52 protein-coding genes (2 of these 52 cut by a window edge) are annotated in these 57671 nt (G+C 66.1%); 49 read left to right on the top strand and 3 right to left on the bottom strand.

The annotated features are described in order from the left end of the window. The 7 genes from C265_RS10770 to crcB all read left to right on the top strand — a co-directional run. Positions 1 to 1210 carry the 3' portion of a pyridoxal phosphate-dependent aminotransferase gene (locus C265_RS10770; RefSeq protein WP_010810474.1) on the top strand. Its footprint begins 26 nt before the window's first position, so the window shows 1210 of its 1236 coding nt (coding positions 27-1236); its start codon lies beyond the left edge, outside the window; its stop codon occupies positions 1208 to 1210. A gap of 49 nt (positions 1211 to 1259) precedes the next feature. Continuing rightward, positions 1260 to 2570 (top strand): homoserine dehydrogenase, encoded by a 1311-nt coding sequence (locus tag C265_RS10765; RefSeq protein ID WP_010810475.1) that lies wholly within the window; start codon positions 1260 to 1262, stop codon positions 2568 to 2570. 21 nt (positions 2571 to 2591) lie between these two features. After that, positions 2592 to 4037 (top strand): threonine synthase, encoded by a 1446-nt coding sequence (gene thrC / locus C265_RS10760; protein ID WP_010810476.1) that lies wholly within the window; start codon positions 2592 to 2594, stop codon positions 4035 to 4037. Positions 4038 to 4209: 172 nt separating this feature from the next. Next, complete coding sequence (glp, locus tag C265_RS10755) at positions 4210 to 5448, top strand: gephyrin-like molybdotransferase Glp (protein ID WP_037024094.1); 1239 nt, start codon at positions 4210 to 4212, stop codon at positions 5446 to 5448. A 32-nt stretch (positions 5449 to 5480) separates the two neighbouring features. Then, entirely contained in the window at positions 5481 to 5738 is a 258-nt protein-coding gene (gene moaD / locus C265_RS10750) for a molybdopterin converting factor subunit 1 (RefSeq protein WP_010810478.1), read from the top strand. 1 nt (position 5739) lies between these two features. Beyond that, positions 5740 to 6258 carry a molybdopterin synthase catalytic subunit MoaE gene (gene moaE, locus C265_RS10745; RefSeq protein WP_010810479.1) on the top strand — a complete coding sequence of 173 codons (519 nt, stop codon included), beginning with the start codon at positions 5740 to 5742 and terminating at the stop codon, positions 6256 to 6258. Further along, a complete protein-coding gene (gene crcB / locus C265_RS10740; protein WP_010810480.1) occupies positions 6258 to 6638 on the top strand; it encodes a fluoride efflux transporter CrcB in 381 nt (126 codons plus the stop codon). The genes moaE and crcB overlap by 1 nt, the downstream gene beginning before the upstream one ends. Here crcB and C265_RS10735 read toward each other — a convergent pair. Beyond that, positions 6588 to 7496: an alpha/beta fold hydrolase gene (locus tag C265_RS10735; protein WP_010810481.1), complete on the bottom strand. Its 909-nt coding sequence runs from the start codon at positions 7494 to 7496 to the stop codon at positions 6588 to 6590. The genes crcB and C265_RS10735 overlap by 51 nt on opposite strands. 241 nt (positions 7497 to 7737) lie before the next feature. On the opposite strand from C265_RS10735, the gene C265_RS10730 reads away from it, so the two are divergent. From C265_RS10730 to C265_RS10545, 40 genes are all read left to right on the top strand, one after another. Further along, the gene (locus C265_RS10730; protein WP_010810482.1) at positions 7738 to 8391 is read left to right on the top strand and encodes a TetR/AcrR family transcriptional regulator; all 654 of its coding nucleotides are present in this window, start codon (positions 7738 to 7740) and stop codon (positions 8389 to 8391) included. Beyond that, complete coding sequence (locus tag C265_RS10725; protein ID WP_010810483.1) at positions 8388 to 9173, top strand: enoyl-CoA hydratase/isomerase family protein; 786 nt, start codon at positions 8388 to 8390, stop codon at positions 9171 to 9173. The genes C265_RS10730 and C265_RS10725 overlap by 4 nt, the downstream gene beginning before the upstream one ends. Before the next feature lie 77 nt (positions 9174 to 9250). Then, on the top strand, positions 9251 to 10438 hold the full coding sequence (locus tag C265_RS10720) for a substrate-binding domain-containing protein (protein WP_010810484.1): 1188 nt from the start codon (positions 9251 to 9253) through the stop codon (positions 10436 to 10438). A 92-nt stretch (positions 10439 to 10530) separates the two neighbouring features. Further along, positions 10531 to 11292 (top strand): ABC transporter ATP-binding protein, encoded by a 762-nt coding sequence (locus C265_RS10715; protein WP_037024138.1) that lies wholly within the window; start codon positions 10531 to 10533, stop codon positions 11290 to 11292. Then, entirely contained in the window at positions 11285 to 12025 is a 741-nt protein-coding gene (locus C265_RS10710; RefSeq protein ID WP_010810486.1) for an ABC transporter ATP-binding protein, read from the top strand. The genes C265_RS10715 and C265_RS10710 overlap by 8 nt, the downstream gene beginning before the upstream one ends. A gap of 15 nt (positions 12026 to 12040) precedes the next feature. Next, positions 12041 to 13066 (top strand): branched-chain amino acid ABC transporter permease, encoded by a 1026-nt coding sequence (locus C265_RS10705; RefSeq protein ID WP_010810487.1) that lies wholly within the window; start codon positions 12041 to 12043, stop codon positions 13064 to 13066. 11 nt (positions 13067 to 13077) lie between these two features. After that, positions 13078 to 14154, top strand: coding sequence for a branched-chain amino acid ABC transporter permease (locus C265_RS10700; protein ID WP_010810488.1), 1077 nt, complete (start codon positions 13078 to 13080; stop codon positions 14152 to 14154). Positions 14155 to 14168: 14 nt separating this feature from the next. Then, on the top strand, positions 14169 to 15713 hold the full coding sequence (locus C265_RS10695; RefSeq protein ID WP_010810489.1) for a long-chain fatty acid--CoA ligase: 1545 nt from the start codon (positions 14169 to 14171) through the stop codon (positions 15711 to 15713). 122 nt (positions 15714 to 15835) lie between these two features. Next, on the top strand, positions 15836 to 17992 hold the full coding sequence (phaZ2, locus tag C265_RS10690; RefSeq protein ID WP_010810490.1) for a D-(-)-3-hydroxybutyrate oligomer hydrolase: 2157 nt from the start codon (positions 15836 to 15838) through the stop codon (positions 17990 to 17992). Beyond that, a complete protein-coding gene (locus C265_RS10685; RefSeq protein WP_010810491.1) occupies positions 17992 to 18873 on the top strand; it encodes a MaoC/PaaZ C-terminal domain-containing protein in 882 nt (293 codons plus the stop codon). Before phaZ2 ends, C265_RS10685 begins: the two co-directional genes overlap by 1 nt. A gap of 223 nt (positions 18874 to 19096) precedes the next feature. Continuing rightward, entirely contained in the window at positions 19097 to 21685 is a 2589-nt protein-coding gene (gene clpB / locus C265_RS10680; protein WP_010810492.1) for an ATP-dependent chaperone ClpB, read from the top strand. 278 nt (positions 21686 to 21963) lie between these two features. Further along, the gene (locus C265_RS10675) at positions 21964 to 22503 is read left to right on the top strand and encodes a bacterioferritin (RefSeq protein ID WP_010810493.1); all 540 of its coding nucleotides are present in this window, start codon (positions 21964 to 21966) and stop codon (positions 22501 to 22503) included. Positions 22504 to 22911: 408 nt separating this feature from the next. Next, a complete protein-coding gene (locus tag C265_RS10670) occupies positions 22912 to 23916 on the top strand; it encodes a sulfate ABC transporter substrate-binding protein (protein ID WP_010810494.1) in 1005 nt (334 codons plus the stop codon). A 73-nt stretch (positions 23917 to 23989) separates the two neighbouring features. Beyond that, a complete protein-coding gene (gene ssuE, locus C265_RS10665) occupies positions 23990 to 24613 on the top strand; it encodes an NADPH-dependent FMN reductase (protein ID WP_010810495.1) in 624 nt (207 codons plus the stop codon). A gap of 158 nt (positions 24614 to 24771) precedes the next feature. Continuing rightward, a complete protein-coding gene (locus C265_RS10660; protein WP_010810496.1) occupies positions 24772 to 25800 on the top strand; it encodes a sulfonate ABC transporter substrate-binding protein in 1029 nt (342 codons plus the stop codon). Between the two features lie 34 nt (positions 25801 to 25834). After that, on the top strand, positions 25835 to 26998 hold the full coding sequence (gene ssuD / locus C265_RS10655) for an FMNH2-dependent alkanesulfonate monooxygenase (protein ID WP_010810497.1): 1164 nt from the start codon (positions 25835 to 25837) through the stop codon (positions 26996 to 26998). 13 nt (positions 26999 to 27011) lie between these two features. After that, positions 27012 to 27815, top strand: coding sequence for an aliphatic sulfonate ABC transporter permease SsuC (ssuC, locus tag C265_RS10650; RefSeq protein ID WP_011615571.1), 804 nt, complete (start codon positions 27012 to 27014; stop codon positions 27813 to 27815). 35 nt (positions 27816 to 27850) lie between these two features. Continuing rightward, the gene (locus C265_RS10645; RefSeq protein WP_010810499.1) at positions 27851 to 28762 is read left to right on the top strand and encodes an ATP-binding cassette domain-containing protein; all 912 of its coding nucleotides are present in this window, start codon (positions 27851 to 27853) and stop codon (positions 28760 to 28762) included. Between the two features lie 187 nt (positions 28763 to 28949). Beyond that, a complete protein-coding gene (locus C265_RS10640) occupies positions 28950 to 29801 on the top strand; it encodes an EAL domain-containing protein (protein WP_010810500.1) in 852 nt (283 codons plus the stop codon). Further along, entirely contained in the window at positions 29798 to 30469 is a 672-nt protein-coding gene (locus C265_RS10635; protein WP_010810501.1) for an alpha/beta hydrolase, read from the top strand. Before C265_RS10640 ends, C265_RS10635 begins: the two co-directional genes overlap by 4 nt. Before the next feature lie 158 nt (positions 30470 to 30627). Next, positions 30628 to 31587 carry a sulfate ABC transporter permease subunit CysT gene (cysT, locus tag C265_RS10630; protein WP_037024088.1) on the top strand — a complete coding sequence of 320 codons (960 nt, stop codon included), beginning with the start codon at positions 30628 to 30630 and terminating at the stop codon, positions 31585 to 31587. A gap of 1 nt (position 31588) precedes the next feature. Next, a complete protein-coding gene (gene cysW / locus C265_RS10625; RefSeq protein WP_010810503.1) occupies positions 31589 to 32518 on the top strand; it encodes a sulfate ABC transporter permease subunit CysW in 930 nt (309 codons plus the stop codon). Continuing rightward, positions 32515 to 33624: a sulfate/molybdate ABC transporter ATP-binding protein gene (locus tag C265_RS10620; RefSeq protein WP_010810504.1), complete on the top strand. Its 1110-nt coding sequence runs from the start codon at positions 32515 to 32517 to the stop codon at positions 33622 to 33624. The genes cysW and C265_RS10620 overlap by 4 nt, the downstream gene beginning before the upstream one ends. Next, positions 33621 to 34565, top strand: coding sequence for a CysB family HTH-type transcriptional regulator (locus C265_RS10615; protein ID WP_010810505.1), 945 nt, complete (start codon positions 33621 to 33623; stop codon positions 34563 to 34565). The genes C265_RS10620 and C265_RS10615 overlap by 4 nt, the downstream gene beginning before the upstream one ends. Before the next feature lie 267 nt (positions 34566 to 34832). After that, complete coding sequence (locus C265_RS10610; protein ID WP_010810506.1) at positions 34833 to 35201, top strand: terminase; 369 nt, start codon at positions 34833 to 34835, stop codon at positions 35199 to 35201. A gap of 60 nt (positions 35202 to 35261) precedes the next feature. Further along, complete coding sequence (locus C265_RS10605; protein ID WP_011615567.1) at positions 35262 to 36437, top strand: sensor histidine kinase; 1176 nt, start codon at positions 35262 to 35264, stop codon at positions 36435 to 36437. Positions 36438 to 36538: 101 nt separating this feature from the next. Next, positions 36539 to 37363, top strand: coding sequence for a LytTR family DNA-binding domain-containing protein (locus tag C265_RS10600; protein ID WP_010810508.1), 825 nt, complete (start codon positions 36539 to 36541; stop codon positions 37361 to 37363). A 133-nt stretch (positions 37364 to 37496) separates the two neighbouring features. Further along, on the top strand, positions 37497 to 38774 hold the full coding sequence (locus tag C265_RS10595) for an MFS transporter (protein WP_037024085.1): 1278 nt from the start codon (positions 37497 to 37499) through the stop codon (positions 38772 to 38774). A gap of 57 nt (positions 38775 to 38831) precedes the next feature. After that, positions 38832 to 40571: a thiamine pyrophosphate-binding protein gene (locus C265_RS10590; RefSeq protein ID WP_371258347.1), complete on the top strand. Its 1740-nt coding sequence runs from the start codon at positions 38832 to 38834 to the stop codon at positions 40569 to 40571. A gap of 48 nt (positions 40572 to 40619) precedes the next feature. Then, positions 40620 to 41117, top strand: a complete 498-nt coding sequence (gene rraA, locus C265_RS10585) for a ribonuclease E activity regulator RraA (RefSeq protein ID WP_010810511.1) — start codon at positions 40620 to 40622, stop codon at positions 41115 to 41117. 2 nt (positions 41118 to 41119) lie between these two features. Next, the gene (locus C265_RS10580; protein ID WP_010810512.1) at positions 41120 to 41536 is read left to right on the top strand and encodes a gamma-glutamylcyclotransferase; all 417 of its coding nucleotides are present in this window, start codon (positions 41120 to 41122) and stop codon (positions 41534 to 41536) included. A gap of 82 nt (positions 41537 to 41618) precedes the next feature. Continuing rightward, positions 41619 to 42587 carry an alpha/beta fold hydrolase gene (locus C265_RS10575; protein WP_010810513.1) on the top strand — a complete coding sequence of 323 codons (969 nt, stop codon included), beginning with the start codon at positions 41619 to 41621 and terminating at the stop codon, positions 42585 to 42587. A 335-nt stretch (positions 42588 to 42922) separates the two neighbouring features. Next, entirely contained in the window at positions 42923 to 44218 is a 1296-nt protein-coding gene (gene aceA / locus C265_RS10570) for an isocitrate lyase (RefSeq protein ID WP_010810514.1), read from the top strand. Positions 44219 to 44817: 599 nt separating this feature from the next. Beyond that, on the top strand, positions 44818 to 47268 hold the full coding sequence (locus C265_RS10565) for a type VI secretion system Vgr family protein (protein ID WP_037024083.1): 2451 nt from the start codon (positions 44818 to 44820) through the stop codon (positions 47266 to 47268). 21 nt (positions 47269 to 47289) lie between these two features. Further along, a complete protein-coding gene (locus C265_RS10560) occupies positions 47290 to 48150 on the top strand; it encodes a DUF4123 domain-containing protein (protein ID WP_010810516.1) in 861 nt (286 codons plus the stop codon). Continuing rightward, positions 48147 to 48773: a DUF3304 domain-containing protein gene (locus C265_RS31360; protein ID WP_010810517.1), complete on the top strand. Its 627-nt coding sequence runs from the start codon at positions 48147 to 48149 to the stop codon at positions 48771 to 48773. Before C265_RS10560 ends, C265_RS31360 begins: the two co-directional genes overlap by 4 nt. Continuing rightward, positions 48770 to 49519, top strand: coding sequence for a DUF3304 domain-containing protein (locus C265_RS31355; protein WP_371258346.1), 750 nt, complete (start codon positions 48770 to 48772; stop codon positions 49517 to 49519). The genes C265_RS31360 and C265_RS31355 overlap by 4 nt, the downstream gene beginning before the upstream one ends. After that, on the top strand, positions 49516 to 51756 hold the full coding sequence (locus tag C265_RS10555) for a phospholipase effector Tle1 domain-containing protein (RefSeq protein ID WP_010810519.1): 2241 nt from the start codon (positions 49516 to 49518) through the stop codon (positions 51754 to 51756). Before C265_RS31355 ends, C265_RS10555 begins: the two co-directional genes overlap by 4 nt. Positions 51757 to 51783: 27 nt before the next feature. Further along, positions 51784 to 52788, top strand: a complete 1005-nt coding sequence (gene icmH / locus C265_RS10550) for a type IVB secretion system protein IcmH/DotU (protein ID WP_010810520.1) — start codon at positions 51784 to 51786, stop codon at positions 52786 to 52788. 204 nt (positions 52789 to 52992) lie between these two features. After that, complete coding sequence (locus C265_RS10545) at positions 52993 to 53754, top strand: M48 family metalloprotease (RefSeq protein ID WP_010810521.1); 762 nt, start codon at positions 52993 to 52995, stop codon at positions 53752 to 53754. An 83-nt stretch (positions 53755 to 53837) separates the two neighbouring features. Here the strand turns inward: C265_RS10545 and C265_RS10540 are convergent, their stop codons facing one another. Together C265_RS10540 and C265_RS10535 are read right to left on the bottom strand one after the other, a co-directional pair. Then, the gene (locus C265_RS10540) at positions 53838 to 54272 is read right to left on the bottom strand and encodes a universal stress protein (RefSeq protein ID WP_010810522.1); all 435 of its coding nucleotides are present in this window, start codon (positions 54270 to 54272) and stop codon (positions 53838 to 53840) included. A 174-nt stretch (positions 54273 to 54446) separates the two neighbouring features. After that, entirely contained in the window at positions 54447 to 55400 is a 954-nt protein-coding gene (locus C265_RS10535) for a LysR family transcriptional regulator (protein ID WP_010810523.1), read from the bottom strand. Positions 55401 to 55681: 281 nt separating this feature from the next. Here C265_RS10535 and C265_RS10530 point away from each other — a divergent pair, with 281 nt between their 5' ends. Both C265_RS10530 and aceB read left to right on the top strand, forming a co-directional pair. Then, the gene (locus tag C265_RS10530) at positions 55682 to 56383 is read left to right on the top strand and encodes a haloacid dehalogenase type II (protein ID WP_010810524.1); all 702 of its coding nucleotides are present in this window, start codon (positions 55682 to 55684) and stop codon (positions 56381 to 56383) included. A 50-nt stretch (positions 56384 to 56433) separates the two neighbouring features. Continuing rightward, positions 56434 to 57671, top strand: the 5' portion of a protein-coding gene (aceB, locus tag C265_RS10525) for a malate synthase A (RefSeq protein ID WP_010810525.1). The gene runs 349 nt beyond the window's last position; 1238 of the gene's 1587 nt are visible here — the first part of the coding sequence; its start codon is at positions 56434 to 56436; its stop codon lies off the right edge, out of view.

Genomic DNA, 57671 nt, shown 5'->3' with positions numbered 1-57671 from the left:
ACTCAATAACGTTTGCTACGACATCCGCGGACCGGTGCTGGAAAAGGCCAAGCAGATGGAGGAAGAAGGGCACAAGATCATCAAGCTGAATATCGGCAACCTGGCCGTGTTCGGCTTTGACGCGCCGGAAGAGATTCAGCAGGACATGATGCGAAACCTGCCGAATTCGGCAGGTTATTCTGATTCCAAGGGCATTTTCGCCGCACGCAAGGCGATCATGCACTATACCCAGCAAAAAAATATCGAAGGCGTTGGCCTGGACGATATATATGTGGGCAACGGTGCCTCCGAACTGATCGTGATGGCCGTCAACGCGCTGCTCAATGCCGGCGACGAAGTGCTGGTGCCGGCGCCGGACTACCCGCTGTGGACCGCCGCGGTGAGCCTCTCGGGCGGCACGCCGGTGCACTATATCTGCGACGAGTCCAACGACTGGATGCCCGATCCGGCCGATATCCGCGCCCGTATCACGCCGCATACCAAGGCCATCGTCATCATCAACCCGAACAACCCCACCGGGGCGCTGTATTCGGACGAGCTGCTGCTCGAGATCGTCGCCATCGCGCGCGAGCACGGCCTGATCATCTATGCCGACGAGATCTACGACAAGGTCCTGTACGACGGCCACACCCACACCTCGATCGCCTCGCTCTCGACCGATGTGCTGACCGTGACCTTCAACGGCCTGTCGAAGAACTACCGCTCATGCGGCTACCGCGCCGGCTGGATGGTGGTGTCGGGCGACAAGCGCCCGGCCATCGACTATATCGAAGGCCTGAACATGCTGTCGTCGATGCGCCTGTGCGCCAACGTTCCGGGCCAGTGGGCGATCCAGACCGCGCTGGGCGGCTACCAGAGCATCAACGACCTGGTCAATGAAGGCGGACGCCTGCGCCGCCAGCGCGACCTGGCCTACGAGCTGATCACCGCGATCCCGGGTGTTACCTGCGTCAAGCCCAAGGCGGCACTGTACCTGTTCCCCAAGCTCGACCTGTCGATGTACCCGGTGCAGGACGACCAGGAGTTCATCTACGAACTGCTGCAGGAGTCCAAGGTGCTGCTGGTGCAGGGCTCGGGCTTCAACTGGGCCAAGCCCGATCATTTCCGCATCGTGTTCCTGCCGCACGAGGAAGACCTGCGCGAGGCCATCGGCCGCATCGCGCGCTTCCTCGAGGCGTACCGAAAACGCCACGGCAAGGCAGCGGCCTGATTTCGCGGGCCGCGCCGCAATTCATCCTTAGCAACTCAGAAGATTGTCCATGAACCCCATCAAAGTTGGCCTGCTCGGCATCGGTACCGTCGGTAGCGGCACGTTCAACGTGCTCAAGCGCAATCAGGAAGAAATTCGCCGCCGCGCCGGCCGCGGCATCGAGATTGCCATCGTGGCCGATCTCAACACCGAACGCGCGCGCGAACTGACCAACGGGGAAGTGGAGATCGTCAGCGATGCCAACGAGGTGGTCAACCGCCCCGACATCGACATCGTCATCGAACTGATCGGCGGCTACGGCATCGCGCGCGAGCTGGTGCTCAAGGCGATCGAGAACGGCAAGCACGTGGTCACCGCCAACAAGGCGCTGCTGGCCGTGCACGGCAACGAGATCTTCGAGGCCGCGCGCCGCAAGGGCGTGATCGTGGCATTCGAGGCTGCCGTCGCCGGCGGCATCCCCATCATCAAGGCGCTGCGCGAAGGCCTGACCGCCAACCGCATCCAGTGGATCGCCGGCATCATCAACGGCACCACCAACTTCATCCTGTCCGAGATGCGCGACAAGGGCCTCGATTTCGACGTGGTGCTGAAGGAAGCCCAGCAGCTCGGCTACGCCGAAGCCGACCCGACCTTCGACATCGAAGGCGTCGATGCCGCGCACAAGGTCACGCTGATGAGCGCGATCGCCTTCGGCATGCCGGTGCAGTTCGACAAGGCCCACGTGGAAGGCATCACCAAGCTGTCAGCCATCGACATCAAGTACGCCGAGGAACTGGGCTACCGCATCAAGCTGCTGGGCATCACCCGCCGCCGCGACGACGGTGTCGAGCTGCGCGTGCATCCGACGCTGGTGCCGGCCTCGCGCCTGATCGCCAACGTCGAAGGCGCGATGAACGCGGTGCTGGTGCAGGGCGACGCCGTGGGCGCGACGCTCTACTACGGCAAGGGTGCCGGCGCCGAGCCGACCGCCTCGGCCGTGATCGCTGACCTGGTCGACGTGACCCGCCTGCACACCGCCGATCCCAACCACCGCGTGCCGCACCTGGCGTTCCAGCCGGACGAGCTGTCGAGCGTGCCGGTGCTGCCGATCGAAGAGATCAACAGCTCGTACTACCTGCGCATGCGCGTGGCCGACGAGACCGGCGTGCTGGCCGAGATCACCCGCATCCTGGCCGAGGGCGGCATCTCGATCGACGCCATGCTGCAGAAGGAATCGCGCGAGGGCGAGCCGCAGACCGACATCATCATCCTCACGCACATCACGCGCGAGAAGCACGTCAACGCGGCGATCGCCAAGATCGAGGCGCTGCCCACCGTGCTGTCCGCCGTGACGCGCCTGCGCATGGAAGAACTGAACTAAGGGCCGGACCTGCTGATTCACATGAAATACCAGTCGACCCGCGGCCATGAGATGCCGCAATCGTTTTCCGAGATCCTGCTGGGCGGCCTGGCGCCGGACGGCGGGCTGTACCTGCCTACGCAGTACCCGCAAGTCACCGCCGACGAACTGGAGGCCTGGCGCAAGCTGTCGTATGCCGACCTGGCCTACGAGATCCTGCGCAAGTTCTGCGACGATATTCCTGCCGAGGACCTGCGCGCGCTGACGCGCAAGACCTATACGCCCGAGGTGTACTGCAACGCGCGCGAGGGCGACAACACCGCCGACATCACGCCGCTGCGCACGCTCGGCGAGGAAGGTGGCACCAGGCTGCAACTGCTGGGCCTGTCCAACGGCCCGACGCTGGCCTTCAAGGACATGGCGATGCAGCTGCTCGGCAACCTGTTCGAGTACGCGCTGGGCCGCGCCGGGCAGGAGCTGAACATCCTGGGCGCGACTTCCGGCGATACCGGCAGCGCGGCAGAATACGCCATGCGCGGCAAGCGCGGCATCCGCGTGTTCATGCTGAGCCCGCACCGCAAGATGAGCGCGTTCCAGACCGCGCAGATGTTCAGCCTGCAGGACGCCAACATCTTCAACCTTGCCGTCGAAGGCGTGTTCGACGATTGCCAGGACATCGTCAAGGCGGTCTCCAACGACCTCGACTACAAGGCGCGCCAGAAGATCGGCACGGTCAACTCGATCAACTGGGCACGCGTGGTGGCCCAGGTGGTGTACTACTTCAAGGGCTGGCTGCTGGCCACCAGCGGCCCCGGCCAGAAGGTGTCGTTCTGCGTGCCGTCGGGCAACTTCGGCAACGTCTGCGCCGGCCATATCGCGCGCATGATGGGCCTGCCGATCGACAAGCTGGTAGTGGCCACCAACGAGAACGACGTGCTCGACGAGTTCTTCCGCACCGGTGCCTACCGCGTGCGCAAGTCGGCCGAGACGTACCACACCTCGAGCCCGAGCATGGATATTTCCAAGGCCTCGAACTTCGAGCGCTTCGTGTTCGACCTGCTCGGCCAGGACGCCGGCAAGCTGGTGGCGCTGTTCCGCGACGTGGAAGAGAAGGGCGGCTTCGACCTGTCGGGCACGCCGGAATTCGACCGCATCCGCGAGTTCGGCTTTGTCTCGGGCCGCAGCACGCACGACGACCGCGTAGCGACCATCCGCGACCTGTCTTCGCGCTACGACATCACCATCGATACCCACACCGCCGATGGCGTCAAGGTGGCGCGCGAGCATCTCAGCGCCGGCGTGCCGATGGTGGTGCTGGAAACCGCGCTGCCGGCCAAGTTTGCCGACACTATCCGCGAAGCGCTCGGCCACGAGCCGGAGCGCCCCGCAAAGTTCGAGGGCATCGAGAGCCTGCCGCAGCGCTTTGAAGTGATGCCGGCCGACGCCGCACAGGTCAAGGCCTATATCGCCGGCCACACCGGCCTGTAAGCGCGCGGGCGCGTGCAGCCCGCTGCGGCGCTGCCGCATGCCGGGCCCGCGCCAACTCGCTACAATCAGGCTGCGGGCCCGATCTTCGGCCCCCGGATTGCCTGCCCCAACCAAGTGGTGCCGGCAATGCGCGGGCCGTTTTTCGTGGGCCAACACTTTCCCACATCGCACCATGACCCAAGCCGCAGCACCTTCCCGCCCCCCGATGCTGACCATGGCCCAGGCGCTCGACGCGCTGCTCGGCGCCGCCCGTCCGCTGGCGCAGCTTGAATCCATCGACACGCTCCACGCCAACGGCCGCGTGCTGGCCGCGCCCGTGACCAGCACGCTGCGCGTGCCGCCGGCAGACAATACCTCGATGGACGGCTACGCCATGCGCGCGGGCGATGTGCCCGCTGCCGGCACGCGGCTGCGCGTGTCGCAACGGATTCCCGCCGGCCATGTCGGCACCGCGCTGGAACCCGGCACCGCCGCGCGCATCTTCACCGGCGGGCTGATCCCGCCGGGCGCCGACGCCGTGGTGATGCAGGAGCAATGCACCGCCGAGGGCGAGGACGTGATCGTCAACCACGTGCCGCAATCCGGTGAATGGGTGCGGCGCGCGGGCGAGGATATCGAGGCCGGCAGCGTGATCCTGCCGGCCGGCACGCGGCTGACGCCGCAGGCGCTGGGGCTGGCCGCATCGGTCGGCCAGGCGAAGCTGGACGTGGTGCGGCGCGTGCGCGTCGCCGTGTTCTTCACCGGCGATGAACTGGCGATGCCGGGCGAGCCACTCAAGCCGGGCGCCATCTACAACTCCAACCGCTTCACCCTGCGCGGCCTGCTGGAAAACCTGGGCTGCGAGGTCAGCGACTTCGGCATCGTTCCCGACACGCTGGCCGCTACGCGCGAGACGCTGCGCCGCGCGGCGCAGGGACACGACCTGATCATCACCTCGGGCGGCGTTTCGGTCGGCGAGGAAGACCATATCAAGCCCGCGGTCGAGGCCGAGGGGCGGCTCGACATGTGGCAGATCGCGATCAAGCCGGGCAAGCCGCTGGCGTTCGGGCAGGTCAACAACGATGCCGGGCCGGCGTTCTTCCTGGGTTTGCCGGGCAACCCGGTGTCCAGCTTCGTGACCTTCCTGCTGTTCGTGCGCCCGTTCATCCTGCGCCTGCAGGGCGTGGCCGGCGTGACGCCGCGGCGCCTGCCGCTGCGCGCGGACTTCGAACTGAACAAGGGCGACCGCCGCAATGAGTTCCTGCGCGCGCGCATCAATGCCGAGGGCGGCCTGGACCTGTTCCCCAACCAGAGCTCGGGCGTGCTGACCTCCACCGTCTGGGGCGACGGCCTGATCGACAATCCGCCCAACCAGCCGATCGCGCGCGGCGATACCGTGCAGTTCATTCCGTTTGACGGCCTGCTCGCATAGCCGGCCAGCGTTACCAGGACACAGAAGCTGTGATGACCATCGAACTCCGATTCTTTGCCAGCGTGCGCGAGCAGCTGGGCGTGGCTGAAGAGCGCGCCGAGGTGCCGGCCGACGTGCGCACCGTGGGCGAACTGCGCCAGTGGCTGCGCCAGCGCGGCGGCGCCTGGGCCGAGACCCTGGCTGAAGGCCGCGCGCTGCGCATGGCCGTCGACCATGCGGTGGCGCGCCCCGATACGGCGATTGCCGACGGCTGTGAAGTCGCCTTTTTCCCACCAGTGACCGGAGGCTGAGATGAGCATCAGGGTGCAGCGTGAGGATTTCGATCTCGGCGCGGAAGTCGCTGCGCTGCGTGCCGGCAATCCGGCGGTCGGCGCGGTGGCCAGCTTTATCGGCACGGTGCGCGATGTCAGCGACGGCAGCGCGGTCAGCGCGATGGAGCTTGAGCACTATCCGGGCATGACCGAGAAGGCGCTGGCGCAGATCGAGGCGGCTGCGTGCGCGCGCTGGGCGCTGCTGGGCGTGACCATCATCCACCGCGTCGGGCCGATGCAGCCGCTGGACCAGATCGTGATGGTCGCGGTGGCGTCGGCGCATCGCGGCAATGCCTTTGCCGCGTGCGAGTTCATCATGGACTACCTCAAGTCCGAAGCGCCGTTCTGGAAGAAGGAAGACACCCCGGAAGGGGCGCGCTGGGTCGACGCCCGCGTGACCGACGAAGCCGCCCTCCAGCGCTGGGGGATCGCATCGTTCAATGCCAGCGGCGACGATGCTGGCGCACCACCGGAGAAGCAGGGCGGGAGCCAGCCCTGATGGGGCCGCTCGGCTTTGTCGCCGTGGGCGTAGGCGCCGCGGCGGGTGCGTGGCTGCGCTGGGGCTTTGCGGTGCTGTGGAACGCGATCAATCCCGCGCTGCCCTATGGCACGCTGGCGGCCAACCTGCTGGGCGGCTACCTGGTCGGCCTGGCGGTCGGGTTCTTCGATACGCACGCGGGCCTGCCGCCGGAATGGCGCCTGCTGGCCATCACCGGCTTCCTTGGCGGGCTGACCACGTTCTCGACCTTCTCCAGCGAGGTGGTGGCGAACCTGATTGCCGGCGACTATGGCTGGGCGGGGCTGCACCTGCTGCTGCACCTGGGCGGCTCACTGCTGCTGACCGCGTTCGGCCTCTGGACTTACCGCCTGCTGGCCTGACGCGGCCCGGGCGATCAGGCCCAGCAGCGCGGCATTGAATGCCTGCGGCTGCTCCATGTGCGGGCTGTGGCCGGCGCCGGCCACCACGCTGAATCCCGCTCCGGGCCGCAGTGCCAGCGTGGCGGTGCCCACCGCGGGCGCATAGAGCCGGCTGGCTTCCCCGTACAAGTGGAACAGCGGCAGCCCGGCACCGCGCAATGTCTCCCGGAAATCCTGGCGCGCCATGTCTTCCCATAAAGCGGCAAGCGCCCACGCATCGCACTGGCCCGCCATGTGCGCGATGCGCTGCATCGCGGCGCCTTCCGGGCGCCTTCCCGCCGACCACATTCCCAGCGCGACCGACGGCGCCAGCCGGGGCCAGTCGGCCCGGATACGGGCCGCCATCTGCGCGGCGTGTGCAATCTCATAGTGGCCGTGCAGGCCATGCGGCCAGGCCGCATCGGTCACCAGCCTCGGTGTCATGTCGATGCTGCCGACCGCTGCCAGCGGAAGACCCGGATGGTCGCGCAGCAGCGCCCATGCCACCATCGCCCCCATCGACCAGCCAGCCACCACCACGTCTGTCAGCCCGAGGTGTGCAACCAGTCCGGCGACGTCGCGTGCCAGCGCCGTGATCGTGGTGCCGTCGCGCTCGCGCGACAGGCCGTGGCCGGCATGGTCGGGCGCGATCACGCGGAATCCCGCCAGTGCGAGCGCCCGCTGGCCGTCGAAGGCCTCGCCGGTGACGGACCAGCCGTGCAGCAACAGCAGCGGCCGTCCCTGGCCGGTTTCGCGCCAGCCTGGCAAGGCGCCGCGTGCCGGGTGGCTGGCGAACGGCGGCGAAGCGGGGCCGGCAGGTGCCGAATCGGGAGCGTCCAACGACGGTTCTCTCCTGGCAGGAGGGTAAAGGGCAGCGGCCTGGATGCCACCGGGTGAGGGTGCCTCTCTATTGACATCCACGGTGGGCAATTTATACGATGAAACATGAATCAGCTATCAGGTTTTGCCTGAGTGGCGATTCCCGGCGCAGGCAGGCGCGGAGGAGGCACCTGCCTGCGCCGGCATGACATGAAGCGGCTGGCATTCCAATGACAAGGCGCGCAGCGCCACCGGAGACAAGATGTCCCAGACCGACACGGGCGCACCGCCCGAAACCGGCGCAACCCGCGAACCCGGCCATGCCGGCGGCATCTGCCCGCCCAAGACCGCGCGCGGGCAGAAGACGCGCGAGGCGCTGCTGCGCGCGGCCGAGAAGGTGTTCGGTGAGAAAGGCTATTACGCCGCGTCGATCTCCGAGATCACGCAGGAAGCCAAGGTCGCGATGGGCACTTTCTACCTGTATTTCAAGGACAAGGAGGACATCTTCCGCGCGCTGGTCGCGCACATGCTGGAACTGGTGCGCGCCCACCTGCGCAAGCACGTTGCCGCCGCGGCCACCCAGATGGAAGCCGAGCGCCTGGGCCTGAAGGCATTTCTCTCTTTCGTTTCGCGCCACAAGAACCTGTACCGGATCGTGCTGGATTCGTACTCGGTGGACGAGACCATCTACAGCAGCTATTTCCAGGTGTTTGCCGAGCTCTACAGCCGGCGCCTGACGCGCGCCGAGGAGCAGGGCGAGATCGTGCCCGGCGATGCCGAGGTGCGCGCCTGGTGCCTGATCGGCATCAGCAACTTCCTGGGCATGCGCTATGCGCGCTGGAAGCGCCCGCCTTCGATGGAGAAGGTGGTCGACACCGCCTTCGACCTGATCTCGCACGGCCTGCAGCCGCGATGAACGCTGACGCAGAACCCCTGGTGCAGTGGGAGCGCGCCGTCGATGGCGTGGCGCTGCTGCGCCTGAACCGGCCGCAGCGGCACAACAACCTGGTGCCCGAGTTGCTGGAAGCGCTGCTCGCCGCGCTGGACGAGATTGAAGCCGACCCGGCGATCCATGCCGTGGTGCTGACGCATGCCGGGAAAAATTTCTCCACCGGCGGCGATGTCGCGGCATTCGCTGCGCAGGGCGACGCGATAGCCAGCTACGCCGACCGGCTGCTGGCACTGCTGAACCGTTCGATCCTGCGCCTGGCAGCGCTGCGCTGCCCGGTGGTGGCGGCCGTGGAGGGCTGGCTGACGGGCGGCTCGCTGGGTTTGGTGCTGGCGTGCGACATGGCGGTGCTGGCGCGGGATGCGCGCATCGCGCCGTACTACACGGTGGTTGGCTTCAGCCCGGACGGCGGCTGGACCGCGATGCTGCCGCAGCTGGTCGGCACGCCGCGGGCGCGCGCGTGGCAGCTGAACAATACGATCGTCGCCGCGCCGGAGGCAGAGGCACTTGGCCTGGCCACCGCGCTGGCCGCACCGGGTTCGGCCGAGGCCGATGCCGCGACGCTGGCGCGCGGCGTCATGCGCAAGGTGCCGGGCAGCGTGGCCCGCACGCGCGCGCTGTTGCGCTGGGACGCCGACACCCTGGCGGCCGGCCTTGAGCGGGAGCGCGCGGCCTTTGTCGCACAGATCGCCAGTGCCGAGACCGCCGACGGCATGCGGCGCTTCCTGGCAGGGCGCGCGCGCGAATAGTCTGTAGAGCTTTCCCAGGCAGTTGCAGCAGGTTTCATCCAGACAAACACAAACGAGACCGAACACAGGAGACAGCAATGCAACGCAACCCACTCGCCGTACGTGCCCTGGTCATGGCCGCCGGCCTGCTTGCCGCCGGCACCGCGCTGGCCAAGGACATCCGCATCGCGCACGTCTATGACAAGACCGGCGCGCTCGAAGCCTACGCCAAGCAGACCCAGACCGGCCTGATGATGGGCCTGGAGTACGCCACCAACGGCACCATGACCGTCAACGGCAACAAGCTGGTGGTGATCGAGAAAGACACCCAGGGCAAGCCGGACGTGGCCAAGGCCCAGCTGGCCGCCGCCTACAGCGACGACCGCGCCGATATCGCGGTCGGCCCCACCTCTTCCGGCACCGCGCTGGCGATGCTGCCGGTGGCAGAGGAATACAAGAAGGTGCTGCTGGTCGAACCCGCGGTGGCCGACTCGATCACCGGCGACAAGTGGAACCGCTATATCTTCCGCACCGGCCGCAATTCGTCGCAGGACGCAATCTCCAACGCCGTGGCGCTGGACAAGCCGGGCGTGCAGATCGCCACGCTGGCGCAGGACTACGCTTTTGGCCGCGACGGCGTCAAGGCCTTCAAGGGCGCGCTGAAGAACGCCAGGATCGTGCACGAGGAATACCTGCCGACCAGTACCACGGACTTCACCGCAGGCGCGCAGCGGCTGTTTGATTCGCTCAAGGACAAGCCAGGCCGCAAGGTGATCTTCATTATCTGGGCCGGTGCCGGCAACCCGTTCAAGATCGCGGATCTGGATCCCAGGCGCTACGGCATCGAGATTGCCACCGGCGGCAACATCCTGCCGGCGATGGCCAGCTACAAGAACTTCCCGGGCATGGAAGGGGCCACGTACTACTACTTCGGCATCCCCAAGAACAAGGCCAATGAGTGGCTGGTGTCCAACCACTACAGCAAGTTCAAGGCGCCGCCCGACTTCTTCACGGCCGGCGGCATGACCGCGGGCATCGCGCTGGTCGAGGCGCTGAAGAAGACCAGCGGCGAGACCGGCACCGAGAAGCTGATCACGGCGATGGAAGGCATGTCATTCGACACCCCCAAGGGCAAGATGACCTTCCGCAAGGAAGACCACCAGGCCATGCAGTCGATGTACCACTTCAAGATCAAGGTGGATCCGGCCTTCGCCTGGGGCGTGCCTGAGCTCGTGCGCGAGATCAAGCCCGAAGAGATGGCCGTGCCCGTGCGCAACCACCGCTGATGAACGCGCCAGCCTCCTTCGCCCGGTCCGTGCCGGCGCCGTCGCAGCCGGCCGCCGGGCACGCCGGCGCGACTGCCGTCGGGGCGCAGCCGCTGCTGGAGACGCGCGGCCTGACCATCCGCTTTGGCGGCCACGTGGCCGTCAATGCGGTGTCGTGCGCGTTCCGGCCCGGCGAGCTGACCTGCATCGTCGGCCCAAACGGCGCCGGCAAGACCACGTATTTCAACCTGGTCTCGGGCCAGTTGCCGCCCACGGCCGGGCAGATCCTGCTGGATGGCGAGGACGTGACGCGCCTGCCGGTGTCGCAGAAGACGCGCCGCGGCATCGGCCGCGCCTTCCAGCTGACCAGCCTGTTCCCGCAGCTGTCGGTGCTGGAGAACGTGCGCCTGGCGGTGCAGGCGCGCCAGCAGCGCGGCCTCGACCTGTTCTCGATGTGGACCAGCCACCGCGACGTGCAGGCGCAGGCCATGGCGATCCTGGAGCGCGTGGCGCTGGCCGGCAAGCGCCAGCTGACGGTGGCCTCGCTGCCGCACGGCGACCAGCGCAAGCTGGAGGTCGGCATCCTGCTGGCGCTGCAGCCGCGCGTGTTCATGTTCGACGAGCCCACCGCGGGCATGAGCGTTGATGAAGTGCCGGTGATCCTTGACCTGATCCGCGAGATCCGCCAGGACCGCAGCAAGACCGTGCTGCTGGTCGAACACAAGATGGACGTGGTGCGCTCGCTGGCCGACCGCATCATCGTGCTGCACAACGGCACCCTGGTAGCCGACGGCGACCCGGCCGAGGTGATCGCCTCGCCGGTGGTGCAGCAGGCTTACCTGGGCATGCCGGAAGAGGAGGGCAGCCATGGCTGACGCACAAGCAACCGGGCCGATCCTGCGGCTGCAGGGCGTGCAGACCCATATCGGCCCGTACCACATCCTGCACGGCGTGAGCTTCGAGGTGCCGCGTGGCGGCGTGACCATGCTGCTGGGGCGCAACGGTGCCGGCAAGACCACCACGCTGCGCACCATCATGGGCCTGTGGCAGGCCAGCGCGGGCACGGTGACCTTTGACGGCACCGACATCACGCGCCACAGCACGCCCGCGATCGCGCAGGCCGGCATTGCCTACGTGCCGGAGAACATGAGCGTGTTCTCCGACCTGACCGTGGCCGAGAACATACGCCTGGCAGCGCGCACCGGCGCCATCGACGAGCGCCGGCTGGACTGGGTGTTCCGCATGTTCCCGGCGCTTAAGACCTTCTGGCAGCAGCGCGCCGGCGTGCTGTCGGGCGGGCAGAAGCAGATGCTGTCGGTGGCGCGCGCCATCATCGAGCCGCGCCAGCTGCTGATCGTCGACGAGCCCACCAAGGGCCTGGCGCCGGCCATCATCCAGAACATGGTCCATGTGTTCCGCGAGCTCAAGCAGACCGAGGTGTCGATCCTGCTGGTGGAGCAGAACTTCCATATGGCGAAGTCGGTGGGGGATACGGTGGCGGTGATGGACGATGGGCGGACGGTGCACACGGGAACGATGGCGGCGCTGGCTGAAGACGAGTCTCTGCAGCAGAAGCTGCTGGGGCTGTCGCTGGCTGCGCACCAGTAAGGCGGGACAATACACATGACCACTTCAACGACTTTGCCGGCCGCCGCACCGTCGGACCTGCCCAAGGTGCGCCTCGACTGGACCCCGCTGGCGCTGGCGCCGCTGCTGATGCTGCTGGCCTATCCGCTGGTCGGCAGCCCGTCGACCTGGCTCACGCTGACCATTGCCGGCCTGGCGATGGGCATGATCATCTTCGTCGTCTCCTCCGGCCTGACGCTGGTGTTCGGCCTGATGGACGTGCTCAACTTCGGCCACGGCGCCTTTATCGCGCTGGGCGCCTACGTGGCGGCGTCGGTGCTGCTGCCGATGGCGGGCTGGGTCGAGGCCGACAGCCTGGCGCAGAACCTGGCCGTGTTTGCGCTGGCAATCGCGGCGGCCATGGTGGCCGCGGGCGCGGTCGGGCTGTTCTTCGAGCGCGTGGTGGTGCGCCCGGTCTACGGCCAGCACCTGAAGCAGATCCTGATCACGATGGGCGGCATGATCGTGGCCGAGCAGCTGATCAAGGCAATCTGGGGCCCCGAGACCATCGCGCTGCAGGTGCCCACCACTTTCCGCGGCGCGGTGCTGCTCGGCGATGCCGCCATCGAGAAATACCGGCTGATCGCGATGGCGCTGGGGCTGGTGATCTTTATCGCCATGCTGTTGCTGCTGAATCGCACCCGCATCGGCCTGCTGATCCGCGCCGGCGTGGAGAACCGCGAGATGGTCGAAGCGCTTGGCTACCGCGTGCGGCGCCTGTTTATCGGCGTGTTCGTCGCGGGTGCGGCGCTGGCGGGGCTGGGCGGGGTGCTGTGGGGGCTGTACCAGCAGAACATCACCGCGGCGATCGGTGCGCAGGTGAATGTGCTGATCTTTATCGTCATCATCATCGGCGGGCTGGGATCGACCACGGGCTGCTTTGTCGGTGCGCTGCTGGTGGGGCTGATGGCCAACTACACCGGTTTCCTGTTCCCAAAGGTGGCTCTGTTCTCCAACATCCTGCTGATGATGCTGGTGCTGCTGTGGCGCCCGCAGGGGCTGTTTCCGGTGGCGCGGCGCTGAGGGTAACGACCATGATCCGACTTCTCTCCGGCGACCTGCCGCGCAGCCGCGTGCTGACCGTGATCCTGCTGGTGATCCTGGCGGCCCTGGCGTGCGCGCCCTTCGCCTTCCCCGGCGCGCGCGCGCTCAACATGGCGGCCAAGATCTGCATCTTCGTGGTGCTGGTGGCCAGCTATGACCTGCTGCTGGGCTATACCGGCATCGTTTCCTTTGCCCACACCATGTTCTTCGGCATCGGTGGCTATGGCGTGGCCATCGCCATGTCGCGCATGGAGCCGGGCTGGGGCGCGCTGCTGGCCGGCACCGTGGGTGCGCTCGCGGTGTCAGCGCTGCTGGCGTTCCTGATCGGGCTGTTCTCGCTGCGGGTGCGCGCGATCTTCTTTGCCATGATCACGCTGGCGGTGGCGACCGCCTTTGCCACGCTGGTGTCGCAGCTGTCCGAATGGACCGGAGGCGAGGACGGGCTGACCTTCAAGGTGCCGGAGGTGCTGCGTCCCGGCTTCACGCTGGGCGAGGCCGAATGGCTGGGCGTGCCGCTGAGCGGCAAGCTGCTCAGCTACTACCTGGTGTTTGCCGGCGCGGTGGTGCTGTTCCTGGTGCTGCTGCGCATTGTCAACTCGCCCTTTGGCCGGGTGCTGCAGGCGATCCGCGAGAACGACTTCCGCGCCGAGGCGATCGGCTACCGCACCGTGGTGTACCGCACCGTGTCGACGGTGCTGTCGGCGATGTTCGCCACGCTGGCGGGCGTGCTGATGGCGATCTGGCTGCGCTACAACGGGCCCGATACCTCGCTGTCGTTCGAGATCATGGTCGACATCCTGCTGATCGTGGTGATCGGCGGCATGGGCACGCTCTATGGCGCGGTGATCGGCACGGTGCTGTTCCTGGTGGCGCAAACCTACCTGCAGGACGTGATGAAACTGGCCAGCGAAGCCACCGCCGCGCTGCCGCTGCTGTCGTCGCTGCTGCATCCGGACCGCTGGCTGCTGTGGCTGGGCTTGCTGTTTATCCTGAGCGTCTATTATTTCCCGCAGGGCGTAGTGGGGCGGCTGCGCGGCACCGGGCCCGTGCAGGACGTGGCAAGCTGAGCGGAGGCTAGCGCATGTACGTCATCGACTGGCTGCACAAGAATGCGCAGCATTTCCCCGACAAGGTCGCGCTGGTGGACGTGGAGAGCGGCCGCCAGGTGACCTATCGTAAATTCGACGAACGCGCCAGCCGCTTCGCGGAATACCTGCGCGACCACCTGCAACTGGCGCCGGGCACGCGCGTGGCGGTGCTGGCGCACAACAGCTCGGATTATTTCGAGATGCTGTATGGCTGTGCCAAGGCCGGCATGGTGATGGTGTGCCTGAACTGGCGCCTGCCGGCGGCGGAGCTGCTGCCGATCCTGCAGGACTGCACGCCCGAGGTGCTGGTGGCCGGCGACGGCTTCCTCGCAGTGGCCGCGGATCTCGCGCGCGCCATGCCGCTGCGTGCGGTGCTGCACCTGGCCGACGACGAGGCCGCTGACGTTCCCGGCGGCTGGACCGAGTACGAGGCAGTGCTCGATGCCGCTTCCGGCCGCATCATCGAGATGCCGTGCCGCGATGAGTCCGAAGTCTGGCACCTGCTCTACACCTCCGGCACCACCGGCAAGCCCAAGGGCGTGATCCAGACCTACGGCATGGTTTTCTTCAACGCCGTCAACGCGATGCTGGCAAACAAGATCACGCGCGACGATGTGTTCCTCAATGTGCTGCCGTTCTTCCACACCGGCGGCCTGAACCTGTATGCCAACCCGGTGCTGCACGCGGGCGGCACGGTGCACATCATGCGGCAGTTCGAGCCGCAGGTGGTGCTGGGCAAGCTCGACCGCGCCGGCGGCGAGGGCATTACCATGTTCTTCGCGGTGCCGGCGGTCTACCTGTTCCTGAGCCAGCACCCGCGCTTCGCGCACGCGGACTTCGCCGGCGTGCGCAATATGTCAGCGGGGGGCTCGCCGGTGCCCAGGCCGTTGCTGGAGGCCTACCTGGCCAAGGGCGTGACCATCTGCTTCGGCTTCGGCATGACCGAGACCGGCCCCACGGTCTTTGTCTGCGACGAAGACACCGCGCGCCGCAAGATCGGCACCATCGGCAAGCCGGTGGGGTCGATGCTGACGCGCATCGTCGATGCGGCTGGATTGGACGTGGGCCCGGGCGAGCGTGGCGAACTGCTGATCAAGGGCCCCGGCGTGACGCCAGGCTACTGGAATCTGCCCGAGGCCACTGCGGCCGCGATCCGCGGCGGCTGGCTGCATTCCGGCGATATCGCCTATCGTGACGAGGACGGCGACTACTACATCGTCGACCGGGCCAAGGACATGTTTATCTCGGGCGGCGAGAACGTCTATCCGGCCGAAGTCGAGAACGTGCTGTTCCAGCTGCCGGGCGTGGCCGAGGCCGCAGTAATCGGCACGCCGGATGCGCGCTGGGGCGAGGTCGGCATGGCGCTGGTGGTGCTGCGCCCGGGCGCCGTCCTGGAGGCCGATGCCGTGATCGCCCACTGCAAGGCGCAGCTGGCCGGCTACAAGGTGCCGCGCCATGTGCGCTTTCTCGACGCGCTGCCGCGCACGCCGTCCGGCAAGGTGGAAAAACACAAGCTGCGCGCACAGTTCTCTGGCTGAGGCGCATGGCCGCGCCAGCGGTTGCCGTGTTTCCGATTTCCGCAGTTCGCAGTCTCCGCAGTCCTCGATCTGAAGACAATTCGACAGCCCCGGCCATCCGGGTGCGACAGGAGGAGGTTGACATGCATTCCACGCAGATCCCGCCGCAGCAGAAACAGAAACGCCGCCTCAGGCTCACGGTGCTGGCGGCCGCCGCATCGATGCTGGCAGCCGCCTGCGGCTCGGGCGATGACAACAACAACGGCAACGGCAGCAACCCCAATACCAAGCCGGCGAATATCGGCACGGTCACGATCAACAGCTACAACGGCACCACCGACGACCTGCTCACTGCGGGCCTGGGCAAGGACGGCCTGGCCAGCGCCACCGCGCCACTGCCGGCCAATCCCACCGCGCCGACCGCGGCGGAGCTGCGGCGCTATGCGATCCATACCAACTATCGTGCCATCGTCGACACCACCGCCAGCGGCGGCTACGGCTCGCTCTACGGCCCCAATGTCGACGCGCAGGGCAATGTCACCGGTTCCGACGGCAAGGTGGCCGGCGTGGAGTACCTGGCCTTTTCGGACGATGGCTCGGGCCAGCAGAACGTGACCATGCTGGTGCAGATTCCCGCGTCGTTCAACACCTCGAAGCCATGCATGATCACCGCTACCTCGTCCGGTTCGCGCGGCGTCTATGGCGCCATCGCCACCGGCGAGTGGGGCCTGAAGCGCGGCTGCGCGGTAGCCTATACCGACAAGGGCACCGGCGCCGCGCCGCATGACCTGGATACCGACACCGTGCCGCTGATCGACGGCACCCGCGCCACGCGCGCGGCGGCCGGCAAGAACGCGCAGTTTGCCGCGCCGGCGGGGGCCACCTCGCTGGCGGACTTCACCGCTGCCAACCCGCACCGGCTGGCGTTCAAGCACGCGCATTCACAGCGCAACCCGGAGAAGGACTGGGGCAAGTTCACGCTGCAGGCGGTGGAATTTGCGATCTGGGCGATCAATGACCGCTTCGGCGCCGTGTCGGCCAACGGCACCCGCCAGCGCACCCTGGACAAGGACAGGATCGTGGTGATCGCGTCCAGCGTGTCCAACGGCGGCGGTGCCGCGGTGGCGGCGGCCGAGCAGGATGCCGGCGGGCTGATCGACGGCGTGGCGGTGGGCGAGCCCAACCTGAACATGCCGCCCAATACCGGCATCGTGGTGCAACGCGGCGCGACGCCGGTGGCAGCTTCGGGCCGCACGCTGTACGACTACACCACCACGGCCAACCTGCTGCAGCACTGCGCCGCGCGGGCCACCGCGCTGACCCAGGCGCCGTTCTACACCAACCCGGCCACGGCGACGTTCTTTGCCAACCGCTGCCAGACGCTGGCGGAAAAGGGGCTGGTGAGCGGCGCGAACACGGACGAACAGAGCGCCAGCGCGCTGCAGGCGCTGCGTGACGCCGGCTGGGAAGCGGAATCGGACGATCTGCACCCGTCGCTGGCCGTGTTCGACGTGGCCGCCGCGATCTCGGTCAACTATGCCAACGCCTATGCGCAGGCCAGCGTCACCGACCGGCTGTGCGGCTACAGCTTTGCCAGCACGCTGACCGACCTGAAGCCCGCGGCAATCGCACCCGCGGCGCTGGCGTCGATGTTCGCCACCGGCAACGGCGTGCCGCCGCAGCCGCCGGTCCAGCTGATCAATGACCTCGATCCGCAGCATGGCCCGTACCTGAACCTGGCGTCTGTTTCACCGTCGACGCTGCGTGAAGACCTGAACTACGACGGCGCCAACTGCCTGCGCAGCCTGCTGGCCGGCTCCGACGCCGCGGCACGCGCCTTGCAGGCCGGCCAGGCGCTGACGCTGCGCAACGGCAACCTGCGCGGCAAGCCGGCGGTGATCGTGCACGGGCGCAGCGACGGGCTGCTGCCGGTCAACCATACCTCGCGTCCGTATCTCGGCCTGAACCGGCAGCAGGAGGGCGTGACCAGCAAGCTGTCATACGTGGAGGTCGAGAACGCCCAGCACTTCGATGCCTTCATCGGCCTGGTGCCGGGCTACAGCAACCGCTATGTGCCGCTGCACGTCTACCTGAACCGGGCCCTGGATGCGGTCTACGACAACCTCACCGCGGGCAAGGCGCTGCCGCCGTCGCAGGTGCTGCGCACCACGCCGCGCGGCGGCACCCTCAACACGCCCGCGCCGGCGCTGCTGCCGTCCAACGTGCCGCCGTTCGCCGCGTCGCCTGCGGCCGGCAACGCGATTACTGTCAACGCTAATGCCGTACAGGTGCCTGACTGATGAACGATGCCCTGCCGCGCGTGCTGTCGCAGCGCGACTTTGACCGCTTCGCCGCCTTGTCGCACGACGACAACCCGATCCACTGCGATCCGGCCTTTGCCCGTGGCACGCATTTCGGTGCCACCGTGGCGCACGGCATGTTCCTGTTTTCGCTGCTGTGCGCCCACACCTGGCGGCAGCTGCCAGCGCCGGCGTTGCCGGTCGGGCAGACGCTGATGTTCCCCACGCCGGCCTTCGTTGGCGACACAGTGCAGATCGCGCTGGCGCCGCAGCACGCTCCGGCGGGACTGGCGGGCTACGGCACCACCGTTGGCAGCGCGGGCGGGCCGGGCGAGGCGCAGCGCGTCACGGCCGTGGGCGAATCGCTCTGGCTGCCGGATGCCGGGCCGGAGGAACTGGCCCGGCTGCCCGGCGACACGGCACCGGCGCCAGAGGCGGGCGACGCCTCACTGTACGGCCTGCGCCCCGGTCAGGAAGCCGGTGCGGCACGCGCCTTCACCCAGGCGGACCTGGACGACTACATCACCCTGACCGGCGACGCCAACCCCTACCACGCCGATCCGGCCTTTGCCCGCGCGCGCGGGTTTGGCGGGCCGGTGGTGCCGCTGCCGCTGCTGGCCGGCATGTTCTCGGACCTGCTCGGCACGCGGCTGCCCGGACGGGGCACGGGGTGGATGAAGCAGTCGCTGCGCCTCGCTTCAGCCGCGCGGCTGGATGAGCCGCTGACGGCATGCGTGCGCATCATGCGGCTGCGCGCCGGCAAGGACCTGGTCAACCTGGCCAGCGTGGTCACCGGCGCGGACGGGCGCGTGGTGGTGCAGGGCGAATCACTGGTGCTGGTGCGCAACCTGGCGGACAAGGGGGCCTGCCGCGCCGCCTAGCTGCGTATCGCTTGCGGCACTTGCGAGCGTGGGAGCGGCGGTTGTCGACATAGCAGCGGATCGGGGTCATTGCTTGCCGGCGCGGCCTTGAAATGTCGCGACAAAGCCTTATCTTTCGGAAAGACATCCAGTGTCCGGCAGGGCATACGGGCGCTCCGGCAGCGAAGACCGGCGCCGACGCCCCCGCATCAGGACACGACCTTATCCGAGAGAGGGAATCCTTATGCGTCTTGACAAGCTGACCACCCGGTTCCAGGAAGCACTGGCTGATGCGCAAAGCCTGGCACTGGGCAACGACAACCAATACATCGAACCGCAGCACCTGCTGCGCGCACTGCTGGCGCAGGACGACGGCGCCGCCAAGGCGCTGCTGGCGCGCGCCGGCGTCAACGTGCAGGGCCTGCAGACGGCGCTCGACGCCGCCATCAAGCGCCTGCCGCAAGTGCAGGGCACCAGCGAGGTCCAGATCGGCCGCGACCTGGTCAACCTGCTCAACGCCACCGAGAAGGAAGCCATCAAGCGCGGCGACCAGTTCATCGCCAGCGAGCTGTTCCTGCTGGCCGTCGCCGACGACAAGGGCGACGCCGGCCGCATCGCGCGTGAAAACGGCCTGAACCGCAAGTCGCTCGAGTCGGCCATCCAGGCCGTGCGCGGCGGCGATTCGGTCAACAGCGCCGAGGCCGAGGGCCAGCGCGAGGCCCTCAAGAAGTACACCATCGACCTGACCGAGCGCGCCCGCATCGGCAAGCTCGATCCCGTGATCGGCCGTGACGACGAGATCCGCCGCGCCATCCAGATCCTGCAGCGCCGCACCAAGAACAACCCGGTGCTGATCGGCGAGCCGGGCGTGGGCAAGACCGCCATCGTGGAAGGCCTGGCGCAGCGCATCGTCAACGGCGAAGTGCCGGAGAGCCTGAAGAACAAGCGCGTGCTGGTGCTGGACATGGCCGGCCTGCTGGCCGGCGCCAAGTACCGCGGCGAGTTCGAGGAGCGCCTGAAAGCGGTGCTGAACGACGTCGCCAAGGACGAGGGCCAGACCATCGTCTTCATCGACGAGATCCACACCATGGTCGGCGCCGGCAAGGCCGAGGGCGCGATAGACGCGGGCAACATGCTCAAGCCGGCGCTCGCGCGCGGCGAGCTGCACTGCATCGGCGCGACCACGCTGGACGAGTACCGCAAGTACATCGAGAAGGACGCCGCGCTGGAGCGCCGCTTCCAGAAGGTGCTGGTCGATGAGCCGAGCGTTGAAGCCACCATTGCCATCCTGCGCGGGCTGCAGGAAAAGTATGAGCTGCACCACGGCGTGGAAATCACCGACCCGGCCATCGTCGCCGCGGCGGAGCTGTCGCATCGCTATATCACCGACCGCTTCCTTCCCGACAAGGCGATCGACCTGATCGACGAGGCGGCCGCGCGCATCAAGATGGAAATCGATTCCAAGCCGGAGTCGATGGACAAGCTCGAGCGCCGCACCATCCAGCTGAAGATCGAGCGCGAGGCGGTCAAGAAAGAGACCGATGAGGCGTCGATGAAGCGCCTGGAGCTGATCGAGCAGGAAATCGCGCGCCTGGAGAAGGAGTACGCCGACCTGGACGAGATCTGGAAAGCCGAGAAGGGCGCCGCGCAGGGCACGGCCGCGCTCAAGGAAGAGATCGAGAAGGTCAAGCTGGAGATCGCCAAGCTGCAGCGCGAAGGCAAGCTGGACAAGGTGGCCGAGCTGCAATACGGCAAGCTGCCGGGCCTGGAAGGCAAGCTCAAGGCCGCGACCGATGCCGAGGCCAGCGAGCAGAAGCAGCCCAACAAGCTGCTGCGCACCCAGGTGGGCGCCGAGGAAATCGCCGAAGTGGTAAGCCGCGCCACCGGCATCCCGGTATCGAAGATGATGCAGGGCGAGCGCGAGAAGCTGCTCAAGATGGAAGACCGGCTGCATGGGCGCGTGGTCGGCCAGGACGAAGCCGTGCGGCTGGTGTCCGATGCCATCCGCCGTTCGCGTGCCGGGCTTGCGGACGAGAACCGGCCCTATGGCTCGTTCCTGTTCCTGGGCCCGACCGGCGTCGGCAAGACCGAGTTGTGCAAGGCCCTGGCCGAGTTCATGTTCGATTCGGAAGAGCACCTGATCCGCATCGACATGAGCGAATTCATGGAGAAGCACAGCGTCAGCCGCCTGATCGGCGCGCCGCCCGGATACGTGGGCTACGAGGAAGGCGGCTACCTGACCGAGGCCGTGCGCCGCAAGCCGTACAGCGTGGTGCTGCTGGATGAAGTCGAGAAGGCCCACCCGGACGTCTTCAACGTGCTGCTGCAGGTGCTGGACGACGGCCGCCTGACCGATGGCCAGGGCCGCACCGTGGACTTCAAGAACACGGTGATCGTGATGACGTCCAACCTGGGTTCGCAGATCATCCAGTCGATGACCGGCGAGCCGCAGGAAGCGATCAAGGGTGCGGTCTGGCAGGAAGTGCGCACGCATTTCCGGCCGGAGTTCCTGAACCGGATCGATGAAGTGGTGGTGTTCCACGCGCTCGACCAGAAGCATATCGAGTCGATCGCACGCATCCAGCTGCAACGCCTGCAGGCCCGCCTGGCCCGCATGGACATGACGCTGGAGGTGAGCGAGACGGCGCTGGAGAAGATCGCCAGCGCAGGCTACGACCCGGTGTTTGGCGCGCGTCCGCTCAAGCGGGCGATTCAGCAGCAGATCGAGAACCCGGTGGCCCGGGCGATCCTGGAAGGCAAGTTCGCCGCCAAGGATGTGGTGCCGGTGGATTATGTCGACGGGGAGTTCACGTTCGGGCGGAAGCTGGACTAAGGCTACCGTGGCTCGATCGACTGCCGGAGCACACAGGCGGTCGATCATGGTCAGGCCCCTGCGCTGCATCGCAGGGGCTTTTTTTCGTCTTGCCATCGCGCGTTGCGTGTAAGGCGGTCCCGTCCCGTGCAATTTTTTCACGCCACGATGCCGCGGGTCGTCGCCAGCCGCGCCGTTCCGCGCCATCCGCCGAGTGGCACACTTCTCGCGTTGCGGAAGGGTTGAGTTTCCGTACAAGGCGCTGCGCTGACGCAGCCCCATCCCCAAGGAGCCCTTCAATGACCGACAAGCCTTTCCTCTCTGACGTCAAGACATTGCGCGAGCGCGCCCGCAAGCACATCGACGATGGCGCCGTGACCGCGGGCTATGCCGCGGATCGCGATACCGTGCTGAAGCTGCTCAACGATGCGCTGGCCACCGAAATCGTCTGCGTGCTGCGCTATCGCCGACACTACTACATGGCCAAGGGGCCCAACTCGAAGAGCGTCGCCGATGAATTCCTGGCCCATTCCAATGAAGAACAAGGCCATGCCGACCAGATCGCCGAGCGCATCGTCCAGCTTGGCGGCGAGCCCGACTTCGCACCCGACGGCCTGACCAGCCGCTCCCATGCTGAATATGTGGCGGGTACTTCGCTGACGGAAATGATCAAGGAAGACCTGGTGGCCGAGCGCATCGCCATCGACAGCTATCGCGAGATCATCCAGTTCCTGGGAGAACGCGATCCGACCTCGCGCCGGATGATGGAGGGCATCCTGGCGGTGGAAGAGGAGCATGCCGACGAAATGGCTGACCTGCTCGCCCGCCAGGGCGGCTGAGGCGCAGGCGCGGCAGGCTGGCCCGCACTTGACCTTGATCAACCCCAGGTCGCAGGCAAGCCGATAACATTCGTCCTGTCATGGAGATGCGGGGGCGCTCTTCATGACTTGTCTACCCGTTTCCAGAACGGAAACTTCGCCCGCACCGGCTTGCCGGTGCGGGCGTTTTCTTTTTGGGGCGTGACCCATCATCCTCCTTCCGCTCAGCGATGCCGCATGCCCCGTGCGCCGGCATGTCCATATTTCCGTCCGATCTTATGCAAAAAACAGCAAAGGATCGGCGAAACCATTCGTTCCGTTCAGATAGCCCCCTCGGTAGTCTTGCTCCTGACACAAGTCCGCCACCCAAGGCGGACAAGGCAAGAGGCGCCTCGCGCCCATTCACGACACTGACGGGAGCAACACAAGATGATCCGCAAACTGGCTATCAGCCTGGCCGTACTTGGCGCCCTGAGCGCGGCGCAGACCGCTGCGGCCGCCAACCTGCTGAACGTTTCCTACGATCCGACACGCGAGCTGTATGTCGATGTCAATGCCGCCTTTGCCAAGGCCTGGAAGGCCCAGGGCGGCGACGCCGTGACCGTGCGCCAGTCGCACGGCGGCTCGGGCAAGCAGGCGCGCTCGGTGATCGACGGGCTGGATGCCGACGTGGTGACGCTGGCGCTGGGCTATGACATCGACGCCATCGCGGACAAGGGCCTGATCAAGCCGGACTGGCAGAAGCGCCTGCCGCACAACGCCTCGCCGTACACCTCGACCATCGTGTTCCTGGTGCGCAAGGGCAATCCCAAGGGCATCAAGGACTGGGGCGACCTGGTCAAGCCGGGCGTGCAGGTGATCACGCCCAATCCCAAGACCTCGGGCGGCGCACGCTGGAACTATCTGGCGGCGTGGGGCTACGCGCTGCGCCAGCCGGGCGGCAATGACGTCAAGGCGCGCGAGTTCGTGGGCGAGCTGCTCAAGCATGTGCCGGTGCTGGATTCGGGCGCGCGCGGCGCCACCACCACCTTTGTCGAGCGCGGCCTGGGCGATGTGCTGATCGCGTGGGAGAACGAAGCCATTCTGGCGATCAAGGAACTGGGCCCGGACAAGTTCGACATTGTCGCGCCGTCGGTGTCGATCCTGGCCGAGCCGCCGGTGGCGGTGGTCGACAAGGTGGTCGACAAGAAGGGCACGCGCAAGGCGGCCGAGGCCTACCTGCAGTTCCTGTACACCGACGAGGGCCAGGAGATCGCGGCCAAGAACTACTACCGCCCGATCTCGCAGAAGGTGGCGGCCAAGTACGCGGCCAACTTCCCCAAGGTGAAGCTGTTCACCATCGATGAAGCCTTCGGCGGCTGGCAGAAAGCCCAGAAGACCCACTTTGCCGATGGCGGCACGTTCGACCAGATCTACCAGCCCGGCAAGAAATAACCCACGAGACCGGCGCGCCGGGCCGCGTGGGGCGGCCGCGGCGCCGACCGGTCCATCAGAAGAAGGAAGCCCGATGTCCATCCTGACGCTCTCCGGCAGCCCGTCGGTCCAGTCCCGCTCCGGCCTGGTGCTGGCGCACCTGCGTGCCACGCTCGAGGCTGCCGGCGAACGCACCCGCCACCTCGACCTGCGCGAACTGCCGGCGGGTCCGCTGCTGGCGGCACGCGTGGACGACCCCGTCATCGCCGCCGCCACGCATGCCGTGTCCGAGGCGCAGGTGGTGGTACTGGCCACGCCGGTCTACAAGGCCGCCTACAGCGGCCTGCTCAAGGCCTTCCTGGACCTGCTGCCGCAGACCGGCCTGCGCGACAAGATCGTGCTCCCGATTGCCACCGGCGGCAGCCTGGCCCATGCGCTGGCGATCGACTACGCGCTGCGCCCGGTGCTGTCCGCGCTGGGCTCGCGCCAGATCCTGCCCGGCATCTTTGCCGTGGACCAGCAGATCGAATCCTTTGACGCCGCCGGCGTGCGCCAGGCGCGCTTCGATGCCGCGCTGTCCGCGCGCCTGGACGAGGGCGTGCTGCGCGTGCGCGATGCGCTGGCGCATTCCCGCATCGAGGTGCCGCTCGACGTGGTGCCCGGCGCCCTGGTCCAGCGTGCCGCCGCGATCGCGGTGGCCGAGCGATGTTCCGCCTGAACTGACTGATTGACTGAAGTGGCGCCGGCCTGCCCGGCGCGACGGCAGCGACGCCATGCCACCCGCCACGCGGGGCCGGCAGGGATGCGTGCTGCCGCAGCCATCCTGGACATCAATCCGGCCAGCAGGGCATTGCCCCGGGCCATGGAGGACATCGCATGACACTGACGAACCCGTTGCGCACGGCCAACCAGCGCCGCCGCCTGATTACCGCCGCGCTGGTGCTTGCCACCGGCCTGGCCTATGGGCTACTGCCCGGCCGCGCCGAAGCGCAGTCGAAGAACATCGACCCCAAGGTGCTGCGCATCGGCTACCAGAAGTACGGCACGCTGACGCTGCTGAAGGCGCGCGGCACGCTGGAAAAGCGTCTGGTGCCGCAAGGCATCACCGTCAAATGGACCGAGTTCCCCGCCGGCCCGCAACTGCTTGAGGGGCTGAACGTCGGTGCCGTCGATTTCGGCACCGTCGGCGAGGCGCCGCCGATCTTTGCGCAGGCCGCGGGGGCGCAGCTGGTCTACGTCGGCAATGAGCCGCCGGCGCCGGTGGCGGAAGCCATCGTCGTGCCCAAGGGCTCGGCGATCCGTTCGGTGGCGGAACTGCGCGGCAAGCGCGTGGCGCTGAACAAGGGCTCGAACGTGCATTACCTGCTGGTGCGCCAGCTGGAGAAGGCCGGCATCCCTTACAGCGAGATCCAGCCGGTCTACCTGCCGCCGGCGGATGCGCGTGCCGCCTTCGAGCGCGGCGCGGTCGATGCCTGGGTGATCTGGGACCCGTTCCTCGCCGCAGCCGAGAAGCAACTGGGTGCGCGCGTGCTCGCCGATGGCCGCGGCGCGGACGGCAAGAACGTGGTCAGCAACCATCAGTTCTACCTGGCCTCGCGCCCCTATGCACAAGCCAAGCCGGAGATCGTCAGCCTGATCCTGGACGAACTGGCCACGCTGGGCACCTGGGCGCAAAGCAACCCAAAGGAGGCCACCACGGTGCTGACCGGCGAAACCGGGCTGCCGGCCGATGTGCTTGAGCTCGCCGTTTCGCGCTTCTCGTACGGCGCACGCCCGGTCAGCGCCGGGGTGCTGGCCGAGCAGCAGCGCATCGCCGACGCCTTCCACTCGCTCAAGCTGATCCCCAGGCCAGTCAAGGTGGCCGATGCGCGCTGGGACGTGCCGCAGCAGCAGGCGAAGCGATAGCCACCTCCATCGGCAAGAACAATAGGACAACGACATGCAAGTATTCTGGTTCATCCCCACCCACGGCGACAGCCGCTACCTCGGCACTTCGGAAGGCGCGCGCGAGGTCAGCTTCGATTACCTGAAGCAGGTTGCCGTCGCCGCCGATACGCTGGGCTACGAAGGCGTGCTGATCCCGACCGGGCGCTCATGCGAAGACCCATGGGTGGCCGCATCGGCCCTGGCCGCCGTCACGCAGCGCCTGAAATTCCTGGTCGCGGTGCGCCCCGGCCTGATGGCGCCGACGCTGGCTGCACGGATGGCGGCAACCTTCGACCGCATCTCCAACGGCCGGCTGCTGATCAACCTGGTCACCGGTGGCGATACCGCCGAGCTGGAAGGCGATGGCCTGTTCCTGGACCACACCGCGCGCTACGAGGCCTCGGCCGAGTTCCTGCGCATCTGGCGCCAGGTGCTGGCCGCCAGCCATGACGGCGACAAGGTGGACTACGAGGGCAAGCACCTGAGCGTGAAGGGGGCCACCGTCCTTTATCCGCCGCTGCAGCAACCGCATCCGCCGGTGTACTTCGGCGGTTCGTCGGCGCCGGCGCATGCGCTGGCCGGCGAGCAGGTCGATACCTACCTGACCTGGGGCGAGCCGCCCGCTGACGTGGCGCAGAAGCTCGACGACGTGCGCCGGCAGGCCGCGCGTCATGGCCGCACGGTGAAGTTCGGTATCCGCCTGCATGTGATCGTGCGCGAGACCGAAGCCGCCGCCTGGGCTGCCGCGGACGACCTGATCAGCCGGCTCGATGACGAGACCGTGGCGCGTGCGCAAGCCGTGTTCGCCAAGATGGATTCCGAAGGGCAGCGCCGCATGGCCGCGCTGCACGCGGGCGGCGCGCGCCGCACGCGCGAGGCGCTGGAGATCAGCCCCAACCTGTGGGCTGGCGTTGGCCTGGTGCGCGGCGGTGCCGGCACCGCGCTGGTCGGCGATCCGCACACCGTGGCCGAGCGCATGCGTGAATACGCCGAGCTGGGCATCGACACCTTCGTGCTGTCCGGCTACCCGCACCTGGAAGAGACCTACCGCTTTGCCGAACTGGTGTTCCCGCTGCTGCCGCGCTCGGTGCGCGACAAGCTGCCGGGCAAGGTGCTGTCGGGCCCGTTCGGCGAAGTCATGGCGACTGGCATCGTGCCGCGCGCCGCGCAGAGCTGAGGGGAGGGCAACCATGAACGCTCCTCTATTGCAGCCGCTGCGCCAGGGACCTCGGGCGCTGGCGCGCGCGCTGGCTCCGTGGATCGTGCCGGTGCTGCTGATCGTTGTCTGGCAGCTGGCCTCGCAGAACGGCTGGCTCTCCAGCCGCGTGCTGCCGGCCCCGCTGGCCGTGGTGCAGGCCGCGTGGGAGCTGGCGCGCTCGGGCGACCTGTGGAAGCACGTCGGGGTCAGCACCTGGCGCGCGCTGGTGGGGTTTGCCATCGGCGGCGGGCTGGGCCTGCTGCTGGGGCTGCTGACCGGCACCTTCCGCACCGCGGCCACGCTGCTCGACAGCTCGCTGCAGATGGTGCGCAATATCCCGGCGCTGGCCTTGATCCCGCTGGTGATCCTGTGGTTCGGCATCGACGAGACCGCCAAGCTGTTCCTGGTGTCGCTGGGCGTGTTCTTCCCGGTCTACCTGAACACGTATCACGGCATCCGCTCGGTCGATACGGGGCTGGTGGAGATGGCGCGCAGCTACGGCCTGTCCGGCTGGCAGCTGTACCGCGAGGTCATCCTGCCCGGCGCGCTACCGGGCATCCTGGTAGGCGTGCGTTTCGCGCTCGGGTTGATGTGGGTGGTGCTGATCGTGGCGGAGACCATCTCCGCGCAATCGGGCATCGGCTACATGACCATGAACGCGCGTGAGTTCCTGCAAACCGACGTGGTGCTGGTGGGCATCCTGCTCTATGCGCTGCTGGGCAAGCTGGCCGACTGGCTGTCGCGCGGGCTGGAGCGCTACTGGCTGCGCTGGCATCCGGGCTACGCCGCGGCCTGACCGGCCCGTCGTCCCAATCAAGCAAGGAGATCGAGATGCAGATGTATCCGGTAGAGCAGGCTGCGCTGGTGGAACTGGAAGCGGGCCTCGCGCGCCGCGAGGCGGCACAGCCGGCGGCAGAGGCGCCGCGCAAGGCAGGTGGCGTGGCGCTGCACGTGCGCCAGGTGGTCAAGCGCTATGACGGCCGCGAAGTGCTGCACAACGTGGCGCTGGACGTGGCGCCGGGCGAGTTCCTGGCGATTGTCGGGCGCAGCGGCTGCGGCAAGAGCACGCTGCTGCGGCTGGTGGCGGGACTGGAAGCAGCCGATGGCGGCAGTATCACCGTCGACGGTGAATCCGCGGCGAAAGGCCGCGCGCGGCACGCCGACGTGCGCGTGATGTTCCAGGACGCAAGGCTGCTGCCGTGGAAGCGCGTGCTGGACAACGTCGCGCTGGGCCTGCCGCGCACACGCCGCGGTGAAGCCGCCGATGTGCTGGCGCAGGTGGGCCTGGCCGACCGCGCCAGGGAGTGGCCCGCGCGGCTTTCCGGCGGCCAGCGCCAGCGCGTGGCCCTGGCGCGCGCGCTGGTTCACCACCCGCAGTTGTTGCTGCTGGATGAACCGCTGGGCGCGCTGGACGCGCTCACGCGCATCGAGATGCAGGGGCTGATCGAATCGCTGTGGCGCCGCCTTGGCTTCACGGCGCTGCTGGTTACGCACGATGTGTCGGAGGCAGTGGCGCTGGCCGACCGCATCGTGCTGATCGAGGACGGCCGCATTGCCATGGATGAGCGCGTGGCGCTGGCGCGCCCGCGCGAACGCGGCGCGGCGGGCTTTGCGCAGCTGGAGGCCGCGGTGCTGCAGCGGGTGATGCGGCAAGCGCCGCAGGCGCAGGTACCGTCGCATGCAGGTGCGCATGCCGACCCGGCCGCCACGACCGCGCCGCTGAACGTGAGCTGGGCAGCGTGACCGTGCCACCCGCGGCAATGTGCGCCGCGCATATCGACAGGCCGTAATCTTCATTCGCTCGCGCGCGCTGACCTCCTATCATGAGCAGGCAGGCCGATGCGGTGCGACCGCACAGAGGGCGCATGGCGCGCCCGTCATCACTAATCCGACCAAGGGGCCGAGGGGCCCGGTCAACCCAAGGAATGCCATGCCAGGCGTGCATGAACCCGCGGGCGCAGTGCCTGCGCTCCAACGTTATCTGGAATCGCTGCCGCGCCAGCCGCTGGCTGACCGGCAATTGTGGCGCGACGCGCGCGGGCAGGTGCAGGGCCAGTTCTTCAACTGCTCGCTGACCAGCGCGTTCGAGCCGCTGGTGACGCTGGCAGACCGGCAGGTGGTGGCGCATGAAGGTTCGATCCACACCTACGCAGAGGACGGCGTGGGCCTGGCGGCATGGAAGCTGTTTGCGATGGCGGCCGACGACAACACCCTGGTGTCGCTGGACCGGCTTTCGCGCCTGCTGCATGCCATCAACTACTTTGCCGCCGAGGGCGAGCACAAGCTGGTGCTGAACGTGCATAACCGGCTGCTGGCCGCGGTCACCGATGACCACGGCGCTGCCTTCCGGCGCGCATTGCAGTCGCTGGGGCTGCCGCTGGAGCGCTTTGTGATCCAGGTGCCGGCCAGCGCCAATGACGACCTGGCATTGCTATTGCATGTCGTTGGCAACTATCGGCGCAACGGCTTCGCGGTAAGCCTGCAGGCGTCGGATCCGGCGGAAGCCGGTGCGCTGATGGCGCACGCGTTGCCGGACTGGCTCAAGCTGGACATGCGCCGCACCTGGACCGACCGCCAGCTGTCGGGCCTGCGTGCCAGCGCGGCCAACGCCGGCGTAACGCTGATCGGGCGGCGCCTGCAGAACGCCGAAAGCGTCGAGCGCCTGCAGGCCGCGGGCATCGGCCTGGGGCAGGGCGCCTTCGCCGGCGCGCCGGTCAGTGCGGCAGGGCTGCGCACAGGCCTGGCGAGCGCCGCGCATGCATTGGACAAGGAGGTGGTATGACCCAAGCGAACCGGCTATCCGGCGGCCATGGCACGCGCCTGGACATTCCGCGGCACCTGCAGGTGCTGACTGTACCGGGGCTGCACGGCAGCGGCCCGGGACACTGGCAGAGCCGCTGGGAGCAGCGCTTCCCCGACTGGCAGCGGGTGGAGCAGCACGACTGGTCGCGCCCCAGCCTGCCGCTGTGGGCCGAGCGCGTCTCCGAAGGCGTGATGCGCGCCCAGCGCGTGGCCGCGCGCGGCGCGGTGCTGGTGGCGCACAGCTTCGGCTGCCTGGCGTCGTTGCGCCAGGCGGCGCTGGATCCGGTCGGCATTGCCGGCGCATTGCTGGTGGCGCCGGCAGATCCGGACAAATTTGGCGTGGCGGCGCTGCTGCCGACCTACCGGCTGCCGTTCCCGACCATCCTGGTCGCCAGCCGCAACGACCCCTGGATGCCGCAGCGCACCGCTTTCAGCTGGGGCACGCTGTGGGGCAGTGAACTGGTCGATGCGGGCAGCCTGGGCCACATCAATGCCGATTCCGCACTGGGCGAGTGGCCTGAAGGCCTCGCGCTGCTCGATACCCTGATCCAGCGTATCGCGCAGGCAGGCGATACCGGCTCCATAAGTGAATCATCCGGCGCCTGGGAGTCGGGCATCGAGGTAGTGTCTACTATCCCTTATATCTAAACCGTCTAAGAAAATTCATAAAGATTCGTTCTGTTTATAAGGATGACTCTGCAGAATCTGTCTCGTAGGCCGGCGCAATATGCGCTGGCGTCATAAAGAACGGCCCGCCGGGGCCAGCCATCATGGTCCGGCGGCGCACCGCTCACAGACGAGACGACATGCCTCCATCCATTTCCCTCGCGGACACGCCGCCAGCCGCCCCTCGCGCCCCTGATTCCGGCGCCGCGCGCGCGCCGCGCAGGCCGTCTAGGCAGCGTTTTACGGTGCTGCCCGGCTTCGGCCTGTCGCTGGGCTTCACGTTGTTCTACCTGACGCTGATCGTCCTGATCCCGCTGTCGGCCACGTTCCTGAAGACCTTCACGATGACGTGGGACGCGTTCTGGACCTCGGTCACGGCGCCGCGCGTGGTGGCGTCGCTGCAGCTGAGCTTTGGCGCGTCGCTGGTGGCGGCCATCGTCAATACGGTGTTCGGGCTGGTGGTTGCCTGGGTGCTGGTGCGCTACCGCTTCCCGGGCAAGCGCCTGATCGACGCGCTGGTGGACCTGCCGTTCGCGCTGCCCACTGCGGTGGCCGGTATCGCGCTGACGGCGCTGTTTGCCGGTAATGGCTGGATCGGCCGCTATCTCGAGCCGCTTGGCATCAAGGTCGCGTTTACGCCGCTGGGCGTGGTGGTGGCGCTGACCTTTATCGGCCTGCCGTTCGTGGTGCGCACGGTGCAGCCGGTGCTGGAGGATGTTGAGCAGGAGCTGGAGGAGGCCGCTGCCAGCCTCGGCGCCAACCGCCTGCAGACTTTCCAGCGCGTGATCCTGCCCGCCATCCTGCCGGCGCTGCTGACGGGGTTTGCGCTATCGTTCGCGCGCGCCACCGGCGAGTACGGCTCGGTGGTCTTTATCTCCGGCAACATGCCGATGGTGTCCGAGATCGCGCCGCTGATGATCTATTCCAAGCTGGAGCAATACGACTACGCCGGCGCCACCGCGGTGGCGGTGGTGATGCTGGTGATTTCCTTCGGGCTGCTGCTGCTGATCAACCTGCTGCAGGCCTGGACGCGCCGCCATCAATCCGGTGTGCGCGCCGCGCTGGCACCTGAAGCGCCCGCCACGGGCAAGGAGTTCTGACATGGCCGGCGCAGTTGCGGGACGCCTGGGCGGGCAAGCCAACGCCCAGGCCCATCACAGGTTTGACGCTACCGGCGAAGCGCCGTGGGTACGCTACACGCTGATCACGGTGGCGGTGCTGTTCCTCACGCTGTTCCTGTTCGTGCCGCTGGCTTCGGTGTTCTATGAAGCCTTGCGCAAGGGCGTGCAGACCTACTGGGAAGCGTTGATCGAACCCGACGCACTCGCCGCGATCCAGCTCACGCTGACGGTGGCGGCGATCGCGGTGCCGCTGAACGTGGTGTTCGGCGTGGCGGCGGCCTGGGCCATCGCCAAGTTCGACTTCCGCGGCAAGAACCTGCTGATCACGCTGATCGACCTGCCGTTCTCGGTGTCGCCGGTGATTTCCGGCCTGGTCTACGTGCTGCTGTTCGGTGCGCAGGGCTGGCTGGGACCGTGGCTGGAAGCGCACGACATCAAGATCATGTTCGCGGTGCCGGGCATCGTGCTGGCCACCATCTTCGTGACCTTCCCCTTTGTTGCGCGCGAGCTGATCCCGCTGATGCAGGCGCAGGGCAGTGAAGAGGAAGAGGCCGCGATCGTGCTGGGCGCCTCGGGCTGGCAGACCTTCCGCCATATCACGCTGCCCAATATCCGCTGGGGCCTGCTGTATGGCGTGATCCTGTGCAATGCGCGGGCGATGGGCGAGTTCGGTGCGGTCTCGGTGGTATCGGGCCATATCCGCGGGCTGACCAACACCATGCCGCTGCATGTTGAGATCCTCTACAACGAGTACAACTTCGCGGCGGCCTTTGCGGTGGCTTCGCTGCTGACGCTGCTGGCGCTGGTCACGCTCGGCATCAAGACGCTGGTGGAATTGCGCGCCCGCAAGGAAACCGAAGAGGCTGCACCAGAGCGGCCGCTGGCAAGTTTGCAAGGACAAGCATCATGAGCATCCAGGTCAAGAACGTAGAGAAGCGCTTTGGCGACTTTGTCGCGCTGGACAACGTCTCGCTCGATTTCGACGAAGGCGAGCTGACCGCGCTGCTGGGGCCGTCCGGCTGCGGCAAGACCACGCTGTTGCGCATCATCGCCGGCCTGGAGCGCGCCGATGCGGGCCAGATCGTGCTGGCCGGGCGCGATGCCTCGGACCAGCATGTGCGCCAGCGCCAGGTGGGCTTTGTGTTCCAGCACTACGCGCTGTTCAAGCATATGAGCGTGTTCGAGAACGTGGCCTTCGGCCTGCGCGTCAAGCCGCGCGCCGAGCGCCCGAGCGAAGCGCAGATCCGCGACAAGGTGCGTTCGCTGCTGGAGTTGGTGCAGCTCGACTGGCTCGCCGACCGCTACCCGTCGCAGCTCTCCGGCGGGCAGCGCCAGCGTATCGCGCTGGCTCGCGCGCTGGCGGTGGAGCCGCGCGTGCTGCTGCTGGACGAACCGTTCGGCGCGCTCGATGCCAAGGTGCGCAAGGAGCTGCGCCGCTGGCTGCGCCGCCTGCACGATGAACTGCACGTGACCAGCGTGTTCGTCACCCATGACCAGGAAGAGGCGCTGGAAGTGGCCGACCAGGTGGTGCTGATGAACCGCGGCCACGTGGAGCAGTACGGCTCGCCCGAGGCCGTCTACAACCATCCGGCCACGCCCTTCGTGTTCGGCTTCCTCGGCAACGTGAACCTCTTCCACGGCCGGCTGGAAGTGGGCGAGAGCGGCGGCCTGCTGCATACCGGTGAAGCGGTGCTGCCGGTGGTCGGCAGCGGCCATGAAACCGCCGGCGACGCGGTGGCCTATGTGCGCCCCCATGACCTCGACCTGGAACGCTATTCGCCCGGCGCCGACGGCATTGCCGTGACGCTGCGCCGCGCGCTGACGCTGGGCCCGGTGGCGCAGCTTGAACTTGAACGTGAAGACAACCAGGACGTGATTGAAGTCGCGCTGCCGCTGGAGCGCTTCCGCCATGCGGGCTTCCGCGAAGGCGAACTGCTCGCGGTGCGCCCGCGCCAGCTGCGCGTGTTCACGCAACCGCGTACCACGTCCACCCAACAGGAAAAGGCGACGTCATGAACTTCCAGCAACTCCGATCGATCCGCGAGGCGGTGCGCCGCCAGTTCAACCTGACCGAAGTCGCCAACGCGCTCTACACCTCGCAGCCCGGCGTGTCGCGCCAGATCCGCGAGCTGGAAGAAGAACTGGGCGTGGAGATCTTCGAGCGCTACGGCAAGCGCCTGACCGGCCTGACCGAGCCCGGGCGCGAGATCGTGCGCATCGTCGAACGCCTGCTGCTGGAGGCCGAGAACCTGCGCCAGGCCGGCGACGAATACGCCGGCCGCCATACCGGCCGCCTGACCGTTGCCACCACCCACACCCAGGCACGCTATGCACTGCCGCGCGTGGTGCAGGCCTTCCGCCGCGAATACCCGCATGTGACGCTGGCACTGCAGGAGGCGTCGCCCACGCATATCGTTGAGCTGCTGCTGACGGGGCAGGCCGATATCGGCATCGCCACCGAGGCCCTGGCCACCGAGGCCGGGCTGACCTCGTTCGAGGCCTACAGTTGGCAGCACGTGCTGGTGGTCTCGCCCGGCCATCCGCTCACGCGCCTGCCCGAGCCCACGCTCGAAGACGTGGCCGGCTTCCAGCTCATCACCTATGACGCCGGCTTCACCGGCCGCCGCAAGATCGACAGCGCCTTTGCCGAGGCCGGCCTGCAGCCGGAGATCGTGCTGACCGCGCTGGACGCCGACGTGATCAAGACCTACGCCGAACTGGACCTGGGCGTGGGCATCATTGCCTCGATGGCCTATGACGAGCGCAAGGATTCCGGCCTGGTGCGGATCTCGGCCGACCACCTGTTCGCGCCCAACACCACCAGCGTGGCGGTGCGGCGGGGCGCCTACCTGCGCGGCTATGCGCACGCCTTTATCAACATGTTCGCGCCGCACCTGTCGCCCGACACCGTCAGCAGCGCGCTGTCCGAGCAGGAGCGCCAGGCCCTGGCGGCCTGATTCCGGCCTGGCTGTGGCCATCGCCAGGCGGCGCAGGGGGCACCCGGGCGCTGCCTGACAGCCGCCGTCCGCCCCGGCACGGTGCCGTTCGCGCCCCGTGCCCGCCGTTCGTCGCAAGAGACTTTCTTCGTGCCCGGGTGAGGGGTACATTCCTTGCACGTGCCCGCGGCTTGCCATCCGGCGAGCGCCGTACGTGTACCGCAGTGCAACAAAGTTTGCGCGCGGCCGCCGGTCTGCAAGGGCCGGACAAGGGAGACAGAGACGATCATGCGCGACGACGAACCGCTGCTGCGCTGGCAGTGGCGCGGCTATGCCCGCAACCACCAGCATCCCCGCAACCTGCTGCTGCATATCGTGGCCGTGCCGATGTTCATGGCCGGCACCGTGCTGGGCCTCTACGGCCTGTTGCGCCTGAGCCTGCCGGCGGTGGCGCTGGGGCTGGTGTGCATGGGCATGTCGATGGCCCTGCAGGGCCGGGGGCACCGGCTGGAAGCCCACGCGCCGGAACCCTTTGCCGGGCCGGCGGACATCGCCGGCCGCATCCTGGCCGAGCAGTGGATCACCTTCCCGCGCTATGTGCTGTCCGGCCAATGGTGGCGCGCGCTGGCCGGCCGGCGTGCCGGGCAGGGTGGCTGAGGTGGCCCGCGCTGCCCGCCTCATCACATTCCCGTTGCGCCAGGCTCAGTCCGCGCTAACATGAACGCCATGGACCGCTGCTTCTCCAACGTCGCCACCGCCATCCCCTCCCGGCTCAATATCCTCGGCCGCGACCTGCTGTTCGTGCTGTGCATGAACTCGGTGATCGCCATCAGCCTGAACTACGGCTTCCAGACCGGCGGCAGCCTGTGGCACAACTTTGTCTACAGCCAGCTGATCGGCTTGTCGATCTGGGTGCTGATCGACATTCCGCGCGTGGTGATCTGGTGGAACGACCGGCCGCGCCGCTGGCCCTTCCTGCTGCTGGCCGCCGCCGCGGTGCCCGCGGGCGTGGTGTTCGGCAGCTGGGCCACGCGCGTGGCGCTGGACCTGCCGCCCAAGTCGGCGGACGAAGCCGGCGGCATGCTGCGCATGTGCCTGGTGGTGGGCATGCTGGCCGCGGCCTCGATGATCTATTTCTACTGGTCGCGCGAGAAGCTCGCATCCCTGGAGCGCCAGGCCGCGCTGGACGCCCTGCAGCGCGAGGAAGCCGAAAAGCAGCTGGTGCGCGCACAGCTGATGGCGCTGCAGGCGCAGATCGAGCCGCATTTCCTGTTCAACTCGCTGGCCAACCTCGACGGGCTGATCGCCACCGACCCGCCCGCCGCGCGCCAGCTGCTGCAGCGCCTGATCGGCTTCCTGCGCATGTCGCTGGCGCATACCCGCGCCGAGCAATGCACGCTGCGGCAGGAGTTCGAGCTGCTGCGCAGCTACCTGGACATCCAGGGCATGCGCTTCGGCCAGCGGCTCTCGTTCGACATCGACCTGCCGCGCGAACTGGCGAAGGTGGAGATCCCGCCCATGCTGATCCAGCCGCTGGTGGAAAACGCGGTCACGCACGGCATCGAGCCCTGCATGATCGGCGGCCATATCCGGCTGTCGGCGCGCGCGGCCGGCGACAATGCGGTGCAGGTCATCATCGCCGATACCGGCGTGGGCTTCGGTCATGCCTCGGGCAAGGGCTCGGGCCTGGGCATCACGCATGTGCGCGAGCGGCTGGCGCGCATCTTCGGCGCGGCGGCCTCCATGCAGATGGAGGAGAACACCCCGCGCGGCGTGGTGGTGCGGCTGACGCTGCCGCTGGAGCGCCCGGCCGAAGCGCCCACCCTGACCCAGACAGTCACCAGCGTGCCGGAGGGCATGCCAGTATCGGCCCCAGCCATGCAACGGCTCTGAGGCGCCCCGCCTGCCAGCAAGCCTGACAAGACGAACGGCTGGCACCGCCCGTGGCGGTGCCGCTGACAACGCCAGGACCCATCCACCACCCCAACGCCCCCATGACCCCGACCCTTCTGATCGCCGACGACGAAGCGCTGCTGGCGCGCGTGCTGGAATCCGAACTGATGTCGCTGTGGCCCGAGGCCCGTATCGTTTCCGTGGTCCACGACGGCGTGGCCGCGCTGGCGGCGGCGCGCGAGCACCAGCCGCGCGTGGCCTTCCTGGATATCCGCATGCCGGGCATGAGCGGCATGGATGTGGCGCGCGAACTGATCGAATTCGACACCCCGCCACTGGTGGTCTTCGTGACCGCATACGACCAGTTCGCGCTGGAGGCGTTCGAGCGCGCCGCGGTGGACTATGTGCTCAAGCCGGTCCAGCGCGAACGGCTTGAGGCCACGGTGCAGCGTCTGAAGGACCGCCTGGCCGGCCCCGCCGACGATGAAGACACCGAGGCCGAAGCCTCGATCGCGGAGACGGACCGGCTTGGCCAGCTGCTGGCGCGGCTGGAATCGCTGGAGCACGCCACGCCAGGCCCGGGCGGCGCGCCGCAGCGGCAGTACCTGCGCTTTATCAAGGCACTGGTGGGGCAGGAGGTGCGTATCATCCCGGTGGACGAAGTCATCTACCTGGAGGCCACCGACAAGTACGTCAACGTGGTCTCCGGCGCCGGCGAAGCGCTGATCCGCACCAGCCTGCGCGAGCTGACCCAGCAGCTGGACCCGGAGCGCTTCTGGCAGGTGCACCGCGGCACCGTGGTCAACATCACCTGCGTGGCCAGCGCGGTCAACCAGTCGCTGGGACGGCTGTCGCTGCGGCTGCGCGACCGTCCTGAACTGCTGCCGGTGGCGCGACAGTACGCGCACCTGTTCAAGCAGATGTAAGCGCGGTTGGCGGGAGGCGTGGCCGCCACCTGGCTGCAGAGGACAGGGGTTTTCCTCTATGATGCGGGCTTCGGCCCGTATTTTTTTGGGCTGCCGCCTTCCGTCCTGCCGCATAGCCCCTGCCACCAGCGCCATGTCCACCGCCGCACTCGATCCCACGCGCAACCCTCTTCGTCATGACGCCCAGGTGATCGGGCTGGTTGGCCTGGCTCACGGGGTCTCCCACTTCTACCACCTGCTGCTGGCTCCGCTGTTCCCATGGATCAAGGCGGAATTCGGCCTGAGCTATGCCGAGCTGGGCCTGCTGATGACGGTGTTCTTCGCGGTCTCGGCGGTGGTGCAGACCGCGTCCGGCTTTGTGGTCGACCGCTTCGGCGCGCGGCCGGTGCTGTTTGCCGGGCTGGCCTTCCTGGGCGCCGCGGCCTTGCTGCTGTCGACCAGTTCCGGCTACGCCGCGCTGCTGTTCGGCGCGGCCGTGGCGGGGCTGGGCAACGGCGTATTTCACCCGGCCGACTTCACGCTGCTGAACAAGCATGTGTCGCAGCCCCGGCTGGGACACGCGTTTTCGGTTCACGGCATTTCCGGCAACCTGGGCTGGGCGGCGGCGCCGCTGTTCCTGGTGGCGATCGCCAACCTCGCCAGCTGGCGCGTGGCGCTGGCGGCGGCCTCGGCAGTCGCCTTTATCGTGCTGGCCGTGCTGGTTGTGCTGCGCCATGTGCTGGACCCGCGCGAAGTGCAGGGCGCCGTGGGCCGGCCCGCGGCCAAGGCTGCGGCCGGGGTGGCCACATCCGGCGGCAGCGTGCTGGGCTTTCTGCGCCTGCCGCAGGTGTGGGTGTGCTGGGCCTTCTTCCTGCTGACCACGTTCTCCGCGGCCGGCATCCAGAGCTTTGCCCCGACCGCGCTGACTTACCTGTACGGCATGCCGTTCACGCTGGCGACCGCGTCCTACACCATCTACATGCTGTGCAGCGCCGGCGGCATGATCGTCGGTGGCTTTGCCGCCGGCCGCACCAGCAACCATGACCGGCTGATCGCGGTGAGCTTCACGGTATCGGGGCTGATGGCGGTGCTGGTCGGGTTGAACCTGGTGCCGGCGCTGCTGGTGCCGGTGCTGATGGGCGTGATCGGCTTTGGCGCCGGTACCGCCGGGCCGTCGCGTGACCTGCTGGTGCGCGCCGCCGCCCCCGCCGGTGCCACCGGGCGCGTCTATGGCGTGGTCTACTCGGGCCTGGATATCGGCCTGGCGTGCGGCCCGCTGTTCTTCGGTGCGCTGATGGATGCAAAGCTGCCGGCCTGGGTGTTCTTCATGATCGGCGGTTTCCAGCTGCTGTCGATCTTCACCGCGGTGACAGTGGGCAACGGCAACCGCTCGCGCCGCGGCGCGGCGGCGGGCCAGGCGGAGGCCGCCTAGCCCGGGCCGGGCCACCCAAGCACCGCCTTCCGAATTCGATTGCCTGAGGATGCTTTCATGTCAATGACGCCGGCCAACACCACCCAGCCTGACGATTCCGAACACGGCACGCCGCTGCCGGGCGGCCATATCCTGGTCGATGCGCTGCTGGCGCACGGCGCCGAGCTGGCCTTCGGCGTGCCGGGCGAAAGCTACCTGGCCGTGCTCGACGGCTTCCACCGCCGCCGCGATCAGTTGCGCTTCATCATCTGCCGCCAGGAGGGCGGGGCCGCGGTGATGGCCGAGGCCTACGGCAAGCTGACCGGCCGCCCCGGGCTGGCCTTCTGCACGCGCGGGCCGGGCGCCACCAATGCCAGTATCGGCGTGCACACCGCCTTCCAGGACTCGACGCCGATGATTCTGTTCATCGGCCAGGTCGGCACCGACTTCATGGACCGCGAGGCCTTCCAGGAAATCGACTACCGCCGCATGTTCGGCCAGATGGCCAAGTGGGTGGCGCAGATCGACCGGGTCGAACGCATCCCCGAATACATTGCGCGCGCCTACCAGACCGCCACCTCGGGCCGTCCGGGCCCGGTGGTGCTGGCGCTGCCCGAAGACATGCTGGCGCAGACTGCGGTAGTGCCGCAGCTGCAGGCCTACCAGCGCGTCATGAGCTGGCCCGGCGAGGTCGACCTGGCGCGGCTGGCCGAGATGCTCGACGCCGCCGAGCGTCCCTTCGTGCTGGCCGGCGGCAGCGGCTGGACGCCGCAGGCCTGCGCCGACCTGCAGGCCTTTGCCGAGCGCTTCGCGCTGCCGGTGGGCTGCGCCTTCCGCGGCCAGGACCTGTTCGACAACTGCCATCCCAACTACGCCGGCGATGTCGGCATTGGCATCAACCCAGCGCTGGCCGAGCGCGTCCGCAATGCCGACCTGGTGCTGGCCATCGGCCCGCGCCTGGGCGAGATGACCACCGGAGGCTACGCGCTGATCGCCGCGCCGCGGCCCGCGCAAAAGCTGATCCACGTGCACGCCGGCGCCGAGGAGCTGGGCAGCGTCTACCAGGCCGACCTGATGGTCCAGGCGTCGATGCCGGCCATCGCCGCGCGCCTGGCCGGCCTGCAGCCCACGGCCGAGCCGCGCTGGCAGGCGTGGACAGAAGCCGCGCACGCCGACTACGAACGCTACCTGCAGCCGCCCCCATTTACGGGACAGGGGGTCGACATGGCCGAAGTCATCCGCACGCTGGACCAGCTGCTGCCGGCCGACGCGGTCGTGACCAATGGCGCCGGCAACTACGCCGGCTGGCTGCACCGCTATTTCCACTATCGCCCGTTCACCAGCGGCGGCCGCGGCCAGCTGGCCCCGACCAGCGGCGCGATGGGCTATGGCGTGCCGGCGGCGGTCGGCGCCAAGATCGCGTTCCCGCAACGCACCGTGGTGGCGCTGGCCGGCGATGGCTGCTTCCTGATGAATGGCCAGGAACTGGCTACGTCGATGCAATACCAGGCGCCGGTGATCTTCATCGTCGTCAATAACGGCATGTACGGCACCATCCGGATGCACCAGGAACGCGAATACCCGACCCATGTCTCGGGCACCGAGCTGCACAACCCCGACTTTGCCGCGCTGGCGCGCGCCTATGGTGCGCGCGGCGCCACCGTGACCACGACCGAAGCCTTTGCCCCGGCACTGCGCGAGGCATTGGCCGCACCGGTATCCACGCTGATCGAGATCCAGGTGGACCCGGACGTGATCACGCCGCGCACCACGCTGAGCGCCATCCGCGCGCAGGCGCTGGCCAGCCAGCAACAGTGAGGCCGAGCGGCCCGACCGGATACTTTCTTGCCTATCAGGAGACCATCGATGAAGCCTGTCACCACCGACCTGTGCGACGCGCATGAAGACCACCTTGCCGACGGCACCCTGCGCGTGATGGCGCCGGTGTTCCGCGCCTTCGGCAAGCAGGGCGCCTTTGCCGGCCCCGCGGCTACGCTCAAGGTGTTCGAAGACAACTCGCTGGTGCGGACCGCGCTGGAAGCGCCGGGGCAGGGCCGCGTGCTGGTGATCGACGGTGGCGGCTCGCTGCGCTGCGCGCTGGTGGGCGGCAACCTTGGCCTGCTGGCCGAGAAGAACGGCTGGGTCGGCATCGTCGTCAACGGCTGCATCCGCGATACCGCCGAGCTGGACGTGTGCGACATCGGCATCCGCGCGCTGGCCGTGCATCCGCAGAAAAGCCAGAAGCGCAACGTTGGCGAAAGCGACGTCGCGGTGCAGATGCCCGGCGCAGTGGTGCGCCCGGGCAACTGGATCTACGTCGACGCCGACGGCGTGCTGGTCTCGGACGAAAGGCTGGGGAACTGAGCATGCCGCGCGTCTTTGTCTACGGCACGCTGCGCGCCGGCGAGGTCAACGACCTGAACGCCGCCGCGCAGCGCCACGGCATTGCCGCGCCCACGCTGCTGGGCACGGGTACGGTGGCCGGCAGGCTCTATGACTTCGGCACCTATCCCGGCCTGGTGCTGGACGCCAGTGGCGGGCCGGTCGTGGGCGATCTCTACGAGATCGCCGACGCGCTGTTGCCGGTGCTCGACGAGATCGAAGAGGTTTATCCCGGCCAGGCCACGCTGTTCGTGCGCGAGGAACGGGCCGTGTTGCACAACGGCCAGCCTGTCGCCTGCCTGCTGTATCCGGTGGCCGAGTCCGCGGTGGCCACGCTGCCGCGCATCGACAGCGGCAACTGGGTGGCCTATCGCCGCGCACGCGATGCTGCCGCGGCCTGAGCCCCGGCTCGTTTCAAACGGACGGCGCCCATTCGCGGCGCCGTTTGCTTTTGCGTAGCATGGCCGGCGATGACATCGAACAATGGAATCGACGGCCATGAACGCTCCGCAATCCCTGCCGCCGCAGGTCTTCCCCCGGCAGTGCTTTATCCACGCCGGCGACGTGCGGCTGTACGCCACCAGTTGGGGCGAGCCCGGGCCAGGGCGGCCCACCATCGTCCTGGTGCACGGCTATCCCGACAGCAGCGAGGTCTGGCACGACGTGGCGGCGCAGTTGGCGGGGCGCTTCCACGTGGTGGCCTATGACGTGCGCGGGGCAGGGCGCTCAACCGCGCCGCACGCGACTGACGCTTACCGGCTGCAGAAGCTTGCCGATGACTTCATCGCAGTCATCGACGCGGTCTCGCCGCAGCGCCCGGTGCACCTTGTCGGCCATGACTGGGGTTCGATCCAGAGCTGGGAGTTCGTGACCGATGCTCGGCTGCAAGGGCGCATCGCCTCATTCACCTCATGCTCTGGTCCCTGCCTGGACCACGCGGCAATCGGCTTGCGCGAACTGCGCGGGCAGCGGTCGCTGGCTGCGTTGGGCAAGACCCTGCGGCAGCTCGCAGCATCGTGGTATATCGGCGCCTTCCACCTGCCGTGGCTGCCTGAGCTGACCTGGCGGCTGTGGCTCGGCCGTGCGTGGCCGCGCTACCTGCGCCTGACCGAGGGCCTGCGCACGGGGCCCAGCCCCACACAAACAGCCGACGGTTGCCATGGTGTGCGCTTGTACCGTGCCAACTTCCTGCCCGTACTGCGTGCCCCGCGCCACTGTCATGCCCATGCGCCGGTGCAGGTGATCGTGCCGTTGCATGACCGGTATGTGAAGCCGGCGCTAACTGAAGACGTGCACCGCTGGACCACGCAACTCTGGCGCCGCACCGTGCCCGCGCACCATTGGCTGCCGCTGGCCGACGCCCAGGGGTTTGCCATCATGGTGCGGGAATTTGTCGAGCATATGGAAGGGGAGCCGGCCTCACCGGCGCTGCTGGCCGCTCGCCTGCGCTAGCGGAGGCAGCGCATCCTGCGCATATTTCACGATGTGGAAAGATGTTTTGGACCGCAAAAATACATGGTTTGCGGAGCACAAGACCATTTCTCATGATGGAAGATCATTTCCTGCATCGTGAAATAAAATCTATAAACCATTGAATTATTGGAAGAAAAAAACTAAGCGGGGATTGCAGATCAAGGTTGTTGCAACGCGGGAGGGTTCTCTACACTCTTATATAAGACACATGACATGAGGCGCGAAAAACAGCAGGCGACGCAGCCACCGCGACGTAGCCCAGGTCAGGTGATCAACAGATTCTCAGCCATCCCCGCATCATCAGGAGAGTGACCATGACCCGCCAAGAACAGATCCAGGCCCTGCAGAAAGACTGGGATACCAATCCCCGCTGGAAAGGGATCAAGCGCAATTTCACCGCCGAAGACGTGGTGCGCCTGCGTGGTTCGGTCCAGGTCGAGCACACCCTGGCCCGCCGCGGTTCCGAGAAGCTGTGGAACCTGCTGCACACGGAGCCGTTCGTCAACTCGCTCGGCGCGCTGACTGGCAACCAGGCCATGCAGCAAGTGAAGGCCGGCCTGAAGGCTATTTACCTGTCGGGGTGGCAAGTCGCAGGCGACGCCAACCTGGCCGGTGAAATGTACCCCGACCAGTCGCTATACCCGGCCAACTCGGTGCCGCAAGTCGTCAAGCGCATCAACAACACCTTCCAGCGCGCCGACCAGATCCAGTGGAGCGAAGGCAAGGGCGACACCGACTTCTTCGCCCCGATCGTGGCGGATGCCGAAGCCGGCTTCGGCGGCGTGCTTAACGCTTTCGAGCTGATGAAGTCGATGATCGAAGCGGGCGCCGCCGGCGTTCACTTCGAAGACCAACTGGCTTCGGTGAAGAAGTGCGGCCACATGGGCGGCAAGGTGCTGGTGCCGACCCGCGAAGCCGTCGCCAAGCTGACCGCCGCGCGCCTGGCCGCCGACGTCTCGGGCGTGCCGACCCTTGTGATCGCCCGTACCGACGCCGAAGCCGCGGACCTGCTGACCTCGGACGTGGACGACAACGACAAGCCGTTCTGCACCGGCGAGCGCACCGTGGAAGGTTTCTACCGCGTGCGCAACGGCCTGGAGCAGTCGATCTCGCGCGCCCTGGCCTACGCCGAAGTCGCTGACCTGGTGTGGTGTGAAACCGGCAAGCCGGACCTCGAGTTCGCCAAGAAGTTTGCCGAAGCCGTGCACGCCAAGTTCCCGGGCAAGATGCTGGCCTACAACTGCTCGCCGTCGTTCAACTGGAAGAAGAACCTGGACGACGCCACCATTGCCAAGTTCCAGAGGGAACTGGGCGCGATGGGCTACAAGTTCCAGTTCATCACGCTGGCCGGCTTCCACTCGCTGAACTACTCGATGTTCAACCTGGCATACGGCTACGCCCGCAACCAGATGAGCGCGTTCGTGGAACTGCAGGAAGCCGAGTTCAAGGCCGCCGAGAAGGGCTTCACCGCGGTCAAGCACCAGCGCGAAGTCGGCACCGGCTACTTCGACGCCGTGACCCAGACCATCGAAGGCGGCCAGTCGTCGACGACCGCACTGAAGGGTTCGACCGAAGACGAGCAGTTCTTCGAAGACAAGAAAGTGGCCTGACTCTCCTGGTCACCCCCGCCGGAACGTGGGTCCGGCGGTTAAGGAAGGCGTGCGACCATCACGCCTTCTGATTTAGGCGCCGCGCCGTTCTCTCTCAGGGACGGCGCGTTTTTTTATTTTCCAATGCTGGGGCGGGTTAGCGGGTAGCTGTTCAACGGGTGTTCAAAACTCAAACTCCATGCAGAGTTACCGCCCAAGCCTGGCCGGGTTCACGCCGGCTATTTAGAAGCCTGACGCGGGACAGGTCAATGCCCGCATCTTCCAGAGCGGCGCGCATTCTCAAGTTATGTGTGCCGCCCCTTTTGCTTCGTGCCTTACCGCCTTTTCAATTCTTCACAATTGGAAAGTTCTGAAGCGTCAGCGCAGTCCATGTGTCCGCACGTCTTTGCGGAATAGGGATCCTAACGCGATTTCAGTCTTGCTTAATTCTGTTTTCAGGCGTTTTGGGCTGCGTAATTAGGAATCGTCTGATTTATTCCCCACTTCGCTGCTCCTATTATCGAGGCCGCGTTGCTGCACTCTCATTGGCTGGTCGATGGACGACCGAGCCACTGGCTGCTGACGGCGGCGACAGTCCACTTTCCACGGAGCGTGATTGCATGGGTAGCCGATTGCGGTTTTCCTTCCGTACCGTCACCGTTTCCGGCGACGGTCTGCCGGAACTGTTGGGGCAGCCATTGCTGCTGTTCTCCAAACTGTCCGGCACCGAGAGTATCAATTCCCTGTTCGAATACGAACTGGAACTGAAGACGCCCGACGAACGCAACGTGCTATACGGGCCGGCGGGTGACTTTGATATGGAGGCCATGCAAGGCAAGGAGTTGACCGTCAGCATCGAGCTGGACGGCTCCGGCACCGGTCCGGATGGCGGCTTCGGCAGCGGCAAGAGAGAGATTACCGGCCTCGTCACGGACGTACGCGGCCCCTACTACGAACACGAACGCATCCTGTACCGCCTGACCCTGCGCCCGTGGCTGTGGCTGGCCACGCTCACCAGCACCATCCGGCCTTATCAGAACATGACTGTGCTGGAAATCGTAGAGGCGGTGCTCAGCAAATACACTTTCCCGGTCGAGCGCCGCCTGCTGGATAGCCAGTATCCCAAGCGCCGATTTCAGATGCAGGCCGGCGAGACGGACTACCAGTTCGTGCGCCGCCTGCTCGCGGAATGGGGTGTGAATTTCCACTGGGAGCATTCGGACGGCCACCACCGCATGGTGTTGACCGATGGCAATGGCGCTTTCCGGAATATCCCCAGCCCTGCCTACCATGCCATCAGCTGGTATCCATCCTCGGACCGGGCGGACGAGGAACACCTTCACGAATTCGAGGTGCGCGACCGGCTCGTCTCGGGGGCCTGGGCGCAAGGCGATTACGACCACAACCAACCGCGCGCCGACCTCAATGTCTGCGCCGCCGACCCGCGCGACACCGGCCACGCGACCTATGAGCTGTATCACTGGCCGGGCGATTACGCCGAACCCAAGAGCGGCAACGATGCCCGCAAGGAAGGCGAGATGCTGGCGCGCATCAACATGGAACGCCTGCGGCAGCACGGCGTACGGACGCGCGGCAAGGGCAATGTGCGCGCGATGGCGTCGGGACACACCTTCACCCTCAAGCGATTCCTGCGCACCAAGGCCAACCGCGAGTACCTGATTTTCGCCACGCACCTGCTGATCGAGGACGTGGGCGAGTTCGCCGGCAGCGGCCAGTCCTGGCGCTGCGAAGTCGAATTCGAGGCGCAGCCCACTAGCGAAATCTTCCGGCCAGAACTGGTCGAAAAGCCTTACATCGGCGGCCATCACAAAGCCAGGGTCGTCGGCCCAGCCAATCAGGAAATCTGGTGTGATGACCTGGGAAGGGTGCGCTGTCAATTCGTCTGGGACCGCTATGGCAGCTACGACGAGAATAGCTCCTGCTGGATTCGCGTCACCGGCTTTTCCTCCGGCGACCGCTTCGGCAACACGCACCTGCCTCGCATCGGCCAGGAAGTCATTGTCAGCTATGAGGGTGGCGACCCGGACCGGCCCATCATCATGGGACCGGTCAATAACCGGCTGAACCTGCCGCCGTGGGATCTGCCGAGCCAGCATGCCTTGTCCGGCTACCAGAGCAAGGAACTGTTCGGCGAAGGCCGCAACCACACGCTTTACGACGATACCCAGGGCCAGCAGCAGGTGCAGGTCGCGTCGGACCACCAGAACAGCCTGCTGGCGCTGGGCCACAACGTCCGCGTCAACGATTGGGAGGGGCGCAAGGACAAGCGCGGCGAAGGCTTTGAGCTTCGAACCGATGCGCATGGAGCACTGCGTGCCGCACTCGGCATGCTTATCACCACCTTCTCGCGCCGGAACGCCGAAGGCAACATGATGAATGTCAGCGATGTCATTCAACTGATGCAAAAGGCCCTGGATATCGCCAGCACCATGGGCGACAAGGCGACCGAGGCGCAGGCGCAGGATGGCGAACAGCCCGACATTGCAAGATTGCTGGAAAAGCAGCTTGAGCAAATCAAGGGCGGTGGCGAGCTGAAGGAGTTCACGGCGCCGCACCTGGTATCAGCGAGCCCCGCTGGCATTGTCTCGACCGCAGCGGGTTCCACGCACATCGCCAGCGGCACGCATACCGCGTTGACTACCGGGGAGCACCTGTCCGTGACCACGGGCGGGGGCTTCTTTGCCAGCATTCGCAAGGCACTGCGTCTGTTCGTATATGAAGCCGGCATGAAGCTGGTTGCCAACATGGGCGACATCGACCTGCAAGCTCTCAAGAACAATATCAACCTGTTGGCAAAGCTTGAAATCAACGCCACTGCCGGGAAGATCAGCCTAAAGGCAAAGGAAGTGCTGCTCGACGGCGGTGGCAGCTACATCAAGCTGACCGAAGGCGGCATTGAGAACGGCACCAATGGCGGGTGGATCGTGCACGCGGCCAGCAAGAACCTGACCGGTCCCAGCAGTCTTCCGGTGGAGCTAAAGGCGAGGCAAGTCTGCCTGGAATGCCTGCTCAAGGCGGCCGCACGCAATGCCGCCGTGGTTCCTCGATAAATAACCAGGAACAGCAGCTCGATGACAGAAGAAGAAAGCGCAGTTCATATCTACGTGCTGGCCGATGGCGCCGTGCATCCGACTCGCATTGGTGCATTGCTGCGCGAATCGGGCGCCGATTTTCGAAATGTGTATGCCGGCCTGCCCGAAGCCGATGCCGGCGACGCCTGCCTGTTCCTGGCGCGGGTGGACGATCCCAAAGCACCCTGGCTGGCGCAATTCGACGCGATGGATTTGTGGGCGCCATGCTTCACGCTCATCTGGAGCCGCGTGGACATTGACCGTCTCGCCCGTCATTTGCATCAGTTTCTCGTTGCGGACATTGGCGAAGGCATGACCGCCCTGATTCGCTACTACGACCCGCGCAACCTGCTGGTGACGATGGAAGTCTGGGGCGACGACATCGTGGAACGGATCATGCGACCCATTCAGCAATGGAAATACCGCGGCTACAGCGACGAATGGCAGTGCATTGACGGCCCGATGGAGGGCGAGAGCACACAGGAAACGCCGCTGTCCATTCAGCTCAGCCAGGAGCAACTGGACCGACTGACCGAACACTGCGAGCCGGATCAGTTGCTCGCGGCGCTCGCAGAGGATGGCGTGGTGGATGGGGCAGGTCCCTATCTCACGCGCTTCATGGATTTTCTGCCCCGTTATCAGCGTGCCGCCGAGTGGGGGCTGACAGAGCCAGCGGATCGAATGTACTTCTGCGAACTCTCGTACCGATACTGCCGCGACTTCGACGCCCACGATGAAATGCGACGCGCCTTGGAAGAACGTGCTCGTTCCGGGCAAGCCATGATCGCCTGCGCGGATGGGGTGCATCCATCCGTCTGGGAGCAGTTGGCGAAAAATGCAAAGCGGGAGGTCAACGCATGAAATCCTTGTTCGTGTCGGCCTTGATGGCGATATGCCTCGCGATTCTGCCAGGCTGCAATGAAAGCACTGTCGTTGGAGCTCACTCAAACGACGATCCTGACGCCATGATGTCAGGCGATGTTGAGGGCCTGAACTACACCCCTTACTACGTTGACAGGTTCATCATAACGGGACATGACAATGGCATCGAAGGTGGCGGGCCAAACATCGATCCGGCAAGGCCTGACCATATTCCCGCACAGAGTGGTGGCGCTTGCTGTGGCACGTTTCCTGTCCACTGGCGTCCTGGGTTGAAGGTCACGGTGCGCTGGATTGCCAACAAGAAGCTCGATGGGCACGCTTGGGGTTCCTGGTATAAGGCGGATGCCGAGGTTGCGGAGTATGGCCTGCGCACAGGGGGGATGTTTGTCATTTTCCTGCCAGGGGACCGCATCAAGGTCATGGTACGAGACGGCAATGCGAACGGCCATAACAGCGTTGCTATTCGGCCGGCTGACGATGATTCCTACGTTGCCGTTGGTAAGGTGGACGATGAGGCGAATCGTGAGGAAGAGGAAAGACACCTCAGGAATTTCGGCAGCGTAATTAAAGCAGATCCATCAATTGGAGATTTAAGGCAATGAGCATATCGCGATGGCCTGAAATTGGAAGCGAGTGTTCGTTTCGGGGGAATTATGATCGCCTGCGCGGATGGGGTGCATCCATCCGTCTGGGAGCAATTGGAAGAAGATTCGAAATGGGAGGCCAGCGCATTAAATCCCTGTTCGTGTGGGCTTTGATGGCGGTGTTCCTTGCCTGCCTGTCGGGATGCGAGCCCCATGCAATCCAGCCAGTCGATGACCCGAACGAGATGCAAGACGGCGGCGTTAGCGGACTGAACTATACCCCTTACTATATCGCTACCTTTGGCATTGCCGGAGACAATGGAATATCAGGGGCTGGCCCAAATATCTCACCGGCCACTCCGAGTAATACGCCAACCGGTGGGGGTGGGGAAATGTGCTGTATTTCGTTTCCGAAGAAATGGCGGCCGGGCTTGAAAGTAAGCGTTCATTGGATAGCCAATAAGAAGCTCGATGGTAATGCTTGGGGTTCCTGGTACAAGGCTGATGCGGAGATTGCAGAGTACGGGCCGAGGGCAGGTGCCATGTTTGTCATTTTCCTGCCTGGGGATCGCATCAAGGTCATGGTGCAGGATGAAAATGCAAACGGCCATAACAGCCTTGCAGTTCGGCCGGCAGATAGCGACCCCTATATTGCTGTAGGGAAGGTGGACGATGAAGCGAATCGAGAGGAGGAGGCAGCGCGCTTAGTAAGATTTGGCGAGGTAATCAAAGCGGACCCATCTATTGGAGACTTGAAACAATGAGCGTATTGCGATGGCCGGAGAAGATGCCAGAGGGCGGGCTGCTGTCGAAAGGCAAGGACGCCTATGATCTAGGCAAGGGGAAAGTCCGCGACCCCCACGCGGGATGCGAACAGATCCTGCATATCAGCCTGTTTTTCGATGGCACGAACAACAACGACGACGAGAGTAACAAAGCGTTTCGGGACTCCAAGTGGAAGGCTCACACAAATGTAGCCCGGCTCCATGCGGCCGCACGAGAAGAGCATACGTATGGCATCTATCGATACTACATCGCCGGTGTCGGCACGCCACTTCCGGAAGTTGGGGAAACCGAGTACTCCTCAATTGGCAAGGGGTTCGCTGTTGGCTATGGGCGTCGTTGCGTGTGGGCTTACACGCGCGTCCTGAATGCCGTCTATCAAGCAATTGCGGGTTCTGATGCTATTCTGATTGACAATATTGAAGCCAAGGCGCTTTGCCTGGCTGCTGCTGATGGCTTCCGGCCGTTCTCCAGTGTCTTCGACATGAAGCACAAGAAGCTGGCCGGCATGCAGCGGGATCGTAAGCGGGACAGCCATCGCAACAAGATGGTCAAGCAGGTGTGGATCAACGCCTTCGGCTTCTCGCGGGGGGCAGCCGGGGCGCGTTCGTTCATTGGCAAGCTAACCCGCGACTGGGCACCCGGCGGTAAGATTGCGGGCGAGATTCCCTACAAGATCAACTTCATGGGGTTGTTCGATACAGTGGCGTCGGTCGGGCCGCCCGATTCGTTCAAGTCCGCCCTCGATATCAGCGTGTTTGACGGGCATTTCGCCTGGTCGAATGACGGGCTGATGAACATTCCCAAGGACGTGCAGCGTTGCGTGCATTTCTTTTCCATCCATGAGCAGCGCATGAGCTTCCCATTGGACACCATCCGGGAAGGCAGCGCTTATCCGGGAGGCCCAGGCCAGCGACTTGAGGTTGCCTTTCCCGGGGTGCATTCGGATGTCGGAGGCGGCTATCCGCCAGGGGATCAAGGCAAGGCGCGGGATGGGGATGGCGACAAGCTCAGCCAGATTCCGCTGCACCAGATGTATATCGAAGCGTTGCGGGCCGGAGTGCCTCTGCAATTAGAGGAGGAAATCATTCGCGTGCACGGTAAGCAGCATGATCTGGTGCTGAATGAGCCCTTGATCGATGCCTTCAACCGTTGGCTGGACAGAACCGTCGAAATTTCGCGCGTCGAAGATGCCTTGCGATTCGGCATGCGCCAGAGCCTTGCGTGGCGCACCCTGCGTGCCCGATGGAACAAGGGCGACTATGTGACCAACCAGCCGTTCTTCCTGGCAGCGCATGAGGACGGCATGACGCCGCACCAGTTGGAGCAGCAGGTTGACAAGGCCATGAAAACCGATGCCGAGGCGATCAAGATTCGCAAGCGCATCGATGAGTTGGCCGCTGCCCGCACGGCGCTTGGATTGGCCGGGATGGCGCAGGAAGGATACATCAGCGCCGACCAGATGCAGGAGGGCGAGAAGCTGGACAAGCAGGCAAGGCAGGCATGGGATGTGCTCCAGCGGCGTCGAGAGCAGAAGTACCAGGAGGTTGCACGAGCGAAGGACAAAACCCGGCCCGGCGAGGGGGCCGCTGAGACTGTGACCAACGACCAGCACGATCTCCGCGAAGCTGCCGAGGAATTCCGGCTGCTGCTGGGCTATCTCCATCCCGAGCAGCGGGCAAGCCTCGGCGTGGAGCTATCGCCCATGACGCCGCGACCGCCGGCGGTAGGCGCTCACATGCTCTGCCCGTTACGCGTTCCTCTGGCCGCATATACCAACCCGACCGGTCAATACCTCTGCGTGCCGCGCGAGAACGATCCCGACAGCAAGCGCGTGCTATTGATCCCCAAGGACTTCTACGTCCAGACCGCGGTATTTTCAGAATTCGACGCCGAGAAATTCGATGTCCTGGTGCTGCCGGCCAGAGACATGCTCGATCAATTGCGCGCCTGGACGGCACCAGCGGTGGTCGACCAATTCGCGCGCCAGGAGCAGGCAGCCATTGCCTTGTTCGACAACTATGTCCACGACAGCCGGGCCTGGTTCCGGGTGCCCGACTTCCATGAATATGCGCCCGGCGGTTATGGATGGGCGCGCGTGTTCTTCATCGGCCATGACAACTGCGTGCGGCATCTGGGATTCGGCACGGATGCGTTGGTCAAGAGTGTCAATACGAGTCCAAAGCCTACGCCCGCGGAAATGGCGATGCATGATTAACAATACAGAGATTGGCTGAGTCGATCCATGTTGGAGACTAATCCCACCCCTCGCAAAGCCCCATCCTGGTTGCCGAAACAGGGCGGCCAACCGGGCGGCAAGCCATCACCGAGCCCCAGGGAGAAGCCGAAGGCAAAGCGGAAATCCGCCCAGGACATCGATGCGGCTATCCAGGGCAAGGATGCGGAACCGGTCACGGTCGCCCCCTACGATGACGCCATGCTGGCGAAGCGACTGAAGGCCATCCAGGCCGCTCGCAATCCGCTCCATGAGGCAGCTCGACCACTACTGCGGGCGATGTGTGACCTGAAGCCGAAGATGAAGCTTCGGCGCAGGCAGGTGGAGCAGTTGCGCGCCTTGCTGGAGCGAGAAGTTCGCGCGTTCAGGACGCTTTGCCATCAGGCGAACATCGAGCCCGACCATATCACCATTGCAAGCTACACGCTTTGTTCGGCACTGGACGAGGCGGCACAGCATTCGAAATGGGGCGGCGGAAAAGACGGCACCGGCGTCTGGGCACAGATGGCGTTATCCAGCCAGTTCCACGCAGACCGCGAAGGCGGCATCAAGGTCTACCAACTGCTGGCCCGCGCCATTGAGGACCCGCACGGCAAATGCGACCTGATCGAGTTGTTTTATCTCGTCATGAGCCTTGGGTTCATGGGCCGCTATCGGGTGGAAACCGGGGGAGACCGGCAGCATGAGCATATCCGGCAGAAGCTCTACGAACTATTGAAGTCACAACGTCCGCCGGTGCGGGATGCACTATCCGGCGATCTGGAAGTCTCCAAAGAACGGAACTTCCGGCCGCTGTGGGGTATTCCAGTCTGGATGGCAGTCACCGCATACGCGCTTGCGGCTCTTGTCGCTTTTGGATATTTCAAATATCAACTATCGACCCGCGCGCACGAAGTCGCGCGGGAGATCGAGGCGATTGGGGACGCGGCGGCGTCAGCGCTGCCCCGGTCACTACCCCCACAAGATGTCAAGGTTGGCGGCAGCGAAGCGGGAGATGGCAGTCGCAAGCAGTGATTGCCTGCGAACAGGTTGGGGGGCGGTCCCGCTTGAGCCGACATCGAGGCACTGGGCCCGCGGCGGGCTCGAATTTGCTGAAACGCAATAAATTGTCACTTTTGCCAAGTTGCGGCATTTGGGTGATTCCCGCCGTAAGAGAGATGGCTTAAAGTGCCGTGGCCTTTATCGGCACTTTCCGAGCTACCCACCAAGAACAACATCATGAAAGCATCTCTCTCGCTCGCTTCCTGCGCCATCGCGGCGGCACTGCTGGCCGGCTGTTCCGGCGGCATGCCCACCAATCTCGATGGCGTGATGAGCGCCGGCACTTCGCTGGCCAAGGCTGCCACGCTGTCCGATGCCGACGTCAAGAGCCTGTCCGACCAGGCCTGCGCTGAATCGGACAAGACCAACAAGATCGCCGCTGCCAACACCACCTACAGCAAGCGCCTGGTCAAGATCATGAGCGGGCTGAAGAACAGCGACGTGCCCAACGTCAACGCCAAGGTCTACATGACCAAGGACGTCAACGCCTGGGCCATGGCCAATGGCTGCGTGCGTGTCTACAGCGGCCTGATGGACATGATGACCGACGATGAAGTGCGCGGCGTGCTGGGCCATGAGCTGGGCCACGTGGCGCTGGGCCACACCAAGAAGGCCATGCAGGTCGCCTACACCGCCACGGCCGCACGCGGCGCGGCGGCAGCTGCCGGCAACGGCGCGGTGGCGGCACTGTCGCAGTCGCAACTGGGCGAGCTGGGCGAGAAGCTGATCAATGCGCAGTTCTCGCAGTCGCAGGAAAGCGCGGCGGATGACTATTCCTTCGACCTGCTGACCAAGAACAAGGCCAACACGCGTGGCCTGGTGACGGCTTTCCAGAAACTGGCCAAGCTGGACGGCGGCAAGTCCGGCATGTTCTCGTCGCACCCGGGCTCGGAAGACCGCGCCAAGCATATCGAGCAGCGCATCAACAAGGCTTCGTAAGCGGCCTGCGCAAGCAAAAAGCCGCCCGCACCGGTCATGCCGGTGCGGGCGGTTTTGCTTTGCTGGCGCTGTGCGCCCGGGGGTCAGCGGTAGACGATCACCGGGATGTCGGTATGCGTCAGCACCTTCTGCGTCTCGCTGCCCAGCAGCAGGCCGGACAACCCGCGCCGGCCATGAGATGCCATGAAGATCACGTCGCAGCCATGGCGCTCGGCCGCGTCGATGATGCCCAGGTAGGGCACCGCGAAGGTCGACATATCGGCGTCGAAGGTCACGCCCGCCGCCGTGGCCAGGTTCTCGACCTCTTTCAGATACAGCTTGGCCTGGTTCTCGATGCGGTCCTTGAAGGCCTGCGGGGCTTCGACCACGATTTCGCTGAACGGCGTGTAGGGGTACTCCTCCAGGCAGACATAGGCCGTGATGCGCGCGCCGATGGCCTTGGCGAGCTCCAGCCCGCCGTTGATGGCTTTCTTGGAGAGTTCCGAGCCGTCGGTGGGTAGCAGGATATGTTGGAACATGCGGGGCTCCTTTTCTGACTAGGGATCGGGGCAGGGCAGCCAGCTGGCATCGGCGGATGCCGGGGCGCCGGTAAGCGCCTGTCACGAATCCATTGTAGTCAGTGTGCCGAGAAGGGCATTGCGCGGAATCAATTGCAATGAAAGCGTCTCAGCACACCGGCAGGCGCCTATCCTTCAGTCCGCCAGGACCTCGGCGACCGGCGTGGGGGCTGCGGCCTGTTCGGCCCGGCGCCAGTAGGACGGGTTGCCGTAGGTGTTCTTCAGGTGATCGATAAACAGCCGCACCCGCAGCGGCAGGTGCTTGCGCTGCGGAAACACCGCATGGATGCCGATCGGCGGCGCCTGGAACTCGTCCAGCACCGTCACCAGCCGCCCGCTGGCGATCTCGCTGCCGACCTCCCACCAGGAGCGCCACGCCAGCCCGTTGCCTTGCAGGCACCACTCATGCAGCACCGCGCCGTCGCTGCATTCCATGGTGCCGCCGACCTTGACCGTGACCGCGCGGCCTTCCTCCTGGAACACCCAGCCACGCTGCACATTGGCGCTGGCGCCAAAGGCAAGGCAGTTGTGGCGCTGCAGGTCTTCCGGCGCCATAGGGCGCCCGGCGCGCGCCAGGTACTCGGGCGAGGCCACCACCACGCGGCGCGTTTCGGCCAGCCGGATCGATACCAGGCTGGAGTCGGGCAGGTCGCCCAGGCGGATGGCGCAGTCGAAGCCTTCATTGACCAGGTCGACCACGCGGTCAGACAGGTCCAGCGTGATCGACACATCCGGATGCGACTCAATAAACAGTGGCACCAGCGGCGCCACGTGCTTGCGGCCGTAGCCCGCCGGGGCGGTCACGCGCAGGTGCCCGCTGGCCTTGACCCCGCCCGCCGAGACGCTGGCCTCGGCATTGTGCAGGTCGTTCAGGATGCGCTGGCAGTCTTCCAGGAAGGCAGAGCCTTCAAAGGTCAGGCTGATCTTGCGCGTGGTCCGTACCAGCAGCTTGACGCCCAGGCGCTCCTCCAGCGCGTCGATGCGCCGCCCGATGATGGCCGGCGCCACGCCTTCAGCCGCCGCCGCTGCGGAAAGGCTGCCGCGCGACGCGACGGATACAAAGGTCTCCAGTTGTTTGAAGTGGTCCACAAATGTTTGCCTGATGTGCCTGCGGTGTGCCGGCACGGTCACGCAAGCGGTGGCGTTGCGTCCATATGGCCGGCAGTGAGGAGGATTTGGTGCGGAGTTTTGTTTTAGTCAGCCAAGATTAGTTGCCTAAAAGTAAAAGATCAAGTGACCCGCGACCACTTTGCCGCACTGCAGCGTCTCCCTACAATTCGATGCATTCAATGGTGTACAGAGCCACGCAGCTGTGGTCTGCTCGTCCATCCACCCAGTCGCCCGTACCGTTGCAGGTTGCCCAGGCCCTCATGAACAAGATCCGCGCAGTCGTCTTCGATGCCTATGGCACGCTGTTCGACGTGTATTCCGTCACCGCGCGCGCGGAACAACTGTTCCCGGGCCGCGGCGAGGCGCTGGCGCTGCTGTGGCGGGACCGGCAGATCGACTACACGCGCATCCGCACCATGGCCGCCCCCGATGGCTCGCGCTACAAGCCGTTCTGGGCGATCACCGTGGACGCGCTGCGCTACGCCGCCGAGCGCCTGAACCTGACACTGGATGAAGCCGCCGAGGCGCAGCTGCTCAAGGAATACGCGTGCCTGTCCGCGTTCCCGGAGAACCTGGGAGCGCTCAAGCGCCTGCGCCGCGCCGGGCTGCCGCTGGGCATCCTGTCCAACGGCAATGCCGAGATGCTGGACATCTCGGTCAAGAGCTCCGGCATGCATGGCCTGTTCGACCACGTGCTGTCGGTGGACGCCGTGCGCCAGTACAAGACCGCGCCGGCCGCCTACGCGCTGGGGCCGCAAGCCTTCAGCCTGCCCGCCGAAGAGATGCTCTTTGTCTCGTCCAACGGCTGGGACGCCTGCGGCGCCACGTGGTTCGGCTACACCACGTTCTGGATCAACCGTGCCGGCCATCCGGCGGAGCGGCTCGACGTAGCCCCCTCCGGCACCGGGCACGACATGAACGACCTGCTTGAATTCGTCCGCGTCCGTGGCGTGGCGGTGTAGCAGGGTCCCTTCAACCAAGCCTTACCGCTATCGATCACAGGAGAAGACTGATGGCTATCACGCTGCCCGCGGGCATGAAGATTACCGGCGAGATCCTGCCGGCCTACGAAGATATCCTCACGCCGGAAGCCCTGGCCCTGGTAGACAAGCTGCACCGCGCCTTTGAGCCGCGCCGTCAGGAACTGCTGGCCGCGCGCGTGGAACGCGCCAAGCGCCTGGACGCCGGTGAGATCCCCGACTTCCTGCCGGAAACCAAGAGCATCCGCGAAGGCGACTGGAAGGTTGCCCCGATCCCCCAGGCCCTGGAATGCCGCCGCGTGGAAATCACCGGCCCGGTCGAGGCCAAGATGGTCATCAACGCCTTCAACTCGGGCGCTGACAGCTACATGACCGACTTCGAGGATTCCAACACCCCCAACTGGCACAACCAGCTGCAGGGCCAGGTTAACCTGAAGGCCGCCGTGCGCCGCACGCTGACCCTGGAATCCAAGGGCAAGCAATACAAGCTGAACGACAAGATCGCCACCCTGCAAGTGCGTCCGCGCGGCTGGCACCTGGACGAGAAGCACGTCACCATCGACGGCAAGCGCATCTCGGGCGGCATCTTCGACTTCGCGCTGTTCCTGTTCCACAACGCCCGCGAGCAGATCGCCCGCGGCGCCGGCCCGTTCTTCTACCTGCCCAAGATGGAAAGCCATCTGGAAGCGCGCCTGTGGAACGACATCTTCGTGATGGCGCAGAACGAGATCGGCCTGCCGCAAGGCACCATCAAGGCCACCGTGCTGATCGAAACGATCCTGGCGGCGTTCGAGATGGACGAAATCCTGTATGAACTGCGCGAGCACAGCGCTGGCCTGAACGCCGGCCGCTGGGACTACATCTTCTCGTGCATCAAGAAGTTCAAGAACGACAAGGACTTCTGCCTGGCCGACCGCGCCAAGGTCACGATGACCGCGCCGTTCATGCGTGCCTACGCGCTGCTGCTGCTCAAGACCTGCCACCACCGCGGCGCTCCCGCCATGGGCGGCATGAGCGCGCTGATCCCGATCAAGAACGATCCGGAGAAGAACGCCATCGCCATGGAAGGCATCATCAGCGACAAGCGCCGCGATGCCACCGACGGCTACGACGGCGGCTGGGTTGCCCACCCGGGCCTGGTCGAGCCGGCCATGAAGGAATTCGTGGCAGTGCTGGGCGACAAGCCCAACCAGTTCAGCAAGCAACGCCCCGACGTGCAAGTGAAGGGCGCCGACCTGCTCGACTTCAAGCCGGAAACGCCGATCACCGA

This window comes from Cupriavidus sp. GA3-3 (assembly GCF_000389805.1).
Lineage (GTDB): Bacteria > Pseudomonadota > Gammaproteobacteria > Burkholderiales > Burkholderiaceae > Cupriavidus > Cupriavidus necator_D.
The sequence above is the reverse complement of the archived record's forward strand: the minus strand, read 5'-3'. Positions and strand labels throughout refer to the sequence as shown.

Bases quoted from the DNA above. Each gene is read 5' to 3' on its own strand.
- moaE (WP_010810479.1), top strand. From the start codon at position 5,740: ATGAGCATCAGGGTGCAGCGTGAGGATTTCGATCTCGGCGCGGAAGTC.
- cysT (WP_037024088.1), top strand. From the start codon at position 30,628: ATGCCTCCATCCATTTCCCTCGCGGACACGCCGCCAGCCGCCCCTCGC.
- C265_RS10565 (WP_037024083.1), top strand. From the start codon at position 44,818: ATGGGTAGCCGATTGCGGTTTTCCTTCCGTACCGTCACCGTTTCCGGC.
- ssuC (WP_011615571.1), top strand. From the start codon at position 27,012: ATGAACGCTCCTCTATTGCAGCCGCTGCGCCAGGGACCTCGGGCGCTG.
- rraA (WP_010810511.1), top strand. From the start codon at position 40,620: ATGAAGCCTGTCACCACCGACCTGTGCGACGCGCATGAAGACCACCTT.
- C265_RS10580 (WP_010810512.1), top strand. From the start codon at position 41,120: ATGCCGCGCGTCTTTGTCTACGGCACGCTGCGCGCCGGCGAGGTCAAC.
- C265_RS10675 (WP_010810493.1), top strand. From the start codon at position 21,964: ATGACCGACAAGCCTTTCCTCTCTGACGTCAAGACATTGCGCGAGCGC.
- C265_RS10610 (WP_010810506.1), top strand. From the start codon at position 34,833: ATGCGCGACGACGAACCGCTGCTGCGCTGGCAGTGGCGCGGCTATGCC.
- C265_RS10555 (WP_010810519.1), top strand. From the start codon at position 49,516: ATGAGCGTATTGCGATGGCCGGAGAAGATGCCAGAGGGCGGGCTGCTG.
- C265_RS10605 (WP_011615567.1), top strand. From the start codon at position 35,262: ATGAACGCCATGGACCGCTGCTTCTCCAACGTCGCCACCGCCATCCCC.
- C265_RS10670 (WP_010810494.1), top strand. From the start codon at position 22,912: ATGATCCGCAAACTGGCTATCAGCCTGGCCGTACTTGGCGCCCTGAGC.
- C265_RS10685 (WP_010810491.1), top strand. From the start codon at position 17,992: ATGAACGATGCCCTGCCGCGCGTGCTGTCGCAGCGCGACTTTGACCGC.
- C265_RS10595 (WP_037024085.1), top strand. From the start codon at position 37,497: ATGTCCACCGCCGCACTCGATCCCACGCGCAACCCTCTTCGTCATGAC.
- phaZ2 (WP_010810490.1), top strand. From the start codon at position 15,836: ATGCATTCCACGCAGATCCCGCCGCAGCAGAAACAGAAACGCCGCCTC.
- C265_RS10660 (WP_010810496.1), top strand. From the start codon at position 24,772: ATGACACTGACGAACCCGTTGCGCACGGCCAACCAGCGCCGCCGCCTG.
- C265_RS10600 (WP_010810508.1), top strand. From the start codon at position 36,539: ATGACCCCGACCCTTCTGATCGCCGACGACGAAGCGCTGCTGGCGCGC.
- C265_RS10635 (WP_010810501.1), top strand. From the start codon at position 29,798: ATGACCCAAGCGAACCGGCTATCCGGCGGCCATGGCACGCGCCTGGAC.
- C265_RS31355 (WP_371258346.1), top strand. From the start codon at position 48,770: ATGAGCATATCGCGATGGCCTGAAATTGGAAGCGAGTGTTCGTTTCGG.
- C265_RS10575 (WP_010810513.1), top strand. From the start codon at position 41,619: ATGGAATCGACGGCCATGAACGCTCCGCAATCCCTGCCGCCGCAGGTC.
- crcB (WP_010810480.1), top strand. From the start codon at position 6,258: ATGGGGCCGCTCGGCTTTGTCGCCGTGGGCGTAGGCGCCGCGGCGGGT.
- C265_RS10560 (WP_010810516.1), top strand. From the start codon at position 47,290: ATGACAGAAGAAGAAAGCGCAGTTCATATCTACGTGCTGGCCGATGGC.
- C265_RS10700 (WP_010810488.1), top strand. From the start codon at position 13,078: ATGATCCGACTTCTCTCCGGCGACCTGCCGCGCAGCCGCGTGCTGACC.
- moaD (WP_010810478.1), top strand. From the start codon at position 5,481: ATGACCATCGAACTCCGATTCTTTGCCAGCGTGCGCGAGCAGCTGGGC.
- C265_RS10615 (WP_010810505.1), top strand. From the start codon at position 33,621: ATGAACTTCCAGCAACTCCGATCGATCCGCGAGGCGGTGCGCCGCCAG.
- C265_RS10695 (WP_010810489.1), top strand. From the start codon at position 14,169: ATGTACGTCATCGACTGGCTGCACAAGAATGCGCAGCATTTCCCCGAC.
- C265_RS10620 (WP_010810504.1), top strand. From the start codon at position 32,515: ATGAGCATCCAGGTCAAGAACGTAGAGAAGCGCTTTGGCGACTTTGTC.
- cysW (WP_010810503.1), top strand. From the start codon at position 31,589: ATGGCCGGCGCAGTTGCGGGACGCCTGGGCGGGCAAGCCAACGCCCAG.
- glp (WP_037024094.1), top strand. From the start codon at position 4,210: ATGACCCAAGCCGCAGCACCTTCCCGCCCCCCGATGCTGACCATGGCC.
- ssuD (WP_010810497.1), top strand. From the start codon at position 25,835: ATGCAAGTATTCTGGTTCATCCCCACCCACGGCGACAGCCGCTACCTC.
- C265_RS10730 (WP_010810482.1), top strand. From the start codon at position 7,738: ATGTCCCAGACCGACACGGGCGCACCGCCCGAAACCGGCGCAACCCGC.
- C265_RS10725 (WP_010810483.1), top strand. From the start codon at position 8,388: ATGAACGCTGACGCAGAACCCCTGGTGCAGTGGGAGCGCGCCGTCGAT.
- clpB (WP_010810492.1), top strand. From the start codon at position 19,097: ATGCGTCTTGACAAGCTGACCACCCGGTTCCAGGAAGCACTGGCTGAT.
- ssuE (WP_010810495.1), top strand. From the start codon at position 23,990: ATGTCCATCCTGACGCTCTCCGGCAGCCCGTCGGTCCAGTCCCGCTCC.
- C265_RS10545 (WP_010810521.1), top strand. From the start codon at position 52,993: ATGAAAGCATCTCTCTCGCTCGCTTCCTGCGCCATCGCGGCGGCACTG.
- C265_RS10530 (WP_010810524.1), top strand. From the start codon at position 55,682: ATGAACAAGATCCGCGCAGTCGTCTTCGATGCCTATGGCACGCTGTTC.
- C265_RS10720 (WP_010810484.1), top strand. From the start codon at position 9,251: ATGCAACGCAACCCACTCGCCGTACGTGCCCTGGTCATGGCCGCCGGC.
- C265_RS10645 (WP_010810499.1), top strand. From the start codon at position 27,851: ATGCAGATGTATCCGGTAGAGCAGGCTGCGCTGGTGGAACTGGAAGCG.
- thrC (WP_010810476.1), top strand. From the start codon at position 2,592: ATGAAATACCAGTCGACCCGCGGCCATGAGATGCCGCAATCGTTTTCC.
- aceA (WP_010810514.1), top strand. From the start codon at position 42,923: ATGACCCGCCAAGAACAGATCCAGGCCCTGCAGAAAGACTGGGATACC.
- C265_RS10590 (WP_371258347.1), top strand. From the start codon at position 38,832: ATGTCAATGACGCCGGCCAACACCACCCAGCCTGACGATTCCGAACAC.
- C265_RS10705 (WP_010810487.1), top strand. From the start codon at position 12,041: ATGACCACTTCAACGACTTTGCCGGCCGCCGCACCGTCGGACCTGCCC.
- C265_RS10765 (WP_010810475.1), top strand. From the start codon at position 1,260: ATGAACCCCATCAAAGTTGGCCTGCTCGGCATCGGTACCGTCGGTAGC.
- C265_RS10710 (WP_010810486.1), top strand. From the start codon at position 11,285: ATGGCTGACGCACAAGCAACCGGGCCGATCCTGCGGCTGCAGGGCGTG.
- icmH (WP_010810520.1), top strand. From the start codon at position 51,784: ATGTTGGAGACTAATCCCACCCCTCGCAAAGCCCCATCCTGGTTGCCG.
- C265_RS10640 (WP_010810500.1), top strand. From the start codon at position 28,950: ATGCCAGGCGTGCATGAACCCGCGGGCGCAGTGCCTGCGCTCCAACGT.
- C265_RS31360 (WP_010810517.1), top strand. From the start codon at position 48,147: ATGAAATCCTTGTTCGTGTCGGCCTTGATGGCGATATGCCTCGCGATT.
- C265_RS10540 (WP_010810522.1), bottom strand. From the start codon at position 54,272: ATGTTCCAACATATCCTGCTACCCACCGACGGCTCGGAACTCTCCAAG.